Origin of the sequence: Actinoplanes sp. NPDC051859, assembly GCF_044452725.1 — a bacterium.
Classification (GTDB): Bacteria; Actinomycetota; Actinomycetes; order Mycobacteriales; family Micromonosporaceae; genus Actinoplanes.
In genome coordinates, this window is the sequence record NZ_JBITBX010000013.1 from 1 (window position 1) to 54,803 (window position 54,803).

Consider the following 54,803-nt stretch of genomic DNA (forward strand, 5'->3'; position numbering starts at 1 on the left):
ACCCCGATTCCTGCACACCTACAATCACCACCGCCACCACACCGCCATCGGCGGACCACCCGCCAGCCGCGTTCCCAACCTCTCTGGGCAGAACAGCTAGGGATCGTCGCGGCCCGCCACCGCGGCGATCTCGCCGGCGCACAGGAGCTGACCGGGGCGTTCACCGACGACGCGGCGCGGGCGCACGCATTCCTGCTGCTCACCGAGCTCGCCCTGACCATCGTCGCCGACGGCACCGGACAGGACATGCGGACCGTCGTCGGGGACCTGTCCCTGCGCATCGCCACCCTGTCCGCCGCCACCGAATAATCGATGGTGCGGTTCGCGGCGCCGGGCAAGTTCGGCCCTTTCGTCGATCAGGTGGCGCCGGACGTGCCGACGGGGCACACCATCGCCCGCCGGGTTGCTGCCGACCACGTCCGGCGGGCCGGGCGCCGGCCCCGCGTCGCCGTGCTGCCGGATTGGCAGCAGACCGCGGACGTGGTGGCGCCGCAGGGCAGTCACCGCTTCGACGAGCACCACGCCCTGACCGACCTGCCGGAGCGGCTCGACCCGCAGCGGCGCGAGGCGTTCCTGCTCACCCAGCTTGCCGATCTGTCATATGCCGAGGCCGCCGAAGCGTGCGGCTGCCCGGTCGGCACGATCCGGTCCCGGGTGGCGCGCGCCCGCGAAGATCTGATCTCTGCTCTGGACGCCGTCCACCCGCAGCCCCGGACCGCCGCCGGCTGACGTCCCGACGACGCGACCGTGGCAGCACAGGCTGCTGATCAGGATCCGGTGCTGGGCTCGTCCGGCAGGGTGGCGGCGGCGAGATGCAATGACAGCTCGCGGATGAGCTCGTCCATGCTCTGCCCGGTGGCGTCTTTGACGAGGGTGAGGGCCAGTTCGGCGAGCAGTTGGAAGCCGCGGGTGCGGGTCTGCTCATCCGGGAACGCGGCGAGCAGCGCGTGCGCGCCGTCGAGGTCACCGCGGTGCTTCGCGGCGATGACCCCGGCGGCGCGCTGCGCTGCGTGAAAGGCCGACGACGCGTCGGCCCCGCTCACGGCGCGACGATCAAAGGGTTGCCCGCAGCGCGGGCAGCGTCGAACCGCTTGATCACGTCAGCCCAGTTCACGAGCTTCCACAACTGGTCCACGTAGTCCGGACGGACGTTCTTGTACTGCAGGTAGTACGCGTGCTCCCAGGCATCGAACGCCAGGATCGGCGTGGAACCCTGCCCGACGTTGCCGTGGTGGTCGTAGATCTGCTCCACGATCAACCGCTGCGACAGCGGCTCCCACGCGAGCACGCCCCAACCGGAACCCTGCACACCCTTGGTCGCCGTGGACAGCTGCCCGGAGAACGCCTCGAACGAGCCGAAGTGCTCGTCGATGGCCGCGGCCAGCTCGCCGTCGGGGCGGTCGCCGCCGTCCGGGGACAGGTTGTTCCAGAAGATCGAGTGCAGCACGTGCCCGGACAGGTTGAACGCCAGGGTCTTCTCCAGACCCACCAGCGCCGAGTAATCGCCCTTGTCGCGGGCCTCGGCGAGCTGGTCGAGGGTGTCGTTGCTGCCCTTCACGTACGCGGCGTGGTGCTTGCTGTGGTGCAGCTCCAGGATCTGCCCACTCATCGCCGGCTCGAGCGCGCCGTAGTCGTAGGGCATGTCGGGAAGCGTGTAGATCGCCATCGCTACCTCAAATCTGCATTGACTGGGCTATTGCCTTCATCTTGCAACAGCCAGGGAATAGCAGATCAGTGAGGTAACCCTTCCTTGCGCTGGATTGCTGTTTCAGCTGATCAGGGCGCGGGTGAGGGTCACGACGGGCTGCATGCCGATGTCCAGGGGACTGGGTGGCAGCCCGGCCCGGACCAGCAGGTCGCCGACTGCGGCGATCATGGCGCCGTTGTCGGTGCACAGCCGCGGTGCGGGCACCCGGAGCGTGATTCCGGCCTCGGCACACCGCTGGGCGGTCAAGGCGCGGACGCGGCTGTTCGCGGCGACCCCGCCGACCATCAGCAGGGTGTCAGCCTGGTGCGCCCGGCAGGCGGCGACGGCTTTGCGGGACAGGGTGTCGGCCACGGCTTCCTGGAACGAAGCGGCGACGTCGGCAACCGGCAGCGGCCCGTCATGGCGCTCGACCCAGCGGGCGACCGCTGTCTTCAACCCCGAGAACGAGAACCCGTACGCGGCGTCGCGGGGGCCGGTCAGCGGCCTCGGGAATGCGATCGCCCGCGGGTCTCCGTCGCGGGCCGCGCGGTCGATCGCCGGGCCACCCGGGTAGGGCAGGCCGAGCAGCCGGGCGACCTTGTCGAAGGCCTCCCCCGCGGCATCGTCGCAGGTGTCGCCCAGGTGCACGATCTCGTCGCGGACCAGGTCGTTGAGCACGAGCAGCGAGGTGTGCCCGCCGGACACGATCAGCGCGACACAACGCTGCGGCAGCGGTCCATGGTCGAGGACGTCGACCGCCGCGTGCCCGGCGAGGTGGTGCACCCCGTAAAGCGGAACACCCAGTGCGAGGGCGTACGCCTTGCCGGCGGCGAGCCCGACCTGGACGGCGGTAGACAGGCCGGGGCCGGCGGTGACGGCGACCGCGTCCACGTCGGCGAAGCCCACCCCGGCCCGGTCGAAGGCCGCTCGTACGATCGACGGCAGGGCCTCCAGGTGGGCGCGGGCGGCGATCTCCGGCACCACCCCGCCGAATCGAGCGTGCTCGTCCATGCTGGACGCGAGCGCGTCGCCGAGCAGGACCCCGTCACGGACCAGCCCGGCACCAGTCTCGTCACACGAGGTCTCGATCCCCAGAATCAGCGGCATGGTTCAGCGCAGCCCGGCCTCGCGCAGCAGCGCGTCGCGTTGCGCCCGGGGCAGCCGGTCGACGTAGAGGGTGCCGTTGAGGTGGTCGGTCTCGTGTTGCAGGCAGCGGGCGAAGTAGCCGGTGCCGGAGACCGTGACGGGTCGGGCGAGCCGGTCGAGGCCGGTCACCGACGCCAGCGCCGCGCGGGGCAGTTCGGCGCGTGGGCCCGGCACCGACAGGCAGCCCTCCCCTGCCGTTACCTCTCCGGCCAGGGCGGAGGCGGCTTCAAGGACCGGGTTGATGAGGTGCCCGCAGTGGCGGACGCCGTCGTCGTCCGGGCAGTCGTATACGAACACCTGCAGATCGACGCCGATCTGGTTGGCAGCCAGCCCGACGCCCTGCGCGGCGTACATCGAGTCGAACATGTCCTCGATCAGGTCCTGGAGCGCTTTGTCGAAGACGGTGACATCGGTGCAGCGACGGTGCAGCACCGGATTGCCGTAGTAGGTGATCGGTCGCGCAGGCATTGCTGCACTCTAGCGGCTATTGCAATCACGATGCAGTGCCGGCCTGGGCGGGTACGGACCTGTGGATCGTCCGCATGCCAGCCGGCGATCTCGTGCCGGACCTGGCTACAGTGATGGACGGTCGGAGGGAGATGCGGGTGACAGCGGCACAGCAGCACCACAGGCTGAACGCGGTCCGCGAGCATGTCCGAGCCCGGGGACGCCGATGGACCGTGGCCAAGTCGGCCGTGGTGGAGGTCCTGATCGGCGCCGCGGGGCATCTGTCGGCCCAGCAGGTCTATGACACTGTCAGCAGCCGGTTCCCGCAGATCGACCGGTCCACCGTGCACCGCGTCCTGCTCACCCTGGCCGACGAGCATGTCGTGCACATCCTCGGCCGCCAGGGCGAAGCCCGCTACGGCATGGCCGACGAAGCCCACCACCACGCCGTCTGCGCACGGTGCGGCATCGAGGTCGAAATCCCGGCAGCCCTGATCTCACCCGCACTGGCCGCAGCGGCAACCGCGACCGGCTTCCGCTTCGACAGCGCGAGCATCACGCTGGCCGGCATCTGCCAGAACTGCACCGCTGCCTGATCGACACCGTGTCTGCGCGGGCCGGGCGGCGCAGGCTCTAGGCGCGGGACAGCTCGAATTCCTGCCACGCGTGGAAACCGCCGATCAGGTCGCGGACGTCCTGGTGGCCGGCGGCACGCAGCAGGCTGGCCGCGACCGACGAACGGTATCCCCCGGCGCAGTGCACGACGATCGGCCGGTCCCCGCCGATCTCGTCGAGGCGGCCGGACAGTTGAGCGAGGGGGATGTGCTGGGCGCCGCCGATGACACCGATCCCGAGTTCGCCGGGATTACGGACATCGAGCACCAGCGGCGGATCGGCCCGTACGAGCGCGGCAAGCAGGTCATCCACGCTGACCCGGCCGGGTGCGACCAACTCCCCCACTGACTCCAGCCGGGCGATCTGTGAGTCGTGCAGGAAGCCGGTGACCCGGTCGAAGCCGATCCGGGACAACCGCAGGACCGTGTCGGCGGCTCGTTCAGCAGGGGCGATCACCAGGAGCGTGCGGTCCGGCGCGATCACCGTGCCGGCGGTCTCGGCGAAACGCCCGTCGAACGGCACGTTGACCGCGCCCCGCAGGTGCCCGGCGGCGAACTCCTGAGGATCCCGAACGTCCACGACCAGGGCACCGGCAGCGCGGGCCGCAGCAAACTCGGCAACAGTCAGCGCCGCCACCGCGCTCTGATCGAAGAGGGCCCGGGTCCGACGGTTGAGGTCCGCGTCGTACGCGAAATAGCCCGGCGTGATCGGCTGCCCGCCCGTGACCAGGCTCAGGAACTGCTCGACGGGCATCGGTGCGCAGGCGTAGTTGGTGCGGCGCTGCTCCCCGATGGTCGACTGCCGCTCGGTGGACAGGTTCTTGCCGCACGCCGACCCGGCCCCGTGGGCGGGAAAGACCCGCACCTCATCGGGCAGGCCCATCAGTTTGCGCTGCACACTGTCATGCAGCATCCGGCCCAACTCCTCGGCCGTGACCCCGGCGGAGGCGAGCAGGTCGGGGCGCCCGACATCGCCGATGAACAGGGCGTCGCCGGTCAGCACCCCGTACGCGACAGCATCGTCGGCGCGCTCGTGAATCAACACGCTGATCGACTCCGGGGTGTGCCCCGGGGTTTCCATGACCTCCAGGGTGACGTCCCCCAGGCTGATCCGCTCGCCGTCGGTGAGGTGCCGGATCGGGTAGTCGGTCTGCGCGCGGTGCCCGTAGCCGATCCAGGCGCCGGTCGCGGCGGCCACCTCCAGGTGCCCAGCGACGAAGTCAGCGTGGAAGTGAGTGTTGATCACACCGACGATAGTGAGGCCCTGGGTGCGGGCGTCGGCGAGATACTCGGCGATGTCGCGGCGCGGGTCCACCAGCACCGCCCGCCCCGTGGTCTCGTCGCCGACCAGGTACGAAGCCTGCGACAGACAGTCCAGGTAGTACTGAGTGAAGATCATCTCGCGGTCCCCTTCATCGCGCAGCGAACGTGGAAAGGTCCAGCAACGCCGGGAGCAGCCACACCCGCCGCCGTAACCCGGCTCACCAACTCACCAACCCCGGGGACACGCACCGTGTGCACGTCGCCGGGTCGTAGTCGCCGGCTGCCGGCCGTACCGAAAACGAGAACGTCTCCCGGGCCCCACGCCGCGTCGTGCGAGACCGACGCGATCGTCTGAGCGATCGGGTCGGCGATCCGGCCGAGGTCCGTACGGTCGGTGACCTCCCCATTCACCGTGACGACGAGGGCCTGGCCGGTCAGGCGGGGCAGGTCGTCGCGGGTGACCACCCACGGCCCGAACACCCGGGCCACCGCCCGCTCGTCGTCCGCGCCGGTAGTGACGCGGGTGAAGCAGGAGTAGCCGAGGATGTGCTCGCTGGCGCGTTCGACGGCAATCCGCCGGGTGGGGCTGCCTATGACTACGGCGAACCCGGCCGACGCGGCAAGCGGCGTTCCGGACTCGGCAACCTCGTGACCGGAGGCAGCGAGCGCACCCATCAGGTTGCTCGGTTCCCGCGTTGCCGGCGCAATCCACAGCAGCCGTCGCGGCCGGGACAGCGGGGCCAAGAGCGTGACGTCGCTCAGCCGGTGATCGGGTTTACGGCCGCAGGCGGCCATCGCGAGGTCCATGACCGTCTCCGCGGCCAACGCCTCGGAGGCATCCGCGTACGGCAAGCCCGGCGTGTGGGTCAAGTCGAGCACTGCGTCGTCCTCCACCAGGCCCCACGACTCGCGGCCGCCCAGCCGGAAGCCTGCGATCTTCACGGCTGACGCATCCAGCAGGCGCGCTGCGTCCGGCTCATTCCAGCGTGGACCCTGCGGTCGGGCCTTCGAGGAAGACGTTGGGCTTCAGGAAGAACGCGATGACCAGTGCGCCGTGGGGGGCGGTGGCGCGGTGCTGGTTGCCCTTCGGGCGCCACGAGTAGTTCCCTGCGGTGGTCTCGCCCTCGGCGTCGACGATGCTGCCTTCCAGCACGTACGTCTGCTCGATCTCGACGTGCTCGTGCAAGGGCAGCACCGCACCCGGCTGCCAGCGGAACAACGCCGTCAACAGACCCGTTTCCGGCTCGCGCAGCAGCACCTTCATCTCGATGCCCGGAAAACCGATCGGCTTCCACGGCAGCCCGTCCACGTCCACATAGCGCGAGGCCAGCGACGGCAACGAGTTCAGGTCATCGGCGTATGGGGTCTCAGCGGGCATATCTCATCCTCCTGCGGATGAAGCACAGCAATGGGCTCCGAGTTGTCACGGCTCGCAGTCCTGACATGACCCGAACGTCAGAAGGGCGGTGTCGGACACCTCGAAGCCGGACCGCCGGGCATGCGCGAGAAGCGACGCTATTACCGCCGCTGGCACCGACACCTCCCGGTCACACCGCCGGCACACCAGGCTGTGGACGTCGCGCCGGACCAGGCGATAGCCGATAGAGCCACCGGCGGAAACCGCCTGTACCACCCCGGCGCGTTCCAGCCGAGCCAGCACCCGGTGCGCCGTCGACAGGTCCACCGCTACGCCTTCATCCGCCAAGCGGCGATGCACCGCCGCCGCGCTCAGCCCCGCATCGCGTGCCAACACCGTCACGACTGCCCGGCACGCCCGGGTACGGCGCATTCCGGCTTGTGCTGCCCGATCCATGATCTGCTCCACACCGGCCGACCCCGCGGCGAACGTCACCGGCACGCCACACTCCCCTCCACCCGGTCAACCCCGGACCTCCCGGCGTCTGCACGGTAGAAGCGACAGCCAAACCCCGTCCCGGCCCGCAACCGGGAAGCGAGCGCACAAGGGCGCCCCGGCTGCTGGATCATCGCGGGCCGGAACGCCCTTGCCACGGACCGGCGGGCAGCACCGATCCAACGCCATTATTGGGCAGTTGCCACCGTGATGCAATAACGCAGGACGGGCAACCACTGGACGAACGACCCGCAATCAGGAGGTAGGCGTCAGGGCTCCACCCGGTAGTGCGCCTCTCTTATTGCAAGTTTGAGGCAACTGCGACAGCATGGTGCCAGATCGGCGGGATGGTCGTCCGATCCTGAGCGTGGAGTTGTCGTTGATGGTTCGGTCCCCCCTGTTCTCGTTGCGGTCGGCGGCGTTCGTCGTGGCCGGGATGCTCGCCCTGTCGGCGTGCTCATCGCCTTCCAGCACCGGCTCGTCGGCCGCCCCGGACACGTTCGTGGTGGCGACCTCCGGTGAGCCGGACACGCTGAACCCGGTGCTGAACTACGGCGTCGACGGCGCCTCGCTGATCTTCGACGGCCTCGTCGCGCGGGACGTCAGCAACGCCCTGGTCCCGGCGCTGGCCGCCGAACTGCCGGCGGTGTCCGCCGACGGCAAGACGGTGACGGCGAAGATCCGCCCGGGGGTCACCTTCCACGACGGCACGCCGCTGACCGCTCAGGACGTCGTGTTCACGTACCAGTCGGTGCTCGACCCGAAGATCGACTCGACGCTGCGCTCCGACCTCGAGATGCTGACCTCAGTCACCGCGTCCGACCCGGCCACGGTGGTGTTCGCGTTGAAGTACGCGTACGCGCCGTTCCTGCAGCGGCTCACCCTGGGCGTCGTCCCGGCGAAGGCGCTGAGCGGGCAGGACATCAACAAGGCCGCGTTCAACCGTAAGCCGGTCGGCACCGGGCCGTACAAGGTGGAGTCCTGGACCGCCGGTGACCGCCTCGTGCTGGCCGCGAACGCCACCTACTGGGGCGGCAAGCCGGCCAACAACAAGGTCGTCGTGGCGTTCGTCGGCGACGACAACGTGCGCGCGCAGCGGATGCGCGCAGGCGAATTCGACGCGGCCGAGCTGGCACCGAAGCTCGCGGCCGGGTTCGACACCGCCAACGGGTACGGGGTCCAGCGGGTCCCGACCGGCGACTACCGCGGCGTCATGTTGCCGTTCAGCAACCCGGTGACCGGTGACGTGGCGATTCGGCGGGCGTTGTCGCTGGGCCTCGACCGGTCGGCGATGGTGACCGGCGTCCTCGCCGGTGCGGGCGAGCCCGCCTTCGGGCCGGTCGCCCCCTCGTCGGAGTACTTCGACGCGTCCAGCGCCGGAAAGGCCACCGCGGACACGGCGGCCGCGACGGCGCTGCTCGACGGTGCCGGGTGGGCCACTGGGCCGGACGGTATGCGGGCGAAGGGCGGCCAGGCGGCGGCGTTCACGCTGATGTACCCGGCGGGTGACAGCCTGCGCAAGGAGCTTGCCCTCGCGGTCACCGCCGACGCGAAGAAGATCGGTATCTCGGTCAGCCCGGAGGGCCTGACGTGGGACGCGATCGAGCCGCGGATGAAGTCCGATGCGCTGATCATGGGCTGGGGCACGCCGTACGACCCGGACTTCATCACCTACAAGCTGTTCGCGTCGCCTTTCGCCGGGCAGGGCTTCTTCAACCCGGGCTCGTACAAGTCCGCGGTCACCGACAAGGCGTTGCAGGACGGCCGCGACCAGGCCGACCCGGCGAAGCGCAAGGCGGCGTACGCGACCGTGCAGAAGCAGCTCGCCGCGGACGCCCCGTGGGTGTTCCTCACCTACCTGAAGCACACGTACGTGGTGAAGTCGAGCGTCGCCGGAGTGAGTCCGCGGGTGGAGCCGCACGAGCACGGCGTCGAGAACAGCCTGTGGTGGAACATCAACACCTGGACCCGCAAGTGACCGCAGCACCTGAGGCCCCGGCAAAGCGGCGGGGCATAGCGGGTGCGGGTGCGGTGATCCGGCGCCGGCTCCTGGTGGCGGTGCCGGTGTTGATCGCCACGAGCATCGGCATGTTCCTGCTCGGTGCGGCGTCGCCGATCGACCCGGCGAAGCAGTACGCCGGCGCGGCCGCGTTCACCGCGACGGAGGAGAACCTGGCGCAGATCCGTGCCAACTGGGGTGTCGACGACCCGCTGCCGGTGCAGTACCTGCGCTGGGTCGGCAACCTGCTGCGCGGCGACCTGGGCTGGTCGACGAGCCGGCACGAGCCCGTGACCGAGGTGCTCGGCGCGCGGGCGGGATGGACGTTGCTGCTGGTGGGCGCGGCGCTCGCCGGGGTGCTGATCGTCAGTCTGTTGGTGGGGACCCTGGCCGCGTACCGTCGCGGTGGTGTCTTTGATCGTGGGTTGCGGGCCGTGGCCTATGCGGTCGAGGCGATGCCGGTGTTCTGGATCGCGCTGGCCGCGATCGCCCTGTTCGCGCTCACCTTGGGGTGGCTGCCGGCCGGCGGGCTGACCGAGGTGACCGCGACCGGGACGTCGTTCACGGACGTGGCATGGCACCTGGTCCTGCCGATCGCCGTGCTCGCGGTGTCGCAGGCGCCGTGGTTCCTGCTGTTCGTCCGCGACTCGGTGGCGGAGAGCCTGCGCGACGACCACGTCCTCGCGGCCAAGGCTCGTGGGCTGCCCGGCCGGACCGTCCTGTTCGGCCACGCGTTACGCACCGCGCTGCTGCCGTTCCTCACGCTGATCGGCACCCATCTGCCCGAGTTGGTGGGTGGGGCGGTCCTGGTCGAGACGGTGTTCTCGCTGCCGGGTCTGGGTGCGGTGACCGTGCAGGCCGCCCTGGGCAGCGACTTCCCGCTGCTCGCGGCAATCACCCTGGTCACCACCGTGGTGGTGCTGACCGCGAACCTGCTCACCGACCTCGCCTACGCGGCGGCCGACCCGCGGGTGCGCCTCGATGGCTGACCTCACCCTGCGCCGCCGCCCGGTGTTGCGGCTGCGCCCCGGACAGACCGGCACGACCGTCGCGGTGGCGGTGCTGGTCGTCGCGATCGGGGCGTGCCTGCTAGCCCCCGTACTGTGGCCGCTGGACCAGAGCGCGATCGCCCTCGACCAGACCCGCCTGCCGCCGTCGTTCGCGCATCTCGCCGGCACCGACGACCTGGGGCGCGACGTCGCGCACCGCACCCTCTACGGGCTGCGGGTCTCGCTGCTCGTCGGCGCCGTCGCGGCCCTGGTCGCCACCGTCATCGGGGGTGTCGTCGGCGGGATCGCCGGAACGTTCGGCGGCGTCGTCGACCGGGTGCTGATGCGGGTGGTCGACACCGTCGCGGCGCTGCCGCACCTGCTGCTGGGGATCTTCATCGTGGCGATGCTGCGGCCCAGCCTCGGCGCGGTCATCCTGTCCGTCGGGTTGACCCACTGGCTGTCCACCGCCCGAATCGTCCGCTCCGAGGTGCTCAGCCTGCGCTCGCGGCCGTTCATCGACGCCGCCATCTCCGGCGGCGCGTCCCGGGCCCGGGTACTGACCCGGCACCTGCTGCCGCACGTGCTGCCGAAGCTGGCGCTGGCGACGACGCTGATGGTGCCGCACGCGGTGTGGCACGAGACCGCGCTGTCGTTCCTCGGCCTCGGGCTGCCACCACACCTGGCTTCGCTCGGCAACATGATCAACGACGGGCAGGGGTCGCTGCTGACCGGGGCGTGGTGGGCCAGCATCATGCCCGGCCTGGTCATCGTGATCGTCACCCTCGCGCTGGCCGCGGTCGTCGCCCGCTGGCGCGACCGCCTCGATCCCCGGGTACGAGCGGAGCTGCAACTGTGACCACCACCGCCGATCCCCGCACCCGCACCGACCTGCGGTTGACGGTGTCCGGGCTGACCGTCCGGTTCCGGATGCGCGGCGCCGTCGTGCAGGCCGTCACCGATCTCGACCTCACCCTGCGGCCGGGCGAACTGCTCGCCGTGGTCGGCGAGTCCGGGTGCGGCAAGTCCGTCCTCGCCCATGCCCTGCTCGGGCTGCTGCCCGGCAATGCCGAGGTCACCGGCACCGCGCTGCTGCACGGCGACGGCGACCCAGTCGGTCTGCTCGGCGCCGATGAACGCACCCTCGCCCGCTCGGTGCGGGGCCGCCGGGTCGGGCTCGTGCCGCAGAGCCCGGCCACCGCCCTCACGCCGGTCCGGACCGGGCGACGACTGCTCGAGGAAACCCTGCAGGCACACGGGCGCCAGCCGGCGACGGCCGAGGCGGTCGCCGCATCCGTCGGCCTCACCGCGGCCGACCTCGACCGGTACCCGCACGAGCTGTCCGGTGGCATGGCCCAGCGCCTCGTCACCGCGCTGGCGCTGGCCCCCGAACCGCAGGTGCTCCTCGCCGACGAACCGACCTCCGGACTCGACCGGCCACTGGTCGACGCCACCCTCGACCTGCTCCGGCAGCGCTGCGACGCGGGCGGATCGGTCATCCTGATCACCCATGACCTCGCCGCCGCCGAACGCGTCGCCGACACCGTCGCCGTCATGTACGCCAGCCGCATCGTCGAACACCGGCCCGCCACCGCATTCTTCGCCGGACCGCGGCACCCCTATGCGCATGCGCTGCTTGATGCGCTGCCGGACCGGGCGTTCGCCCCGATCCCCGGCCATCCACCGATGCTGACCGCGCTGCCGCCGGGATGCGCGTTCGCACCCCGCTGCCGGTACGCGGCCGACGACTGCGCCACCCCGCCGGAACTGGGTGCGGACCGGGTCGCCTGCCACCACCCGATCGGAGCACCGGCATGACCGGCCGCCTCACCGCCGACCAAGTCACCGTCGCCTACGGCCGGCAGACCGTCCTCGACCGGATGAACCTGCACGTCGACCGCGGCGAGACAGTGGGACTGCGCGGCCCGTCCGGGTGCGGCAAGTCCACCCTGGTCCGCGTCCTCGCCCTGCTGCACCGCCCGGAGACGGGACAGGTCCTGCTCGACGGCACACCGATCAGTGGCATCCGATACCAGGTGCCCGTGGACGTCCGTACCCGAATCGCGGTTTTGTTTCAGAGTCCCCGCGCTGCCGCCGACCCGCGGCTCACCCTCGCCGACCTCATCGCCGAACCCCTGCGCGCCACCCGAGCGCCCCGGGACACCATCGCGGCGCGGGTCGCAGACCTCGCCGACACGGTCGGACTCACCGCAGACCTGCTGACCCGCCGCCCGCACGCCGTCAGCGACGGACAACTGCAACGGGCCTGCCTGGCACGAGCCCTGGTCCACCGCCCGGACTACCTGCTCTGCGACGAAGCGACCACCATGCTCGACGCCGCCACCCAAGCCCTCGTCGCCGCCGTCATCACCCGCTACCAGAACGACACCGGAGCCGGAGTCCTGCTCGTCACCCACGACCCCGCCCTCATGGACCGCTGGGCCGACCGGGTCGTCGACCTCCGACACCTCGATGATGGTGATGCATCTGCATGTGCGGATGGCTAGTCTCCCAGCCTGGAAGTCCGCAAGCGCTTCCCGCCGTCGGTGCTGGTGGAGGGCGTCGGGGGTACGACGCACTCCGGTTCGCTCAGCGGGATCGCGTGCACCGATGACACCATCGCCGCGTACCTGGACACCGGCGCCCTGCCGACGCGGGTGTCCGGCAGTCGTTCCGACAAGCAGTGCGAGCCGGTCCCCGTGCCGGACCCGCCAGCGTCCGCCAAGGCCAAGCGGCTGAGCGCGGCGCACGACGAGGCCCGGACCGAGTTGCGGGACCTGGTCACCATCCGCTGACGAAGCGACTGCCCGTGAGTCGATGGCTCGGCTCGCGGGCATTGCTGGCTGCCATCCGCCGCGGCGCTCCGCCCGGCGCCTACGTCAATCTGCTGGCCGATGCTCCCGGACGCCGCCTGTACCACCGTCACGGATTCCGCAATACCGCACCGAATTCAGTCGGAATGGCTCGGATACTGGACTGATCCCGGAAACTTCCAGCCGATACGAGCGTGTTGCCACTGCACCAAGTCACGGGGCCTGCGAATTCGCTTCCCGGCGGCCTCCCGGCGACAGATACAGCAGCAATCTCATTCGATGCCTGCGCGACACATGCGCGGCTCGGCATCGCGCCGTTCGCCCGTTGTTGACGGAGAGAGAGCACCCTGCCGCCAGTCAGGAAACGGCATGAGCCGGACCGGGACGTCCTAGCGACGTCCCGGTCCGGCCGTAAGGCGTCCGGGTCAGTGCGGCGTCTCGCAGCGGCACCCACCGGCCGATGCCGGCGATGCGGTGGCGGCGGCCGCAGTGGCCGCCTCCGGCGCCGTCGAGTCCGAGGCCGCCAGCATGGCGGGACCGGCGTCGATCGCGGCGCGCAGCCCGGCCGGCAGGAGGGTGGGCGCCAGCGCGCTGTCGCCCAGCAGGCCTGCCAGGCTCGACCCGGCTGTCATGGTCCGGTTCTGCTCACCGGTCTGGAGCTGGTTGAGCACCGCGGCAAACTGGGTGCCCGACGTCGACGTACCGTAGCTCGGCACTGCCTGCGCCTGGAGCTGGGCAACCCGGACCAGAACCTCGTTAACGTTCATACGCACTCCCCCGTTCGGCCGGACTTGCCTGCCAGTATCAGCTGGATTCCGGTGCAGATCGGTTCGCGGCAGGGTGCAGGACAGGTGCAGGCCGGTTGCAGGGGAAGACGTGCTCGGTGGACTCCCCCGGCCTGCGCAAGATCTGCGCATCGGCGCTCTCGGCGCCGTCGACGTCGACGTCGACGTCCCGGAGTTCCAAGAGTCGCGCCTTCACGCCGAAGGCAGTGAGTCTCGACGCCCACATCGAAGAGTTTCTCCTGCCGCCCGCTTCCGAACTCACCGAGGATGTCCACCACGCGGGCACCAAGACCCTGCACGAGTACCGCTCGAGGACGTACGCATTCACCGACCGCGAGGGCGCACCCGTCCTGCTGCGCCTGAGTCCGGCGGCGGTGCTGACCTCCGCCCGGCACGGCGACGCGACCCTGAACTACACGCTCTCATACACATACGGGCCGCAGCACACAAAACCCGCTGGCTATCGAAGACAACGAGCGGGGCATCCATGGCCGGAAAGGGAGTCCACCGCTTAAACTTCTCGGACCTCGACGTGAACGCCGTACCGGGCATACTCGGCTGCTGGCTTCGCTCCGGCGTACCGCAGCGGGTGCCGGCGCCACCACGGCTCATCCTGCGGCCCTGGCTCGACGACGTCTTGCTGCAGCAGCGCCCGGAACCGCAGATCCAACGCCGCGACCTGTTCCCGCACCCACCCCATTTGCGGACACTCCTGAAGCGGCCCGTAGTGGAAGACCTGTTCGATGACGTCCCGCGCTTGGAGATCGAATCGGTACTCGGCTAGCTCATCACCGTAACCCTCTTCACACGACTCGACGATCTGCTCCCAAGCAGCGACGAGCGTGGTGGGCAAGCTCCCCCGGGCGGTAGCGGCGCGAAACCGCTGCACGAAGACGTTGTGCGGGATCATCGGGGCCATCCTGTCGCTATCGGAAGGGGGCTCATGGTCACCACGTCGACAGTGCAGTATGCCGCGCAGTCCACGCGGTGCCTAACGACTTCCTTCGTGAGCTGATCAGCGCACCACCGTGACGAACGCACCGGAAAAATTTGCCCGGATCCCTTTGCACTCCCCGCCATCGAGTGCTAAGAAATGAGGTGTCGCTGCTGGTCACTCGTGGTGATGCACCACGGGAAACTCCCTCGCAGCGGCTCGGCAGAACTGATTGCTAGCCGAGTGCCACGCGTCCGCCGGACCGGCCGGCGGACGATGAGAAGGAGGTTCGTGGTGCTGACTTTCGATCCTTTCCGCGAGATCGACCGCCTCGCCGGTCAGATGTTCGCCACCGGTCCCGCCGTTGCCGGCGCCGCCAATCTGGCGATGCCGATGGACCTGTACCGCTCCGGTGACCACTTCGTGCTGCGCTGTGATCTGGCGGGCATCGATCCCGGTTCCGTGCAGGTCGACGTCGATCAGAACGTGCTGACGATCCGCGCCGAGCGCACCGCCACCACCGACGAGGACGTGCAGTGGGTCCGCCGGGAGCGTGCGACGGGCACCTTCGAGCGACGGATCACTCTGGGCAACGGGCTCGACCTGGCGAAGATCACCGCGACCTGGCAGGACGGGGTGCTCACCCTGACCATCCCCGTCGCCGAAGCCGCCAAGCCGCGCCGCATCACCATCAACACCGGCACACCCCGACGCGACACCGTCGAAGGCTCCACCACCCGGGCGTCGGCCATCACCGAATCCTGAAAGCAAAGTGCGGCCCGGGAGATGCTCCCGGGCCGCACTTGACCATTGAGTCCGCTTCGGAGAACGGCCCCGTCGAGCACAATGGCGGGATGAGTGCTGGTGGGGGTGGCACCCGGACGGCGGACGGCCGATACCTGATCGTGTCCGGTCGACGGCTGCGGGCTGCGGATCCGGCCATTCCGGAGTCGTTGCGCCGCGAATTGGTCAGCGAGCTCAGCGACGCCCGCCAGCAGGCTGTTACCGATCCGGACGTGGCCCGTCACCGCCTGCAGGACGCAGAGGTGGCGCTGGGCGAGCGCGGCGAACCATGGTGGAAACCGACGCCCGCAGGGCAGCGTAAACGGCTCGCGGCGGCGATGTGCGCACTGCTGCGACATCGCCGCCCCGACGCGACCATCTGCCCCAGCGACGCCGCCCGGGTGGTGGGCGGTGAGTCCTGGCGCGACCTGATGGATGCGGCGCGGGAGGTGGGTGCCGAGTTGTCCCGAGACGGCGTCCTCGCCGTGCGCCAGCGCGGCGCTGCTGTCGACATCGCGGTTTCGGTGGGGCCGGTTCGCCTGGCTCGCGGCCCTCATTGGTGAGAAGGCCGCGCCGGTCACGGCCCTTCGGGCACACCCAGAGCCACGCCGTCCGGGCGTACCGGGTGGCCGACCACCGCGCTTCAGAATCCTGCCGAGATATACGGATCAGTGCAGCGAAAGCCACATTCCGCACCGGCAGCGCAGCTGACGAGCGCAGTGCCCGGCCCGAGTCGGCGGGCGGAACCGCGGCGGAGTCCGACCCCGTAGCACCGCTTTCCCTACCAGAAGATCCATTCCAGTCCGACCGGCTGAGTGCAGCACGGCCTCAGCGGCGTAGGGTGCCCGCATGTCGCAGCCGTGCCCGTACCTGGACGCCCCGACGCCGTTGGCGTTCGCCCACCGAGGTGGGGCCGCCGCCGGGGACGAGAACACCGCCGAGGCGTTCGCCCGAGCCGTGGCGATGGGGTACCGGTACATCGAGACCGACGTGCACACCACCGCCGACGGGGTGCCGGTGGTGATGCACGATGCCACCCTCACCCGCGTTGCCGGACAGTCGGCGCGGGTGGCCGCGTTGCGCATGGCGGACCTGGCCACCGTACGCGTCGGAGGCGCCGCCGCGGTGCCACGCCTGGCGGAAATCCTGGCTGCGTGGCCCGACGTACGGTTCAACATCGATGTCAAGGCCGACGGGGCCGAAGAGGCCACCGTGCAGGTGGTGCGCCGCGCCGGTGCCGAGCGGCGGGTCCTGCTGACCTCGTTCGGCGACGCCCGGTTGGCGCGACTGCGTGCCCTGGCCGGCCCGCAGGTGGCTACGTCGCTCGGCATGCGGGAGGTGGCCCGGCTGCGGGTGACGTCGCTGACCGGCCTGCCGATGCGAGTGCCGGTCGGGGCGGTGGCAGCGCAGGTGCCGCTGCGACACGCCGGGGTGCCGGTGGTCGACCGACGCTTTGTGCGCGCCGCGCACCGGCTCGGTGTGCAGGTACACGTCTGGACGGTGGACGACGCCGCGACCATCCGACGGTTACTGGATCTCGGCGTGGATGGCATCATGACCGATCACCTGGAGGTGCTGCGCGACGTGTATGCCGAGCGTGGACACTGGCCCAGCTGACCCACCGCCCCCTGCCGGCCGCGCCGGCCGTCCGAAGACGAGGACTCGCATGGCCGCGTCCATCACCGACGCCACCCCGGGCCGCAGCACCCGCGCCGAACGCACTGGCTGGTACTTCTATGACTGGGCGATGTCGGCGTTCTCCACCACGGTGATCACCGTGTTCCTGGGTCCGTTCCTCACCAGCGTTGCCGAGCAGGCGGCCGGCTGCCCGCTCGGCGCCGACGACTGCGCCGGGTCGGTCCATCCGCTGGGCATCACGGTGGCCGCCGGCTCGTACTTTCCCTATCTGGTGTCGCTGTCGGTTTTCCTGACCGTGTTCGTGCTGCCGATCATGGGGGCGGTCGCCGACCGGTCGCTGCACAAGAAGCGGCTGCTCGCTGCCGCGGCGTACACCGGCGCCGGGGCGACGGTAGCGATGGTGTTCGTTACCGGCGAGCGGTATCTGCTGGGCGGCGCACTGTTCGTGGTGGCGAACATCGCGTTCGGCGCCGCGGTGGTGGTGTACAACTCGTTCCTGCCGCAGCTCGGCGGCCCGGACGAGCGCGACGCCATCTCCAGCCGCGGTTGGGCGCTCGGCTACCTGGGCGGCGGGCTGTTGCTGCTGGGCAACCTGGTCGCGGTGAGCGCGTTCGCCGTGGACGGCGACGCACAACGCACCCTCGACGTGGCCCGCTGGTCGATCGTGTCGGCCGGGATCTGGTGGGCGCTGTTCACCCTGGTGCCGCTGCGCTGGCTGCGGGAACGTCCGGGTGCGGAGGCCACCGAACGGCGCGACAACGTACTGGTCGACGGGTTCCGGCAGTTGCGGGGCACCATGCGTGCGATGCGGGCGTACCCGCTGACGCTGTTCTTCCTGCTGGCGTTCCTGGTTTACAACGACGGCATCCAGACGGTGATCGCGCTGGCCAGTCAGTACGGTACCGAGGAATTGCGCCTGGACCAGACCACGCTGATCATCACGATCCTGCTCGTGCAGTTCCTGGCCTTCGGCGGGGCGCTGCTGCTCGGCGGGTTGGCCGCACGGATCGGGGCACGCAAGACGGTGCTGCTGAGCCTCGTCCTGTGGACGGCGGTCGTCGTGGCGGCGTTCCGGCTGCCGGCCGAGGCGCCGGTACCGTTCATGGTGCTCGGCGCGGCGATCGGGCTGGTGCTCGGCGGCAGTCAGGCGCTGAGCCGGTCACTGTTCGCCCAGCTGATCCCGGCCGGCAAAGAGGGCGAATACTACGGCTTCTACGAGATCAGCGACAAGGGCACCAGTTGGTTGGGGCCGTTGGCATTCGGGCTGGTCTTCCAACTCACCGCCAGCTACCGGGTGGGCCTGGTCTCCCTGTTGATCTTCTTCGTGATCGGGTTCGCCCTGTTGGCGGCGGTACCGATGCGCCGGGCCATCGTCGCCGCGGGCAACACCCCGCCACGGGTGCTCTGACATCACTGAACGACGTGAGAGCCGGTTCCTAGGCGTCGCTCTTGCCCCAGTTGCCGAGTGCGACGATCGCTTCGCGCAAGGCAAGCCCGCGCTCGGTCAGCGCATAGGCCCGAGTGTTATGTCGAAGCGGTAGGCGGACCAGCACGCCCGCCGCTTCGAGCTCACGGAGGCGTGTCGCGAGCATGTTCGTCGGTGCGCCGAGGTCGCGTTGCAGATCGCCATAGCGTTGTGGCCCGTCGAGCAGCCGTTCCACGATGAGCAGCGCCCACCGTGCTCCGACGACGTCGAGGGCCGCGGCGAGGTCGCTCACGCGGCCGGGTCGGCGTCCGCCTTCATCCAGAACGGTGAGTAGTGGTAGCCGTCGGGGTCGTCGAACTGGCGCTGGTACATGAACGGGTAGTCGTCGGTGTCACCGATCCGCCCGCCGGCGGCGCCGGCGCGCTCGACGAGTTCGTCGACCGCCTCGCGGCTGCCCAGATCGAACGAGACCGTGACCTTCGAAGGCGTCTGAGGCCCGCCGATCAGTTCCTCGACTCCGCCGACGCTCGCATACATCTCACGGCTGCCGAGCATGACGTATTGCTCGGGCGCGATCGCGAAGCAGGAAACGTTGTGGTCGGACATCTCGGCGTTGAGGGTCCAGCCGAGGGCGGTGTAGAAGGCGGTTGCGCGCTCGACGTTTTCGACCGGGCAGGTGATGAAGAGGCTCATGCAGCCCATGCTTGCAAAATGCAAGTGACTAGTCAAGGGGCACGCGTTACGGTCGCGGCTACCAGCGCCTTTCGGTCGCAGACCTCGGGCTCGAACCGAGCGACCCGCCCATATGAGAGGCGGCGGGCTCCAGCGCCCGTCTGCGTACGCTCAACAGCGGATGGCATGTGTCGAGGCCTCGCCCGGAGTTGAACCGGAAGTCACCCGCTTTGCAGGCGGGGCGCTCCACCGGGAACGTCACAAGGCCAACAGGTAACGTGCCTGCGGAGGGATTCGAACCCCCAACATCCGTCTTGTAAGGACGGCGCTCTCCCGGATTGAGCTACACAGGCGGAACCGCGAAACCGCGGCGTGAACGGAAGCACTCCGGCGAGTGGACTCGAACCACCACCGTACGGATCAACAGTCCGCTGCCCTGCCAATTGGGCGACGCCGGATCAAAATGCCCTGGGTGGGATTCGGCCGCTCCATCCACTGAGCTACCAGGGCATCGCAGCGCGGACGGGACTCGAACCCGCACATTCCCGGGTGAAAACCGGGTGACTCTACCTGTTCGTCCACCGCGCCAAGGTGCTGCGTGTTCCCTCCTGGACTCGAACCAGGGGCCCCCGTCTTGTCGAGGCGGTGCTCTACCAGCTGAGCTAAGGGAACAGATAAAGACGTGCGCCGTCACAGATTCGAACTGTGGACCCGAGGCTTAAGAGGCCCCTGCTCTGACCAGACTGAGCTAACGGCGCATAGCGGAGACGACGGCTTTCAAGGCCGCGGCCGGCACCGATCGGCCTGCGTCTTTTATTGGTACGCGGAGGAGGAGGGAGTTGAACCCCCAAGGCTGTTGAGCTCGTCCCGCTTCGAACGGGGTGCCGTCACCACATCGGCTGGCTCCTCCAGGTGCGGGCTCGTGCGAACCCCCTGCGTCGGGACGGCCGGATTTGAACCGACGACCCCCGGTCCCCCAGACCGGTGCGCTACCAAGCTGCGCCACATCCCGATGAAACATGCGCGCCCCCACGAGGATTCGAACCTCGGACCCCCGGATCCGTAATCCGGTGCTCTATCCGCTGAGCTACAGGGGCATTGGTCTCGCCGGCAGGGATCGAACCTGCGTCCTCCTCGTTATCAGCGAGGCGCCCCTACCCACTAGGCCACGGCGAGACGGTGCGGAGGGTGCAGGGATCGAACCTGCGCAGGACCGGAGCCCTGTCGACGGCTTAGCAAGCCGCAGCCTTACCTCTCGGCCAACCCTCCAGTACGTCGATGACGGAAAAGCTACATCGACATGCGTGGACCTGATCGGACTCGAACCGACCACCTTCCGCGTGCAAAACGGACGCTCTCCCCGCTGAGCTACAGGCCCAATCGTGCTTCGTACCCGGGACGCGATTCGAACGCGCACTGTGCTGGTTCTAAGCCAGCCGCCTCCTACCATTGGGCTACCCGGGCAGGTTGGTGTCGTGCCCTCGGCGCGATTCGAACGCGCACTAGACGGTCCCTCAGACCGCCGCCTCTGCCGTTGGGCTACGAGGGCAAAGCTGCGAGCGGAGGATTCGAACCTCCATCGTCCGGGTCAGAGCCGGGTGTGCTGCCGGTTGCACCAGCTCGCAGAGTGCCCGGCCGGCGGGGGTAGCGGATCCCGCCGGCCAGGCTCGTCAGCGCGCGGTGAACTCGGACCAGCTGGGAACCCAGGGAGCGGTCCGCAGCGGCATCCCGGCCTCGGCCGGGGTCCGGTCACCCTTGCGCTGATTGCAGCGGCCACAGGCCGCCACGGTGTTCAGCCAGGAGTTCGACCCGCCGCGCGAACGCGGCAGGACGTGATCGATGGTGGTGCCCGGCTTGCCGCAGTAGGCGCAGCGCCGGCCGTCGCGGGCCAGAACGCCGGTCCGCGACCATGCCGGGCCGCGACCATGCCGCCATCGGGTCACCACGTACGCGACCAGCCGCACGACCTTCGGCATCGGGTAGACGCCGATGAGCCGGTCCGGTTCCGAATCGTGGATCTCGGCGACCTGGCGGCACAGCATCCGAATCGCGTGCTTGAGGGAGACCCGGTGTAAAGGGCCGAGGTCGGCGTTGAGCACGAGGACCGCGGTCACCGGGTCCACCTCCTTCCTATGTCATCGTCATCGTCGTTGCTGGACACGAGCGGCTACGGGGAGTCGAACCCCGGTCTCCGCCATGGCAAGGCGGCGCACTGACCGTTGTGCTACAGCCACAGATCACGCCCTTCAGGGGGCGTAGAGCCTTCGGCGGGGCTCGAACCCGCGATGCCCGCCGTACCAGGGCGAGGCCCGTCCCGTCGGGCGAAGGCAAGACGTACCGCGAGCGGGAGTCGAACCCGCACTGGGCGCTGGCGGTGCAGGATTCAAGGCGGCGCGTCGCCCGCCCGGAGGTCGACAGGGGTCAAGCCCGCCCGAATGGGCGGTGCCTGCCACGTGGACCTGGACGGATTCGAACCGCCGACCTCCGGTCTGCCGCACCGGTGCGCTTCCACCGCGCCACAAGCCCAAGTTGTGTCCGGACCCCGCGAGTCTCCTACTCGGAGAATGAGGAGGTTTGCCGTCTCCCGAGGTCCGGTCACACCCGGCGCGGCCACGAACCTTCCGCAGCCACGCCGGATCGCCGACAACCCCACCGAAAGGGGCTGCCGAATATACATGCCATCCACTGTTGAGTTGAGAGAGAACAATTCCACTGAACGCATTCAGGGCACGCACGGGAAGCAGGATTCGAACCTGCAACCTTCGGTTTTGGAGACCGGTGCTCTACCGTTGAGCTACACCCGTAAACGGATTTGGAAAAACAAAAAGCCGCCCGGTCCTCGGCGCTGCAAGGTGGGCGGCGTGAACGCAGATATTTCTGCGCTACCCGCTCCACCGCTCCAGGTCACGACTGGGTTCGCTCCCTCGGATGTGCAGCTTCACCGCCACGTTGCGCTTGGCGAAGCCATACATCGCCCACGGTTGGGCGATCACACAGTTCGACTGCAAAGACATGACGGTTCAACTCCCCTCGAAGGCTCTGGTGCGGTGTCGGCAATCAGGATGACCGACGCCTACTGTATTCGTCAACGCTTTTGTGAGCTGGGCTTCAGCTCCGCCGGCGTTGGTCTGAAGTTTGGTCTAACCGACGTGTTGCGCGCCAGCGAATAACAGCGGGAATTTCCGGGCCGGCCACATGCAGTCAGTCAGCCCGGCCCGACGAGGCGGTCGGCGCCGCCCCACCCGGTCGTTGCCTTAGATCCCGGTGTCACTCCAGCCGAACACCGAGAAGGGCACCCCCGCCTCGATGTGCCTGATACCTGCAGCCGGATAAGCGATCGTGTCCTCGGGCAAGGTGGCCGGGTCCACCCACAACAGCTCCGAGCACTTCCCCGGCTCAGCGTTGCTGGGCTCACCGGCCCACCGATCGGCTTCGAAGAAGAACCCGACCCGGTCGGTCTCACCCGGAGCGCCACGGTGCATGACGTGCACGCACCGTATTGCCGTCGGCTCGAGGGCCACCCCGATTTCCTCGGAGGCTTCGCGGACGATCCCCTCGATGACCGACTCGCCCCGTTCCAGGTGCCCACTCGGTAGGTGCAGCATGCCGTCGCCGTAACCGGTATTCGCCCGGCGCAGCATGACGATCCTTCCTGAACGGCGCAGGACGAGGTGCACGTCCACGATGCTGCGGTGGCGTTCGGTCATGGCTTCTCCTCGTCGGTGCAGCGTGTGCACCGGGTCGGGCACGCGGTTGTCGGGGCGTGGTCGGTAAGGCTGCTGGTATGCAGGATCGTGGCGACGGTCTGAGCTTGCGTTGAGTCTTCGCCGATTTCCGACCGAGCGAGCAGCGGGCCCGCCCGGTCGACACGATGAGTCAACTCTCGCCTCCTAAGCTCCCCACCCGTCGGCTGTCGCCGGACTGGATTGGTCGCGACGATAGCGGCCACATCCGACAAGAACTGCTCTGCTGTCGCTGTCAGGCCCGGGTCGTCGCTACGCGGGTGTGGGCGGACGCTAGTCATTGCTCGGCACTGGGCTGGTAGCCGCGGGACTGCAAAGTGAACAGCTCAGCGAAGCGACCCTTCGCGCGCATCAGTTCGTTGTGGGTGCCGGCTTCGACGAGGACACCGTCGTGCATGACGAGGATGCGGTCGGCGTGGGTCACGTTGGCGAGGCGGTGGGTGATCAGGATGGTGGTGCGTTGCCCTTGCCGACTGCGCAGCGACTGGAACAGCTGATCCTCGGCGCGAGGGTCGAGCGCGGACGATGGTTCGTCCATGATGAGCAGGTCGGCGTCGCGCAGGAAGCCTCGGGCGGCGGTGATGCGTTGCCACTGGCCGCCGGACAGGTCTTGGCCGTCTTTGAACGTACGGTCCAGCAGGGTGTCGTAGCCGTGCGGCAGCTCGAGGATCATGTCGTGCGCGGCGGCCAGCGTCGCGGCCCGTTCGATGCGGCCGCGGTCTGCGGGTGTCGAGAGGTCGCCCATGGCGATGTTCGTGGCCGCGGTGAACGGCCACTTGTGGCTTTCCTGCAGGACCACGCCGATCCGGGCGCGCAGCGCGTCGGTGTCCCACAGCGGCAGCGCACGCTCGTTCCAGGCGATGGTGCCGCTGCTGGGTTCCCGCAGCCCGGCGATCATGGCGGCGAGTGACGACTTGCCGGAGCCGTTCTCCCCGACCAGAGCGATCGTCTCGCCGGCGCGGATGGTGACCGTCACGTCGTCGACGGCGGGCCGGTCCCGGTCGGGGTAGGTCAGGCTGACTCCCCGCACGGTGATCTCTCGCAGGGCTTCCGGCGCCGGCGCCGCGGTGACGGGCGGGGAAGGCAGGTAGGCGTCGGCTCGGGTGAGGAAGCGTACGTATTCGTTGAAGAACTGGCCGGAGGCGAACACCCGGTCGATCTGGAACGCAGTCTGCGTCAAAGCCCGCTGCGCAGCCTGCACCGCAACAACACACGTCGCAGCAGCGGCGAGGGGGATGCGGCCGTCGATCAGCAGCATGCCGAGCAGGGTGTAGACACCGGCCAGGGCCAAGCCGCCGGTAGCCGAGCCGAGCGCGGTGGTCGTGGTGACCCGCCGCGCCAGGGCCAGATCGACGTCGGTCTGTGCGCCCATCACCTTGTCGTGCTGGCCCAGCAGAAAGGTGCGCAGCCCGTACGAGCGCAGCTCAGGCGCCGATACCCGTTCGGCCATGAGCTGCTGCAACACCCATTTGCGGCGCCGCCGCGTCGACCCGGCCAGGTACGACTTGAACCGCTCATGCCCGGCCCGCAACGCCGCATAGGCAGTCGGGACAGTCGCGACCAGCAGCGCGATCAGCAACAGCGGGTGGATCACCACCACGGCGACGGTGACGGCGAGCAGACTGACCACGCCGGCGAACAGGTTCATGGTGTTCTCCACCAGCTCCATCGCCGCTTCCGAGCCACGGGTGGCACGTTCCATGCCTTCGGAGAACTCGTCGTCATCGAAGGCTTCCAGGCGTACGGCAGTGGTGTGCTCGAACAGACGCCGTTCCACCTCCTGGTTGACCCGCGGAGTCAGGCCGTTGAGCGCGTACCCGGTGGCGATGCCGAATGCACCGCGGATGGCGGTGGCGGCACCGAGCAGCAGCAACGCGGGCAGGGCCGCCTCGACCCGGTCGGTGGTCGGGCCGCCGGCGAACAACTCGACCAGGACCCGCTGGGTGGCGAGCAGGCCGAACGTGGCCATCGCCCCCGCGGCGACGGTCACCGCGGCCACGATCAGCGTGCGCAGCCGGTCGGCGCGCCAGGCGACCTTGACCGCCCGAGTCGCCAAGCCGGGCAGTTCGGCGAACACGCCGAGGATGCCCGCTTCGGCGCGGGCCCGTACCCCGGTGTCCCACCAGATCGGCCGCAGCTCCGGCAGCACGAAGTCGGTGTCACCGTCAGGTTGGCGGGGAATGTCGGCGGTAGCGGTGGGGCGGTCGATGGAAGTGCTCACCCGATCGATCTCCTTCGAAACGTGCGCATGGCAAAGCGACCCTGTGGCAGGGCGTGAACGGGTTGCCCGAGATGCCGGAACGGCCGGCATTTCCGCGGACTGCGGTGGGCGTGAGGTGACGGTAGTGCCGCTGGACCGGGGTGTGGTGTCGCGTGGCCGCAGGATGCCCTGATCGGATGGTTACGGTTGACGGCCCGTACCTGACGGTCTTCCACCCATCGATGGCAGCCCTCGCGCCAACCCCGGCCGCAGAGCCACCAATGCGATCCTGCCCTTGGTCAGGGGTTCTCCGGGCGACCGGCCGACAGAGCGCCGAATGGGTGACAGACGGATGTCGAAGTCATGATCACGAGGCCGCGCTCAGCGCTGCGCTGGCCGGCCTTCGACCGTGCACTAACGCTGACCGACTGCCCGTGCAGGCGGCCGACCCGGCTCATCCCTGCGGGCTGATTGTCATCCACGCTCGTCATCGGGGCGGAGGGGGCTCCGCAGGCGGACGTGCAGCACGGACGCGGCAGCGATGTCCAGCGCGCGGTTCCTCACCCCTGCGGGATGAGGAATCCGGTTGCCGTTCGGCCGCTGCCCGGAAGGGCCGGTCCTGCGGGCCGGGACGGGGCAGGTGTGGCGCTGTTCACTTTCTTCGCGGGTACGGCGTCAAAGATCCGTTAACGATCGGCGGGTGGCCGTAGACGACGCGTTAACGACGGTTACCAAAGATCGCCGGGCGGTGTGTGCTTTTCCCAGAACCGATGGCAACCCCTCGTCAAGGAGTAACCCGTGGCTGATCTCGTGTTCGTCGGGCTCACGGTGGCGCTGTTCGCCGCGCTGACCGTGCTGACCCGGGCGGTCGAACGCCAGTGAGCGCCGTCAACCTCGCCGGCCTGATCGTGGCCGTGCTGCTCGGCGCCTTCATGGTGGCCGCCCTGTTGTTCCCGGAGAAGTTCTGATGGCCGGCTGGCTGTTCGTCGCCACGCTGGTGCTCGCGCTGATCGCGGTGTACCGGCCGTTCGGCGACTACCTGTACCGCGTCGTGTCGGGCACCCGGCACCACGCCGTGGAACGTGGCGTCTATCGCCTGGTCGGCGTCGACGCGGGTGCCCCGCAAGGCTGGGGCGTCTATGCCCGCAGCGTCCTGGCGTTCTCCGCCGTGTCGATCCTGTTCCTCTATCTGTTCCTGCGGGTGCAGGACAAGCTGTGGCTGTCGCTCGGTTTCGATGCGCTGCCGGATCACCTGGCGTGGAACACCGCGGTCAGCTTCGTGACCAACACCAACTGGCAGGCGTACTCGGGTGAGTCCACCATGGGTCACCTGGTGCAGATGGCCGGGCTGGCGGTGCAGAACTTCGTGTCTGCCGCCGTCGGCATCGCGGTCGCGGTCGCCCTGGTGCGCGGGTTCGCCGCGCGGGGCACCGACGCGCTCGGCAACTTCTGGGTCGACCTGACCCGGCTCACCCTGCGAGTCCTCCTGCCGATCAGCGTCCTGGCCGCGATCGTGTTCATGGCCGCGGGGATGGTGCAGAACCTGTCCGGCGGCACCGACGTCACCACATTGACCGGCGCCACCCAGCACATCACCGGCGGGCCGGTCGCCTCCCAGGAGGCCATCAAGGAACTGGGTACGAACGGCGGCGGCTTCTACAACGTGAACGCCGCGCACCCGTACGAGAACCCCACCACCTGGACGAACTGGCTGCAGCTGTTCCTGATTCTGCTGATCCCGTTCAGCCTGCCCCGGGTGTTCGGCCGCATGCTCGGGCAGAACCGGCAGGGCTACGCCATCGCTGCGGTCATGGCGCTGCTGGCTCTGGGTAGCCTCGCCCTGACCGTCGCCTTCGAGACCGGCGGAGCGGGCACCCTCCCGCAGGCGGTCGGCGCCGCCATGGAGGGCAAGGAGACCCGATTCGGCGTCGCAAACTCGGCCGCCTACGCCGCCGTCACGACACTGACCTCGACCGGGTCGGTGAACTCGTTCCACGACTCGTACACGTCGCTGGGCGGCATGATGCCGATGGTCAACATGATGCTCGGCGAGGTTGCCCCCGGCGGGGTCGGCGCGGGCCTGTACGGCCTGCTGATCCTCGCGGTCATCACCGTGTTCGTGGCCGGACTGATGGTCGGCCGGACCCCGGAATATCTGGGCAAGAAGATCGGGGCGCGGGAGATCAAGCTCGCCTCGCTCTCCTTCCTGGTCACCCCGACGATCGTGCTGACGGGTACGGCGCTGGCGTTCGCCACCGGCAACAACACGACCGCCCTCAACACGGGCCCGCACGGTCTGTCCGAGGTGCTGTACGCGTTCACAAGCGCAGGCAACAACAACGGATCCGCGTTCGCCGGCATCACCGTCAACACGCCGTGGTGGGACACCGCCCTCGGTCTGGCGATGCTGCTCGGTCGCTTCCTGCCGATCGTGCTGGTGCTGGCGCTGGCTGGCTCGCTGGCCCGGCAGCAGCCGGTGCCCGAGTCGGCGGGCACGCTGCCCACCCACCAGCCGCTGTTCGTCGGCATGGTCGCCGGCGTCACCGTGGTGCTGGTCGCTTTGACCTTCCTGCCCGCTCTCGCTCTCGGACCCCTCGCGGAGGGCCTGTCATGACCATCCCCACCCTCGACAAGCCACCCGTCGAGCAGCCGAGCCCGGCCGTACGGCAACGCCCGGTGGGCGCGGGACTGCTCGACCCCGCCCAACTGTGGCAGTCCCTGCCCGGCGCCCTGTCCAAATTAGACCCGCGCACCCTGTGGCGTAACCCGGTCATGCTGATCGTCGAGGTCGGCGCTGCCTTTACCACGGTTCTGGCCGTTGCCGATCCGAGCGTGCTCGCCTGGGCCGTCACGGTCTGGCTGTGGCTGACCGTCATTTTCGCCAACCTGGCCGAAGCCGTCGCCGAGGGCCGCGGCAAGGCCCAGGCCGCTACGCTGCGCGCTGCCAAGCAGGACACCGTCGCGCACCTCGCCGACGGCCGCACGACCGCCGCCGCTGACCTCCAGCAGGGGGACGTGGTGGTGGTCGAGGCCGGTCAGGTCATCCCCGGCGACGGTGACGTGATCGAAGGCATCGCCAGCGTCGACGAATCCGCCATTACCGGTGAGTCCGCGCCGGTGATCCGCGAGTCCGGCGGCGACCGCTGCGCCGTCACCGGCGGCACCAAAGTGCTGTCCGACCGGATCGTCGTGCGGATCACCCAGCAGCCCGGTGAGAGCTTCGTCGATCGGATGATCGCCCTGGTCGAGGGGGCGAACCGGCAGAAGACCCCGAATGAGATCGCGTTGAACATCCTGCTCGCCGCGCTCACCCTGGTCTTCCTGCTGTCAGTCGTCACGCTGCAACCGCTGGCGATCTTCTCGAAGGCGTGGCAGGTGGCGGCGCCGGACACGGCGGCGATCACCGGCGACGGCGTCACCGGCATCGTGCTCGTCTCCCTGATCGTCTGCCTGATCCCCACCACGATCGGGGCGCTGCTGTCCGCGATCGGCATCGCCGGCATGGACCGCCTCGTGCAACGCAACGTGCTCGCCATGAGCGGTCGCGCGGTGGAAGCAGCCGGGGACGTCAGCACCTTGCTGCTCGACAAGACCGGCACGATCACGCTGGGGAACCGGCAGGCCGCTGAGTTCGTACCCGTGGACGGGGTCACCGCCGCGACCCTCGCCGAGGCCGCACAGCTGTCCAGCCTTGCCGACGAGACGCCCGAAGGGCGCTCGGTGGTCGTCCTCGCCAAGAACGACTTCGGGCTGCGCGAACGCGAACCCGGACTGATCCCGCAGGCCACCTTCGTGCCGTTCACCGCACAGACCCGGATGAGCGGCGTCGACCTGACCGGCGACGCTGAGCACCCGGCCCGCCAGATCCGCAAGGGCGCCGCCGCCGCGGTGATGAAGTGGGTGCGTGCCCACGGCGGGCATCCCACCGAGGAGGTCGGCGAGATCGTCGACACCGTCAGTGCCAGCGGTGGCACGCCCCTGGTCGTGGCCGAGCAGGTCGCCGGGCAACCCGCGCGGGCACTCGGCGTCATCCACCTCAAGGACGTCGTGAAGTCCGGGATGCGCGAACGCTTCGACGCCATGCGCCGGATGGGCATCCGGACGGTGATGATCACCGGCGACAACCCGCGCACGGCGGCGGCGATCGCCGCCGAAGCCGGCGTCGACGACTTCCTCGCCGAGGCCACGCCCGAGGACAAGCTGGCCTACATCAGACGCGAACAGCAGGGTGGGCGGCTGGTCGCGATGACCGGCGACGGTACGAACGATGCGCCGGCGCTGGCTCAGGCCGACGTCGGCGTGGCGATGAACACGGGCACGTCGGCCGCGAAGGAGGCCGGCAACATGGTCGACCTCGACAGCGACCCGACCAAGCTGATCGAGATCGTCGAGATCGGCAAGCAGCTCCTGATCACCCGGGGGGCGTTGACCACGTTCTCGATCGCCAACGACATCGCCAAGTACTTCGCGATCATCCCGGCCATGTTCGCCGCGGTGTACCCGGGCCTGGACACGCTCAACGTGATGCGGCTGCACTCCCCCGGCTCGGCGATCCTGTCTGCGGTCATCTTCAACGCGCTCGTCATCGTCGCGCTGATCCCCCTCGCCCTGCGCGGTGTGCGCTACGCCCCGGCCGGCGCGAGCGCACTGTTGCGCCGCAACCTGCTGATCTACGGTCTCGGCGGGGTCATCGCCCCGTTCGTCGGGATCAAGCTCATCGACCTGCTCATCCAGCTCATTCCCGGGATATGACATGCGACTACCTGCCTGGCTCACCCATCATCTAGCGGCGCTGCGCGCGCTGCTCGTCTTCACCGTCCTGCTCGGCCTCGCCTACCCGCTCGCCATGGTCGCAGTCGGCCGGGTTCCCGGCCTCGCCGACCGCACCGACGGCTCTCTGGTCACCGCCGGCGGCACCCCGGTCGGCAGCCGCCTGATCGGGCAGGCGTTCACCCGCCCCGACGGCACCGCCGAGCCCCGGTATTTCCAGAGCCGCCCGTCCGCGGCCGGCGACGGCTACGACCCCACCGCGACCGCCGCCAGCAACCTCGGTCCGGAGAGCATCGTCGACACCCTCGCCGACAATCCCGACGAGGCCGCCCAGAGCCTGCTCACCCAGGTCTGCGCCCGCAGTGCCGCGGTCGGCTCGCTCGAGGGCGTCGACGGTCGCCGGCCGTACTGCACGGCGGACGGCGTCGGCGCCGTCCTGGCCGTCTTCCACCGCGACGGCCTGACCGGGCCGGCCACCCGGGTCGTGTCGGTCAACCAGACCGGCACCCCGTTCCTCGCCAGCTATCAAGGAGTTACCGTCGAGCCGGCCAAGGTCGGCGACGACTACCAAGCGCTGGGCGCGGTGATCACCCCGATCCGCGGCGACGTACCGGCTGTGCCGGCCGTCCCTGCGGACGCGGTCACCGCCAGCGGCAGCGGACTCGACCCGCACATCAGCCCCGCGTACGCCGATCTGCAAGTGGCCCGGATCGCGCGGGAACGTGCGCTGAGCCCCGACCGGGTGCGAGCCTTGATCGAGGAGCACACCGACGACCGGGCGCTCGGGTTCCTCGGCGAGCCCGGAGTCAACGTGCTGACCCTGAACCTGGCGCTAGACGGCAAGTAGGAAGGAGACGGCGCGGCGGTGGCACGTGGAGAACTGCGCATCTATCTCGGCGCCGCTCCGGGCGTCGGTAAGACGTACACGATGCTCGAAGAGGCGCACCGGCGCGCCGGACGCGGCACCGATGTCGTCGTCGCCTTCGTGGAGACGCACGGCCGGGAGCACACCGCGGCGATGATCGGTGGCCTGGAGGTGATCCCTCGGGCCGAGGTGCAGTACCGGGGAGCCGGGTTCACCGAGATGGACCTGGCGGCGGTGCTCGCCCGTCAGCCCGAGGTCGCCATCGTCGACGAGCTCGCCCACACGAACGTGCCGGGCAGCCGGCACGCCAAACGCTGGCAGGACGTGCACGACCTGCTCGACGCCGGGATCTCGGTGCTGACCACGGTCAACGTTCAGCACCTCGCCTCGCTCAACGACGTGGTCGCCCGGATCACCGGCGTCGAGCAGCGCGAAACCGTCCCGGATGCGGTGGTCCGCGCCGCCGAGCAGGTCGAGCTCGTCGACATGACCCCCGAGGCGCTGCGCCGCCGGATGGCGCACGGCAACATCTACCGGCCCGAGAAGATCGACGCCGCACTGGGCAACTACTTCCGGACCGGCAACCTCACCGCCCTGCGCGAGCTGGCCCTACTGTGGCTCGCCGACAAGGTCGAGCAACAACTCGGCAAGTACCGCGCCGACCACCGCATCGACACCACCTGGGAGACCCGGGAACGGGTCGTCGTCGCGCTCACCGGCGGTCCCGAGGGCGAGACGCTGATCCGGCGGGCCGCGCGGATCGCCGCCCGCACCAAGGGCGCCGACCTGCTGGCCGTGCACGTGGCCCGCAACGACGGACTCGCCGGCGCCGACCCGGCCGCCCTGGCCCGGCAACGGGTCCTGCTCGAGGACCTCGGCGGCAGCTACCACCAGGTTGTCGGCGCCGACGTGCCCCGCGCGCTGCTCGACTTCGCCCGCGGCGTCAACGCCACGCAGATCGTGCTCGGCGCCTCCAGCCGCGGCCGCTTCGCCCAACTGTTCTCCGCCGGCGTCGGGGTCACCACCACCGCCCTGTCCGGCTCCATCGACGTGCACCTGGTCACCCACGAACGCGCCGGACGTGGCCGCCGGGATCGGCAGTCCTCGGCGGCGTTGTCGCGTCGGCGCCGACTCGCCGGCTTCCTGGCCGTACTCATCGGATTTCCGGCCCTGACCGCGCTGCTGAAGATCGGCACCGGGTTGTCGCTGACCAACGACATCCTGGTCTTCCTCGCCGCCATCGTCGGCGTGGCGCTGATCGGCGGACTGTGGCCGGCGCTGCTCGCCGCGGTGACCGGCTCCCTGCTGCTCAACTGGTTCTTCACCCCGCCGGTGGGCCGATTCACCATCGCGGCAGGCGAGAATCTGCTCGCCCTGGCCATCTTCGTCATCATCGCCGCCGCGGTGAGCTGGGTCGTGGACACCGCCGCCCGGCAGACCCGGCACGCCGCCCATGCCGCCGCCGAGGCGCAGACCCTCGCCACCGTCGCGGGCAGCGTCCTGCGCGGACAACGGCCGCTGCCCGCCCTGTTGGAACGGCTCCGGGAGATCTTCACCCTCGACTCGGTGACTCTGCTCGACCACGGGACGGTCGCCGCCCAGGCCGGGCAGCCCGCCTGCCTGCGCGCGGCCGACGCGGACGCGGAAGTCAGCGCCGACGACAACCTCACCATGCTGCTCAAAGGTAGACCGCTGCGGGCCAGCGACCGGCGCATCGTCGAAGCGTTCGCCGCCCAGGCCACCCTGGCGCTGCGCCAGGAGAAGCTGGCCGCCGAGGCCGCCACTGCGAAGCCGCTCGCCGAGGCCGACCGGATGCGCACCGCACTGCTCGCCGCCGTCAGCCACGACCTGCGCACCCCACTGGCCTCCGCGAAGGCCGCCGTCGCCGGCCTGCGCGCCGAAGATGTGCACTTCGACGACGCCGACCGCGCCGCCCTGCTGGAAACCGCCGACGAATCCCTCGACCGGCTCACCCGGCTGGTCACCAACCTGCTCGACATGAGCCGCCTGCAAGCCGGCGCGCTCGGCGTGGCCGCCACCGACATCGGCGCCGACGAGATCCTGCCGCACGCGCTCGACGACCTCGGCCCGGAGGCGCGCATCATCCGCCTGCATGTCCCCGACGATCTCCCCGACCTGCGGGCCGACCCCGGCCTGCTCGAACGCGTCATCGTCAACCTCGCCGCGAACGCCCTGCGGCACAGCCCACCCGAGCGGCCGCCGGTGATCACGGCCAGCGCGCTCGCCGCGTACGTGGAGATCCGGGTGGTGGACCACGGCCCGGGCATTCCCGAAGACCGCTGGGACGACGTGTTCCTGCCGTTCCAGCGGCTCGGCGACCGCGACAATCACACCGGTGTCGGTCTCGGCCTCGCCTTGGCGCGTGGCCTCACCGAGGCGATGGGCGGCACCCTGACCCCCGACCACACTCCCGGAGGTGGCCTCACCATGATCGTCTCGCTGCCGGTGGCGGACGCCGCATGACCAGGATTCTCGTCGTCGACGACGAACCCCAGATCGTGCGCGCCCTGAGCATCAACCTGCGCGCCCGCAACTACGAGGTCGACTCCGCACCCGACGGCCGCAGCGCCCTGCACGCCGCGACCCGGCACCGCCCCGACCTGATCGTGCTCGACCTCGGGCTGCCCGACATGGACGGCGACGACGTCATCCGCGGCCTGCGCGGCTGGACCACCGTGCCGATCATCGTGCTGTCCGGCCGCGCCGGCAACGAGGACAAGGTCGCCGCCCTGGACGCCGGCGCCGACGACTACATCACCAAACCGTTCAGCGTCGACGAACTGCTCGCCCGCATCCGCGCGGTCACCCGCCGCGTCCAACCCACCGACCAGACCCCGCCGACCGCGACGATCGGCGTACACACCATCGACCTCGCCGCCCGCAGCGTCACCGGCGGCGCCACCGATGTGCACCTGAGCCCCACCGAATGGCAACTGCTGGAACATCTGCTGCGCCACCCCGACCGGCTGCTGAGCCGCACCGCCCTGCTCAAGGACGTCTGGGGGCCGCAGTACGCCACCGAGACGAACTACCTGCGCCAGTACATGGCCCGGCTGCGCCGCAAACTCGAAACCGACCCGTCGCATCCGCGGCACCTGCTCACCGAACCCGGCATGGGCTACCGCTTCCGGCCTTAGGGTGCGGTCAGTAGCCGATGTCGCGGCGGCGGATCCCGGACAATCCGACGGCCGTCACCGCGGCGGCGAACACCGTGGTCACCAGCAGCGGAGTCGGTGTGAGGTCGTCCAGCGGCACCTTCGGCGTGTGCGCGAACGGTGACAGGGTGCGAGTCCAGCCGGGCAGGTCGAACGAGTCCGCGAACAAGGTGATCACCACGCAGTATCCGACGACCGTCCACATCAGCGCCCCTGCGTATCGCGGCGCCCAGCCGGCCAGCAGCGTCGTGGCAGCGACGATCGCCCACACCGCGGGCAGGTACGCCACCGCGATGCCGATCAGGCGCGGCACCTGGCCGGCGTCGCCGACCGTCAGCGCGTAGGAGACGCCCGCGCCCACGCCGTAGGCCAGCAGCACCAGAGCGGTGCCGGCCGCCGCGACGCTGAGGTGCCCGCCCAGCCAGGTGGCGCGGCTGGTCGCCGTCGCCAGTACGGGCTCCGCCCGCCCCTCGGTCTCCTCAGCCCGGGCGCGCAGCACGACGACGACCCCGTACGCGGCCCCGAGCAGCACCGAGAAGCCGGTCGTCAACGCGAGATACGAGTCGACGATCGCTGTCCCGCCACCCGGCAACAGCCTGGCGATCTCGGGGTTGTCGCGCACGTACTGCTCCATGGTGTCGCCGATCGAGCCGTACGCGACGCCGAGCAGGAACAGGCCGCCCGCCCAGCCGATCAGCGTCCCTCGTTGCAGGCGCCAGGCCAGGGCGTACGCGTTCCGGAAGGCTCGGGAACCGTCGGCCCGGCCCAGTCGCGCCCGAATCAGGCCCGCACCGAAGTCCCGACGGTTCGCCACCAGCACAGCGAGCCCGCCGAGCATCCCCGACGCGGCCAGTGGCAGCAGCAGCGGCCACCAGCGATCCGCGGCGTACGGGAACGTGCGCTGCCCCCAGCCGATCGACGACGCCCACGACAAGGTGCCAGCACCGACGTCCCCGGCGGCGCGCAGCATGAACGCGGCACCGAGGAGCGCCGCCGTCGTGCCGTACACCGTGCGGGTGTTCTCGAAGACCTGGGCAAATGCGGCCGTAAGCGCGGCAAAAGTCAGTCCCACCCCGGCGAGTGCGGCACCGAACAGCACGGAACCGCCAGCCGGCAGCCCGGTCCCCGCAGCCACGGCGAACACCAACACCCCGACGGTAATGTCGGCCAGGACGGCCAGCGCGAGCGCAGCCGCCAGCGGGGCATGCCGGCCGGTGCATCCCGAGCGGATCAGCTCGGCGCGGCCCGACTCCTCGTCCGCGCGGGAGTGCCGGCCGATCAGGAACATGTTCATCAGCGCGACCACGATCGCCGCGAACCCGAAAATCTCGAAGACAATCTCCCCGCCGATCGAGGTGAGCAGTTCGCGCGGTCCGCTCATGGCAAGCACCGCGGCGTTGCCGCCGATCGTGGCCCGCAACCGCTGCAGGTCCTCCGGAGTGTCGTACAGGTTCTGGCTCTGCACCGACTGGATCAGCACCAGCAGCGTCGCCCCGAGCAGCCACCACGGCAGTCGGTACCGTTCCCGCCGCAGCAGGAACCGCAGCAGCAGTCCCGCGCCGGTCACGACGCCGCTCCGTTGCCGTAGTGCCGCAGGAACAACTCCTCCAGCGTCGGCGCCGAACTGCTCAAGCCGCGCACACCCAGCGCAGCCAGGTGCTGCAGCACCGGCTCCAGCTGCGCGGTGTCCACATCAAACCGGGCCTGATGGTCGTCCACCACCAGGTCGTGCACCCCGGGCAGGGCGTCGATCCCCGTCGGCGGCCGGGCCGTCTGCACGGCGATCGACGTTCGGGTCAGATGCCGCAACTCGGCAAGTGTGCCCGCCTCCACCGTCCGGCCCGCCCGGATGATGCTCACGCGATCGCACAGCGCCTCGACCTCGGCCAGGATGTGGCTCGACAGCAACACCGTGCGGCCCTGCCGTTTCAGGTCGTGCACACACTGCTGGAACACCGACTCCATCAGCGGATCCAGCCCGGAGGTCGGCTCGTCCAACAGCAACAGCTCGGCGTCCGAGGCCAGCGCCGCGATCAGCGCGACCTTCTGCCGGTTGCCCTTCGAATACGTTCGGGCCTTCTTGCGGGGATCCAGGTCGAAACGGTCCAACAGCTCGTCGCGGCGGTGCCGGTCGATGCCGCCGCGCATCCGGCCGAGCAGGTCGATGACCTCACCGCCGCTGACCCCCGGCCACAACGTCACGTCGCCCGGCACGTACGCGATTCGCCGGTGCAGCGCGACCGCATCCCGCCAGGGATCACCACCGAGCATCGTCACCTCGCCGCCGTCAGTGCGGAGCAACCCCAGCAGCACCCGGATGGTGGTGGTCTTGCCGCTGCCGTTCGGGCCGAGGAAGCCGTGCACCTCCCCGGCCCGCACCCGCAGATCGAGCCCGTCGAGCGCGGCGACCGGCCCGAACCTCTTGATCAGACCGCGGATCGAGATCGCGGCATCGGTCGACACGCTCATCGCAGCTCCCAGCGGCACATCGCGCGGAACCGACGGTACGCACGGACCGCAGCCCAGTGCGGGGCGTACCGCGGTGAAGGAAGGAGCACGGGCGGGGCACTCATCACGCCTCCATAGGTCGACCTACCGCCGACCAGGCTTCCCGGCACTCCGTTGGAGCATCGTACGCCCGCACACCGGTCCGACACCATCGCCAACCGCCCCAGTCCGATCAGGAGCCGGCGTCGTACCCGTAATGAATGATCAACTGTCCGTTCTTCGGGGTCGCAGAGATGAAGACGGGTGCAGGATCGAGAAGCGTCCAGGGGACATCCACGGGTACGCAGTTCGTAGTCCCCACACAGATCCGCCCATGCAGACGAGACGGATCGTGCCACCGATCTTGCCCGATGGATCGTTACCGTCAGAAGAGTTTGACACTCGATGCCGGTACGGATAGGTAATAGCCCTGCTCCTTCAACTGGTGGATGCCTTCTACCCCCGTGACGCCGGAGATCTTGAGGTAGTCCGTCGTCACGCGGCGTACGGCGCCTTTGAAGCTGATCGTGTCGCCGCGTTCCACCTTGAACACCGACTCGCCGTGTGTTCCCGTCAGCTGCACCCACAACCGGTCACGGTCGTCCGGGCCAACCCAAAATCCTTCATCCGCAGGCACAGACTGGACCCGGACACTGCGCCCGTTGGCGGCGACGTTGTTGCTGGCGCGCAGTTTCTCGAGGTTCTCGGCGCCGAGGACATCAGCGTCGCCGGCGATGACGGTGCCGCTTTGCGGTGCGGGATCGGCGGCGGGTCTGTCGGCCGGTGCAGGGGGACGAGATCGGGCGAGCTGGGCGGCGTCATCGGCACCGCAACGCGCCAACAGCAACGACACGGCAAACAGCGCCAGAACAGCGATCAGCGCGGGCACCAGCCATCGAGGCCTCGCTGCGACTCGGCGCGCCGGCGCAGGTGGTGTCGGCGGTGGTGCGTACTCCGGCTGGGTTGGCATGTGCGCAGCGTTCCCGCAAGATCGACATCAAAACGGCAAGTTTGCCGCCGGCAAACGGTTATCGGGGGTCGCGGCGGACCGGGGTTTCCACCGCCGCAAACGGCGTCGAGCCGCCCGGCAGCTGCCGGGCGGCTCGATGCACGTACGGGTCAGGAGATGGTGACGTTGAACAGCGGGTTGGCGGCCAGCGTGCGGAATGCGGTCAGGTTGGCCGGGGTGGAGTTGATGCTGATGTCGCGGTCGCCTTGGTCGTCTTTGGCGGTGTCGAAGTAGACGATGGCCTTGATCTGCGGGCGCTTCGCCAGCTCCGGCAGGACGCTGTTGAACCCGGCGGTCTTGTCAGCACGCTTGCCGACCCGGTGGTAGACACCCCACTCGGCGATCATCAACGGCTTGCTGGCGTGCTGCGTGGCGGCCCAGTCGTAGAACGTCGGCCCGTTCTTCGCCTTACGGTCCAGCAGGTGCGAGAAGGTCCCGTGGTGGTACGCACCCTTCTCGGCGGACACGTAGGAGTCGAGACCCATCCAGTCGACGACGTCGTCGCCCGGGTACAGGTCCTTCCACCAGGACTGGGCCATCCACTTCTCGTTACCCATGTACGCCATCACGTTGATCGCGTTATCCACACCCTGCGCGCGCAGGCGTTGGATGGTGTGCCGGTACATCGCGGCGAAGTCCTTGGCCTCCCAGCCCGAACCCTTGCGCGCCTTCACATCGTTCTCCGGCTCGTGGTTGAGCACCAGGAAGAACTTTTCCGGGAAGCTGGCCTTCACACGGGCGGCGAACTTGTCGATCCGGGCATCCTGCTCACCCTTGGCGACCTTCGCCCAGGACGAGCCGTACGCGATCTTCCAGTTCATCAGAAGCACCCGCGGACGAGCCTTGTCACGGGCCATCGCCATCTCCGACTTGGTCGGGAACGGCTCGTCACCCTTGTGGTACGTGTGGAAAATGCTGGCCGTACGACCGGACAGCTTCTCCCAGTCCTGCAACGCCTTGTCCCGCGGGGCCGTGGTGAAGCCACCGGCGGCGGCACCCCACAGGACGCCACACGAGGGAACCAGCTTGGCGTCAGTCGTGCACCCGGCGGTGGGGGCTGCCTGAGCGGCAGAGGTCGGGCCGGCCAGAGCGGCGGCGGCACCAGCGAACAGGGCGGTCAGCGACAGGACGGTCTTCGAGATGGCCGAGCGACGCAAAATCGTGTTCTCCCCCGCGTTTGTCCAGCCGTTGTCGGCCGGGCATGGGAAGAAGATTCACGGTCGCGGGGTGCACCCCAAGGACCTGAACGGGTGCCGTCCGGTAGCACGGGTGCCGACCCACGACGGGTGGCACTTGGATCGGCAGCCAGCCACACCGGTTGAGAAACACCGGGGCAGGGATTTCAGCATGGCGCCGAAAGGTTTATTCCGCTCTGGGCGTTTTGAAGCTTTAAATCCTTTTCAGGTGATCTACTGGCGCGGACAGGGCCTCTACGGGAGGAGGCTGCCGAGAATCATCAGTGCAGGAATTTGGGACATCATGACTACACGCACGACCATCTTCGGCTCTCTCGTAGCGGTCAGCGCCGTCGCCGCGCTCGGCACCGCCGCCGTGGCCGGGACCAACAACGACAGCCACGCCAGCCACAGCGGATACGGCACGGTTGCCACAGGCAAGCTGAAGGCTCTCAACGCCTCCGGCGCCAGCGGCACCGCACGCGTCGAGCTGCACGGCAAGACCGCCACCGTCTGGGTAACCGCCAAGGGCGTCCTGGCGAAAATGCCGCACGCCATGCACATTCACACCGGTGGGCACGGCACGTGCCCGACCATGGCCGCCGACATGAACAAAGACAAGATCATCAACACCACCGAAGGACACCACGCGTACGGCGACATCGCCGTCTCGCTGACCACCTCCGGCGACACCACCCCGGCCAGCGGCCTCGCCGTGGACCGGTTCCCCACCGCCCCCAAGGGCAGCTTCACCTACAAGCGCGACGTCAAGGTCAGCGCCGCGGTGGCGAAGCAAATCCGGATGAACAACGCGGTGATCGTCGTGCACGGCATCGACCGCAACGGCAACGGCAAGTACGACTTCGGCGCCGGCAAGAGCGACCTCGACCCGAAGCTGCCGCTGGAAGCCACGTCCCCGGCGATCTGCGGCCCCCTGCACATGCAGAACGGCCGCTGACCCAGGTCTCCCCGATCGCCGTGGCCGGCCTACGCGTCACCGGCCACGGCGATCATCCGGCAGGAACCGCATCTCCGGGTACCGAGCTGACGGACCAGCCAGCAGGCGGCCGCCGCGGTGGCGCAGGTGCTTGTCGAAGAACGCCCGCACGTACGGGCGCTGGACGGCGATGGACCGTTCGCCGTCGATGCTGCCGATCAGCGGTTCGCTGTCCTGTGCAGGCGTTCCGACCTGCGGCAGCAGGACCTGGGAGTCAGTGAAGGACAGATGTCCGGCGTTCTTGAGCTGGATCCAATACCTCGGGCCGCGCAGCCGAGACCACATCTGCTCCCAGGTGGTGTCCGCCGGATCCCCGGTGTCGGAGCTCATCATCAGCAACGGCCGGTCCAGGCCGGTGACAAGGACTCGGCCGAAGAAAGAACCGTCCAGATTGAGCCCGGCCTTGACCCGCCGGTCCGCCAGCATCGTCTCGGCCGATGTGGCACCGCCGAACGACGCCCCGAACATCCCGACCCGGGACAGGTCCAGGGCGCGCGCGAGTCCTCTCGGCAACGCCCGGCCCGAAGCGTCGGGATTGCGCCCGCGACTGACTGCGGTCAGCTTGTCGAGTACGAAACGCGTGTCGGCCACCCGCACGTTGAGCACCCGGTCCAGCGCCGCCGCCTCGTCATCGGCCAGTGGCGGGATCGCGTGGGTCGCGATCCGTCCGTCCGGGAATTCGACGAACTGAGCGTCATGGGTGTGGTCGATCGTCACGACGACAAGACCGTGGCTGACCAGATCCTCGACGAGCGCTGTGCTCCCGGTGCGCAGTCCGCCGTAGCCCGGTGAGTACAGCACGACCGGCCGGCGGCCGGGGGCGGCTGGCGCGCCGAGGTGTCCGTGCGTGGTCGGCAGCGCAAAGCCGCTTCCCGGCGGGTTGACGAGGGCCGCCACGCCCGGCGACACCCAATCCGCGCGCGGGTGGCCGTGGACACTGCGCGCCGGATACCAGATCTGCACGATCAGCTCGCGGGCCTTCACGGCCAGCACCCACGGATCGGTCCGGGACCAATCCACCAGATGCAGCGAGACGGTGCCGATCCGCTCCGGCCCGGTCGGCCGAGGCAATGTCAGCCGGATGTCAGATTCGGCGTGCGTCCGGGAGGGCCACCGAGGCGGCGGTTCGGCCGCCGCGGCCGAACCGAGCAACAGCGTGGCGGCGGTGGCGAGAACTGCGACTATCGCCTTCATGATCAGTGTCCGGCGGCGTCGCGGATGACGGTGACGGCCGCCGGGGCGTCCGGCACCGTGACGGTTACGGTACGACCGGAGTGCAGCGTCAGGCGCAGCGTCGGCCCGGAGCGCAGCGTGCAGCAGGTGCGGCGCGGAGTCCACCAGAAGCCGTACACGACGGACCAGGCTTTCAGGTTGATGACCTCGGCGTGGGCGATCTGCGCGATCCGGTATGTGCAGCGCGGCCAGCCGAGGACACCGAAGCGGACCGTCACGCCGTGGGGGCCCGCCGCAGTGCGCACGCTGGAGCCGGTCAGCACCTCCAACAGCACCCCCACGACGATAAGCAGCAGCAGGAGCACGAGTTCGCTGCGGCCAGCCGCCGTCATGGCGCTCAGGGCCACCAGCGGCACGACCAAGGCGACGCTCAGCGCCACCATGGGCCAGTTCGTAACCCGTCCGGTATAGGCCGAATGCCGGCCGGAACCGGCGAAGGCGGATGTCGTCATCAGGCTGTCCTCTCTCGTCCCGCCGGCTACGTCAGCCGCTCGATCAGTCGGATCAGATCACTGCGGCCAAGGCCATGCCGGCGCGCCTCGGCCACCAGGGCGTGGGCGGCGTGGAGCACCGGCGACGGCTCGGGCACTGCCGACGCCACCCGTGCACCACGGCCCCGGCGGAATTCGAGCAGGCCCTCGTCACGAAGCTGGCGATAGGCGGCCAGCACGGTGTTGCGGTCCACTGCCAGCGCCTCAGCCAACTCGGCGGCCGGCGGCAGCTGCTCGCCGACCGCCAGCTCACCCGAGGCCACTCCTTGCCGGACGCAGCGGGCGACCTGGTACGGAAGCAGCTCCCGCGACGTGTGATCGATTACCCACCTCATAGTGCTAGCATTATCAGCACCATTTCGACAGAGAGTCAACTGCCCCTGACAGATCGCACTCCTCTTGCGGGTGGCTCCACTGCAATGTCGCGCACATCAGCGATGCTGAGGTTCACCGAAAGTCCGGCACCGGTGGCTGAGCGGAGTCGTCGAAGGGGAAGCGTGCCCAGACGTGCTTGGTGGTGTCATCGACGTACCAGCCGACATCCAGGGCGAGCTTATGAGCGAGGCGAAGGCCACGGCCGCCGCCGCCAGGAGGCGTGTCACCCGCAAACTCGGGGGGTACCTCAGGGTCGTGATCAGCGATGTCCAGGATGAGGCACGGGCCATCGGTGAGCAGCCGCACGATGGTGGGAGGCAGCCCGAGCGTCAGCGCGTGCACCGCCAATTCGCTGGCGACCAGGATCATCTTGTCGGCAATCCCGCCCACCGTGAACTTGGCCGAGGGCCGCAGCTGCGTCACGACCTCCAGCATCGAGGCCTTCAGGTGCGGCAGCTCCGCCTGGCTTTCCAGCACCCAGACGTGCAACGCCTCGGCCTCAGTGGGAGGCATCGTGGCGGCGCTGGCTGACATTCTCGCACCGTACCCAGAAGTGACAGCCGCATCAGGAGATCGCTCGTTCTGAGGATCAAATCTGACAAGAGTGGGCATATATGGTCCATGAGTCAACCCGAACTCGACCCCGACCAGTACCCGCCCCTGGACCCGCGCGAGGCGGCGCCGGAAGATCCCGCCGAGCTGCTGCCGGATACGCCCGACACCCTGCCGGCGGCGCCCATCGAGAATCCGCCCGACGACGGAACCAGCGGCGTACGCGAACCAGCGTGACCCCGAGATCAGCCGCCCTCCCGCGGCGGGTCAGCCGCTCCAACCGAGGTCGCGGAGGTGCCGCACGACGGTGGCGACGATCTCGTCTTCGACCGCATTACGGTCGGCCGCCGGCGCGCTTCCTTCGGTGCCTGTCACGATCGAGACCAGCACCCCACTGCCATAGATCCAGATCCTTCCGTACGTTCCCGCCACGTCCTCCGGGTAATAGTCGATCGCAACAGCAACCTCGCCGGCGGTGTTGGGGAGTTGGCGCAGGGTGTATCTGCCGTCGGTCTGTACCGGGCTCTCCTCGTTCTGCACGTCGCATCCGCGGTCGGTGAGGCGTAGGTAGTCCGTCAGGACGGGCGCGGTGGCCGGGGTGATCGGCTGGAGCTCGATGTCAATGCGCAGCGGGTTGCCGCCGGGAGTGCTACCCAGGTACGACCGGGCGACCTCGGCCAGTGGCGACCGGTCCGGGGGCTGATAGTAGGGGCGGTCGGGAACCGAGCTGCAGGCGATCTCCGGCACTCCGAAGACGCCGTGGCAGCACTCGGTGGTCGGGTCGCCGGTGACGGTGCCGAAGATCCCGCCGGCTTCCGGCAGCGCGGCGGCCAGGTCGGCCTGCACATCACGCAGGTAGATCGGGCTGGAGAAGGCGCCGTGCGCGTACCGGAGCGGACCGTAGCGCTCCACCTGCTCGGGTTCTGACGGTGTCGTCGGACCCCAGAGTGTCTCGGTCCGCAGGTATCCATTCTGGAACCCGCGTGGCACCTCCACGTCCGTCACGAGGTAACCGCGCTCCCGGTCCTCGTCGGTCACGGCGAACTCGCGGCGCACCTTGGCCGGATGGTCACAGAGCTCGGCGAACTCGCTGGCACGCCGAGCGCAGGCGCCGATTCGACCGACGACGACGTTCACCGCTGCCACCTGATCGCCCTGTTTGCCGGCGATGTGAACCGTCCGGCGGCGACCGATGGCGTCGGGTTCGGCCGGGCGGTCGAACGCGACGTTCTCGTGGAAGTCGACTCGGACCCGCACGGTCGTGCCGATGAAAGCGGCCGTGTCGCCGGGAAGCTTGCCGTCGATCGAGGGGATCGCCAGCGGACCGGTGGACGCGACGGTCCGCCCGGCTGCGATCGCCGTACGGACCGGATCGTCGGGCCGGGCGGGGTCGTGTCCGGCGGCCGGCTCCACACCGGCGCCGGGGATGTACGTCCGTCCGACGAGGCCGATCCGCTCATCGTCACCGTCCTGCTGTGCGAATTTCTTCCACTGCGGCAGCCGAATCGAGGTGGCCGGGGCGATACGGAAGTTGTCGAACTCGATGAGGTCTCCGGAGGCGGGCCGCGACGTGTGGGAGTCGCCCCCGCCGACCAGCGCTATCCGCCTGCCCCGCAACAGCAACGTGTCGACCTGCTGCAGCGCGGCAATGGTCGGCATGTTCGTCTCGTTGACGATCTCCACCGTCCGCACTGCCTCGGTGTCGGTAGCGCTCGCCTCACACCGACGGCCGGATAGCCCCGGTGGTTGGTGACGTTCGCTGAACGGTGGCTGATACTCACCGGTCGTCCAGCAGTACCAGCGGCTACCCATGTTCTCGTTGTCCGGATGATTCACGCCGCCCCAGGCTGACGCCCGTTCGGCCTTCTGGAGGTAGGCCGTCTCGTGGCAGTCGAACACGCTGTCGTCGACCGCGTCAGGGGTGTAGTACAGCGCGAGATGGCCGGCCGCGACGCCGGTGCAGTTACCCGGGGCGATGGTGTCCAGCTGTTTGACGACCCACTTCTGCAGCTTGCTCTCCGGACCGGGACTCACCTTGAGGTGACGCAGGCTGTCGAGCGCGCCGGCCACTTCGCCCGCCGTGCCGAGCTCCTGGCCCATCAGTACCCGTACCTCCGGGAAGTCGGCCTGGAGCCGGGCGGCCGCGTCGCGGATCAGTCGATACTGGCGGCGTCCCTGGTCATGGTCGATCTTCGGCATCGAGACCGTCCGGCAGCTCCACAGGAAGCACACCTTCGTACTGACGAGGGTGTGCATGCTGAGCCACGGAACGTGCTCGGTCAGAATGATCCAGCGCGCACCGTTGGCCTTCGCTTTCTCCAGCGTCTGGCGGACCAGCAGCTCCGCGCAAGCCCGCTCATCGAGCTTGCTGGGACAGCGCACGTGGGTGCCGATCCCGCTGTCGCCGGCGGCATGGACGTGGGTGTCACCGCCGATCCAGTCAGCGCCAGGATTCGGCGCGGCCCAAGCTGCCGGCACATCGCCGATCACGACGAACGTCGTAGCCAGGAGCAGCGTCAGGACGGCGATGCCGAACGAGCGCGGCGCGGTACGATCCATGGCTCAGTGCACCTCGATGGCGGTGACCAGCAGGGCGACCTCATCCGGTGTGCCCACGACGTCAGCGGAGTACCGGCCGGATGCGGTTTCGAACAGATACTCGACGCTGCGCAGGTCGGCCGGTGTCGCGGTGTACCGCAGTTCCCAGCCGGGGACCCGGCCCACCGTCGTCTTGGTGACGGTCACGGCCGTGCCCTGGTCCGTGACCTCGTCCGCCATCCTGGCGACGGTGTCGTCGAGGCGCTCGAACCGACCATCCTGTCTGCGGACAGTCAGGACGGCGCGGTGGTCGCGGCCCGTCACCACCAACACCACGTCCGCAAAGTGGCGGCCGGCGTCAGCGTCGAACGCCAGCGTGTCGGCAACGGCGCCGCGCCCAGCCGTCCGGGCCTGTCCGGATGCGCCTTCCAATCCGTCCGGACTGGTTCCCACCTCGGTCCAGCCGTCCTGCATCCGCACCGTGACCGGCGGGACTGGGTCGCCGGCCTGTTTCGGCGTACGGGAGAACGTGGCCGCCAGTGCTACGGCACCGGCTACGACCACCATGAACGCAGCGGTGCTGACGAGGGCACGCCGCCAGGCCAGAATGCGACGGAAGATTGTCGGTGGCATCGTTCCATTCTTGGCGCTGTCCGACATAACGGATCACCGCTGGACGGCCGGATCTACCTCCCATTCGTGCCCCCGGCGCGGCCGGTCGGCACCACCCGCCGCTGTGGCAGGTGGCGCGGCCCAGCGGACCGGCGATCCACACCGGAGTTCGGCCGACCCCATTCGAGACCCGCTTCATGACCAGGTCAGCTCGGTTGTTCTCCGGAGCACAGTCGACGCCGACATATCGGAGCGTGATGATATTGTCACCGGAAGCCACTCCGAAGGGTTCCGGTGACGACAGGTCTGACACAGTCTTTGCTACCACCCGACTTGCGCCGCCGGATGTCGGAGTTGTTGCCGACCGGCCGCAGGGTGGACTTCCTGCCGCGGGAACAGCTGTTCGGCGAGGGCGAAGAGTCTGACCATATCGCGATCATTCTCGGCGGCATCGTGAAGATCACCGTTTCTACGTCGAGCGGCCGGGAGGCTTTGCTCGGACTGCGCGGTGCCGGCGAGATCGTTGGCGAGCTCGCTGCCCTTTACGGCAGCCCGCGGTCGGCGACCGTCCGCGCTCTGGATCACGTCCAGGCCAGGCTCGTCAGCGCGTCAAGTTTCCGACAGCGGTTGCGGGAGCATCCGGACGCACTCTTCGCATTGTTGGAGGCGGTTATCGGGCGCCTCCGCGAGTCCGATCGGCGGCGCCTCGAGTTCACCGGCTCGGACGTCCAGGAGCGCGTTTCCATCCTGCTCGCCGAGCTGGCGCGAACGCACGGCGAACCCGCGTCCGATGGCAGTGTGACGATCGGGCTCCGGCTGTCGCAGGAGGAGGTCGCGGGTGCGACCGGCGCCTCCCGGGAGGCCGTGGCGAAGGCTCTGCGAAACCTGCGCGAGCAAGGCATCGTGAACACTGCCCGGCAGCGCATCGTGGTGCTCAGACCGGAGGCGCTGCTACCCGGCCTGAGCTGAACGGGTATTTATCCACAGACGCCGCGGCGCCACCGGCGATAGACACGTTGCATCGTTCTAGCCGAAGGAGCCGAAGTGCTTGAGCCAGTGCATCGTTCGATCGTCGTCCTCGACATCGAATCGTCGGGCCGCCTCGACGGCCCGCAGAAGGTGGCAGCCCGGTCCGACCTCTATCGCATTATCTCCGCTGCCCAGGAGGCCGCCAGTATCCCGTCCACGACGGTCACGGAGGAAGACCGGGGTGACGGGGTCTTCCTCCTGATCGGGGCCGACGTGTCGATCCGCCACATCATCGATCCGTTTCTGACCGCAATCGACGCCGCGTTGCATGACCGCCGGGTCGGTGACCTGCGATTGCGGCTGCGGGCGGTGGTTCATCAGGGCGCGGTCAACGCCGACCCCAAGGGATCCAGCGGAAGCGCTATCGATCTGGCGTTCGCCATGGTGGACGCGCCACAGCTCCGTGAGGCGCTACAACAATCGCCAACCGGCCGGATGGCGCTGGTGGTATCCAACGACATCTACCGCGACGCCATCCGCGGCCATGACATGCCCGATCCGACGTCGTTCCGGATGCGGCTGCTGCGGACCAAGTACGGCGAGATGCGAACCTACGTCACGGTGACTGGGACCGCGGAGCAGCCGGTCGCCGCACCCGAGCCCGAGCCCGAACGCCCGCGCGAAGGTCCCCCGCCCGGGACGATGTACAACGTCTCGCAGCGGGACAACTACGGCGTCAACGGGTCGGTGGGCCGCGACTTCGTCGTCGGGGTGCCCCGACCCGGTGAGCAGTGATGGCGGAACCGGAGAAACCACCAAGTCCCGGGAGTGCGCCGAAGGCGACAGCGGAGCAGGCCGAGGTTCACCCCAAGCGTGCGTCAGACGACTCCACGGAGAGCCAGGAGGAGCACGGCAGCGGAAAAATCGCCGTCGAAATGCTCGACGACGCGAGCAAGCAGGCGACCGTGTCCCGCGCGTTCGACGCCGCCATGCAGACGTTCGGTCTCCAGACGAACCTGCAGATCAACAACTTCGACGGGGTGGGCCGGTCCGGGCCACTTCCGCATCGGATGGCGGTTTCCGAGCGATCCCTGGGACGCGTACGCTCCCTCTGGGCGGCGCCTGGAGGCTATCTCGAGCTATGGAATCGGGTTGAGGAGCGCATGCTGGTCATCACCACCGGCGGCCGCGGCTACGGGACACACCACGCGGCTACGCGGATTCTGGACGCACTCTGCGACGGCCGGGTCCAGCACCTCACCTCGGGATCGATCACCGACCTTACGACCACAGACGTCGCCGCGAACACCGGCTACTTGTGGACCGACCTGGACCCCACGGATGACGATCCGCGCGGACCCCACCAGTTGGACCGCCTCGCCGAGACATTGGAATCCCGCGGGTCCCGCATGATCATTGTTGCGCCGCCGGGCGCGGCGTGGTCCTTCATGGTCGAAGAGCACCGGTGCGATCTCACCTGCCCGCCGAGCCTGGACGCCGTCCTCCGCCTGCATCTGGACGCACCCGAAGACCGCTCGGCGGGGCTGCTCACCTCCCCTGTGGTGGTGGCGGCTCGCGAGCGCCTGGGCGGGGCGGAGCAGGCGGCCCGGCTCGGGTCGGCGCTGCGCGAGGTGCTCGCAGAGCAGATCTCCCCGGAGGACGCCATCCGGCGGGCCGGCGCCGTCCGCGAGTCGACCGCAGAGTGGTTCGCCGCTCTCGCTCAACGGGAGGACCGCGCGCTGGCCTTGGCACTGGCTGCACTCGATGGGCTGTCCCTGCCGACCGTCATGGCTGGCGCACGGGACCTCGACGAACGCATCCAGCGGGCGGAGCACCCCAAGGGCCGGTCGTCCATCCGGCCGTTCGCGCGTCCCGCCCGTCCGCTGTTCGAGGCGGTGCAGGCGGGCACCTCCAAGACGATGCTGGAAACCAGCTACGGCGAGGTGCCGATCACGCGGATCGCGTCGCAGCGCGAGAATTTTCCGCGGGACATGCTCACCACGATGTGGTTCGACTTCCCCTACCTCCAGGAGGTCTACCTGGGATGGCTGGGGGATCTGGTGAATGACAATGATCCGTACGTGCGGGAACGCGCCGCGGTCGCGACGGGCATCTTGGCGGAGGGCGACTTCGACTTCGTCCGCGGCCGCGTCCTGGACGACTGGGCGTGCAATGCGAGGCCGGAGATCCGCCGGGCTGCCGGGGTCGCGCTGCGGGTGCCGGCGCAGAACACCGACCTCGGCGACATCGTGTGGAAAATGCTCGAATCCTGGGCCACCGAGCGTAAGGACCGGATCGAGACCGACGACGACAAGCTCCGCAGGATGACCGCGGCGGCGGCACTCGGTGGCCCGGTCGGCATCCTGGACTACGAGCGCGCGCTCGACCTGATCGAAGACCACCTGTTCGAATACCACGCGTCCTACCGATACTGGCTGACCATCAGCCGTGCGGTCGTCGAACTGTTCGCCGACGGGGGTGCGGCGCAGAGCACGGCGATCGTCAGCCGATTGCTCGAATGGGCCGGGACCACCCGGCTCACGCGGGTGAATGTCGCCATCATGACGCTGATCGGCATCGTCGGACGGCCGGTTCAGCAGGACGCGGCCGGCCGGCGGATGCCACCCGTGCTGCGGGCGGCTGGTGCCGACGCGGAATGTCTCAAGTCGATCGCCGCACTGTGGCGGCTGGCCCTCGGTTACCGGACCACGACCAAGATCGCCACTCAGGCGCTCCGCAACCTGGCCGAGAATACGGCCGACGCCGACTCCGACGTCTTCGTGAACCTGATCTGCGCAGTTCCGCAGACACCCCGGGAGATCCGGACGCTCACCTATGAGGTCCGAATCTGGAGCGAGGAGGAATCGCACCCGGGGATCCTCGATCGTCTGCACGACCGTCTTCGTCGCATTGAGGTGGCCCGATGAATCAGCGTGAGTCCTTCGATCCGATACTCAGCGAGAGCCCCATGTCGGTGTTCGACCTCCCCGGCGCGAGCGGTCGCAGCAGCGGCCACACCGCGCTGGTCTTCCTTCCGGATGTCGCGGCCCGCGTTCCGACTGGCGTCCTCATCGACGAAGTGCCGACGTTCATGCAGCGGTTGCAGCGCCGGTTCTGGCGATACGAAGTGGATCTGGCGCACCGCACCACCTGGGTGACCCTGGACCTTCCGGCCGCAGAGGAGGCCTTCTCCTTCACCGCGAAGGTGTGCTTCACCTGGACGGTAGCGGATCCCGCGGCAGTCGTACGGTTCGGCATCCGGGACACCAAGGCGATCATCTGGCGTTACCTGGACCAGCTGTTGCGCGGGGTCAGTCGCCAGTACGGCATCGAGGACAGCGGTCCCGCTGAGGAGGAGATGAACCGTCGGCTGCAGAAGGAACCCGGCGACCTCGATTACGGACTGCGCTTGTCGATGATCACCGTCAACCTGCACCTGGACGCAGCAGCGCAACAACACCTGGCAAGTCGAGTCGAATCCCGGCGCGCCACCGAACTCGCCCGCGACGAGCACGAATTGCATGTGCTTCGTGAGCAGCACACACTCGCCGAGGCCCGGATGCGCGGCCAGCTGGAGCGGGCACAGGCTCAGCACGAGCGGGACATGGAGAGCGTACGGTCTCGACACCTGGCCGAGCTCGAGCTGGCGAACGCCAAACACTCGCGGATCGTGGACGAGCTCCTCACTAGCAAGGACCTCGCTCTCAAGAAGCAGCGCCTGACGTTCTACCGCAACGCCCTCGAGGGGAACAGCTCCGACGTTCTGGTGCTCCAGCTCATCGAGCACCCGGAGGACATTGGCGCGGTCGTCGAGATGCTGAACTCCGGGACAGAGATCTCCTACGACCGATCTCGGAAGATCATGCAGGACCTGTTGCAGCAGGAGATGGTGCACGCCGCCGACGTCGAGTCGCTGCGACAAAACGTGGTCGAGCAGCTCAGTTCGGCGCTGAACGTCAGGGCGCCCCAGGGCGGCATCAAGATCGATACGGGCGGCGCCACCCGGGTCGCCATGCGCGACGGCGACAAGATGGTGATCGCCGAGGCCGCTGACGGCGCCAGCCTCTCCGCTAGCTGATCCAGGTGGTGCTGATGAGCCAGAGCAACACCGCGGTCAGTGTCAGCACGGTGCTGACCAGCGCCCGGCGCAACCAGCGAAACTTGGACACCGCGATAGTGGCCAGTTCCGCGGCCTGGAGCCACACCTGCTCGTGCAGCTGCGCCGGCGGCGACTGCTGCAACACCTCGTCCAGGGGAAGGGCGGCGAGTGCGGGGAACGCGATCCGGCTGCCCGCACCTCGCCCGGAGCTCGTCAGCCGAGGTACCTGTCCAGCGGCTAGGAGCAGGACGGAGACGAGTACCCCGCAGAGACAAAGGCTGCCCACGATCACCAGGGGGATGCCTCCGGCACTGTCCCGCTTGGCCGCGAGCACCGTCACCGCCAGTGCCTGCACTGTGGCGAGTCCGGCGGCCTTGGTGTCGGCGTAGCGGATCGACTGGTTGATCTCCGTCACGGTGTGCAGGCCGACGGCGATGTCCTGGCTGAGAGCGTCAAGCGGCTCACGTCTGATCCGAAAGGTCGTCATGTGACCAGGAAAGCGGTCACACCCGCCGATGTCTGTGCACACGTGCACGTACGCGGCCGGATCATGGGAGAGCGCTCTGGGCCTGCACCGCTGATCGGCGTGCGGGCCACCAGAAGGCGTCGCCGGTGAGGAAGGCGAGTGCCGGTACGAGCAGGGTGCGGACCATCAGCGTGTCGAGGAGAACGCCGATACAGACGAGGGTGCCGTTCTGGGCGAGCGCGACGACCGGCAGGACGCCGAGCACCACGAAGACGGCAGCGAGCAGGATCCCGGCGCTCGTGATCACTCCGCCGGTCGCGCCGAGTGCCACGATCATGCCTTCCCGGGCGCCGTGCTGGGTCCGTTCCTCGCGGGCGCGGGCGGCGAGGAAGATGTTGTAGTCGACACCGAGAGCGACGAGGAACAGGAACGAGTACAGCGGCACCGGGGTGTCAAGCGCCGGGAAGTCGAAGACGTAGCGGAAGAGCAGATTGCCCAGTCCGAGGCTGGCGCCGTAGGTGGCGAGCACGCTGAGCAACAGCAGGACCGGCGCCAGCAGGGATCGCAGCAGCAGGGTCAGGATCACGAACACGATGGCAAGGATTGCGGGAATCACGATCCACTGGTCGCGGCGCATCGAGTCGCGCTGGTCGAGGGTGGTGGCGTCGGTGCCGCCGACCAGAGTGGACCGGAGCGGCTCTCCCGCGCGTTCATAGGCCGCCCGCAAGGCGGTGATGGTGGCAAACGCGTCGTCGGTGCCGGGTGCGGCGCTGAGGGTGACGTCGATCCTGGTCCGTTCGCGCGCGGTGGGGCCGGTGCGGACGGCTTGCACACCGGCCGTGCCGGTGGCGATGGCGGCAGCCTGCGCCGCTGACGCGGCCGGCGCGAGCACGGTTGTCTGACTCGAGAAGCCCGCGGAGAAGGACTGGTCAAGAACTCGCTGCGCCTGGACGCTTTCGGGATTCCCGAGCAGTTGCTCGGTCTGGGACAACCCGAAACGAACGCCGGTCAGTCCCAGGGTGGACACCGCCAGGACAGCGAGGCAGACCGCGATGACCGTCTTCGGACGACGGGCGACGCCGCGGCCGATGCGCTGCCACCCTCCACCCCGACCCGTGCCCGGCGCCCCGTCATGCCGGGGCACGAACGGCCAGAAGAGGCCTCGACCGAAGATCACCAGGGCGGCCGGCAACAGGAGCACCGCGACGAGGATCGCGATCACCACCCCGAGGGCGCAGGCGAAGCCCAGGGCACGGCTGCCGGCAAGCTCGGCGAACAACAGGGTCAGCAAGCTGAGTGCGACGGTGCCACCGCTGGCGGCGATCGTCGGACCTGCTGACCGTACGGCGACGCGCATGGCGGCGTGGCGGTCCTCGTGACGCAGGAGTTCCTCGCGGTAGCGGGCGATCAACAGCATGGCGTAGTTGGTGCCGGCGCCGAACACCAGGACCGACTGGATGCCGAAGGTGGACGCGTCGACGGCGATGTCGAATCGGGCCGCCAGCGCCGCCACCACGAGACGGGCGAGGCCGTCGGCGGCGCCGACTACGGCGAGCGGCACGATCCACAGCACCGGGCTGCGGTAGGTGACGATGAGCAGGAGGGCGACGACGAGCACGGTGACCAGCAGCAGCTTGACGTCCGTGCCGGCGAACGCACCGGCGGTGTCCGCACGGAATCCGACCGGGCCGGTCAGCTGGGCGGTGAGGCCGTCGGGCAGGTTGGCCCCGGCGTCGCGCCGAAGCTGGTCAGCGGTGCCGGCAATATCGGCGTCCACCGCCGCAGCGTCGAGAGGTAGCGGGACCAGAGCGGCTTTGGCGTCGTCGCTGAACTGCGGGCGGACGGCCTGCGGTGTGGTGGCACGTGCGGCGAGATTCTGCGCGCGCTCGGTGATGGCGGCCCGGTCGGCGGGCGTAAGACCGGCATCGCGGTGGAAGAGCACCACCGCCGTGGTCTGATCCGCTCCGGGAAAGCTCTCCAGCAGCTCCGACACCTGCCGGGCCTCGCTGGCAGCCGGCAGCCCGGCGGTCGGCGGCGGGGCTTCGCCGGCCGAAGGAAGCAGACCGAAGAGTGCGACGAGGACAGCCAGCCCCACCGCGAGAACGATTCGCGCGCTCACCCTCCCGGACATGATCTTGGCTAACGCTTCCATGAATCCTCCGGTCAGCTTATATTTCGGCTGCCGAAGTACTGTAGCCCGTCCGGGGCCGTTGCTAGCATCAGGGCGTGACCGACCAGGCTCGACCGGGAGAACCGCTACGCGTTGAGCCCGAAACCACCGCCCTGCGAGACCTGCGAACAGTCATGCTCGACTTCGGCCTGACCCTTGGCCGGCGGATGAACCTGCACTCCACCGACCTCAGCGCGATCGAGCACCTCGCCTTCTCCCCGCTCCCGCTCGGCCCCGGCGACCTCGCAACCCGGCTGGGCATCTCACCAGCGGCGACAACGGAACTCGTCGACCGGCTGGAACGAGCCGGCCACGTGGAGCGGCGCCGCGACCTCGCCGATCGGCGACGCATCCGGCTGCAACCGACGCAATCCGCTGTTCGCGAGGTCCACCAGCACCTCAGACCCCTCATCGCCGCATTCGACGGCCTCGCCGCCGAAATGACCCCGGCCGACCGCTCGGCGGTGCTGCGTTACCTGACCGGCGCCACCGCTATCTATCAGCAGTGGGCAGCCGATGACCCGGATCCCCCGAGTACTGGGCCATGACGCTCTACACAGGATCGACCCGGAAACGCGCCTTCGGTGAGATCTGCACCCACGGTGCAACTTAGCCCGCTTCCGCGATGACCGATCATGGTCAATGTGAAGCAGCGCCGGCCGACCACTCGACAACAGGCCACCGAGCTTCCTTGGTACCACCGGTGGTATTTCGCGGCGAACGGTCTGGTCCTGGCAGCTGGCGTCATGGCGTCTCCCGGCATACGGGTCTGGGCCTACCTGGCGGTAGCAGCCTCGGCGCTGGCAGCGATCGTGGTGGGCATCCGCCGCTACCGCCCGGTGTGGTCGCGGCCCTGGTGGCTGACGACCGGTGCCATCGGCATGTCCCTACTAGCCAACGTGGGCTGGGCCGCAGCGATGACGCCGACGGGTGTGCCGCTGTTCCCCTCGTGGGGCGACCTGTGTTACGCCGCCACGCTGATCCTGCTGACCACGAGCGTCTACCTGTGGGTGCGGCCCGGTGCCCACGACCGGGGCCTCATCGACGCGGCGATCGTCTCGTTGGGTGGGGCCGCGGTGCTGTGGGTGCTCGTGGTGGCCCCGCTGATGTACGACGCGCCGTTCACCGGGCTGCGTCTGGGCACCTACCTGAGCTATTCGCTGGTGGACCTCATCATCCTGGCGCTGACCGTCCGGGTCGTCGTCGTGTCGCGGGTCCGTACGGTGGCCCACCGTCTCGTCGTCGCCGCGGCTGGCCTGTTCGTGCTCACCGACACCGTCTACTACGCCGTGCTGCTGTCCGACAACGTCCGGCTGGACCGGACGACCGCGATCGGCTGGCTCGGGGCGTACATGTTGATCGGTGGTGCTGCCCTGCACCCGTCCATGGCGCGCAGCGTCGGCGCTATGCCGACCAACGCGGTGCAGTCGTCGCGCAGCCGGTTGTGGACCTACGCCGTGCTCACGGCCATGATCTCCATGCTGATCGTCGTCGCCGTCGAACCCGACCTGCCCCATGACCGCCTGGTACGGCTGATCGTGCTGGTGGTCGTGAGCTGCGCGACCTCGGTGATGCTCATACTCCGACTGTCCCAGCTCGCCGGCCTGCTCACCCGCCGTGTACAGGTGGATACGCTCACCGGCCTGGCCAACCGGATCGTCGTCCAGGACCGGCTCGACCGCGGGGCGCCGCGCGACGAGGTGCTGCTGCTCGTCGACCTGGACGGCTTCCGGGACTTCAACGAGGCATTCGGCCACCAGGACGGGGACGCCGTGCTGGTCGAGATCGGGCACCGGATCCGCGCCGCGGTGCCCAGCGACGCGATCGT

The 54,803-nt window shown here is 69.0% G+C and carries 54 protein-coding genes, 19 tRNA genes and 2 pseudogenes (1 of these 75 running past the window's edge); 28 read left to right on the forward strand and 47 right to left on the reverse strand.

Translation table 11 applies throughout. The annotated features are described in order from the left end of the window. Window positions 1–309 (forward strand): annotated as a pseudogene (locus tag ACIA1L_RS27575) (hypothetical protein); the annotation flags it as partial. Window positions 310–387: 78 nt separating this feature from the next. Further along, window positions 388–729, forward strand: a pseudogene (locus ACIA1L_RS27580) (sigma factor-like helix-turn-helix DNA-binding protein); the annotation flags it as partial. A gap of 38 nt (window positions 730–767) precedes the next feature. Here the strand turns inward: ACIA1L_RS27580 and ACIA1L_RS27585 are convergent. The 4 genes from ACIA1L_RS27585 to def form a co-directional block, all read right to left on the reverse strand. Then, a complete protein-coding gene (locus tag ACIA1L_RS27585) occupies window positions 768–1,043 on the reverse strand; it encodes a superoxide dismutase (RefSeq protein ID WP_396075891.1) in 276 nt (91 codons plus the stop codon). Continuing rightward, window positions 1,040–1,666 carry a superoxide dismutase gene (locus ACIA1L_RS27590; protein WP_396075892.1) on the reverse strand — a complete coding sequence of 209 codons (627 nt, stop codon included), beginning with the start codon at window positions 1,664–1,666 and terminating at the stop codon, window positions 1,040–1,042. The genes ACIA1L_RS27585 and ACIA1L_RS27590 overlap by 4 nt, the downstream gene beginning before the upstream one ends. 102 nt (window positions 1,667–1,768) lie before the next feature. Next, complete coding sequence (gene tsaD / locus ACIA1L_RS27595; RefSeq protein ID WP_396075893.1) at window positions 1,769–2,794, reverse strand: tRNA (adenosine(37)-N6)-threonylcarbamoyltransferase complex transferase subunit TsaD; 1,026 nt, start codon at window positions 2,792–2,794, stop codon at window positions 1,769–1,771. 3 nt (window positions 2,795–2,797) lie between these two features. Then, a complete protein-coding gene (gene def, locus ACIA1L_RS27600) occupies window positions 2,798–3,301 on the reverse strand; it encodes a peptide deformylase (RefSeq protein ID WP_396075894.1) in 504 nt (167 codons plus the stop codon). 137 nt (window positions 3,302–3,438) lie between these two features. Between def and ACIA1L_RS27605 the strand changes: the two genes are divergently transcribed. Further along, window positions 3,439–3,876, forward strand: coding sequence for a Fur family transcriptional regulator (locus ACIA1L_RS27605; RefSeq protein ID WP_396075895.1), 438 nt, complete (start codon window positions 3,439–3,441; stop codon window positions 3,874–3,876). A 37-nt stretch (window positions 3,877–3,913) separates the two neighbouring features. On the opposite strand, the gene ACIA1L_RS27610 is transcribed toward ACIA1L_RS27605, so the two are convergent. From ACIA1L_RS27610 to ACIA1L_RS27625, 4 genes are read right to left on the reverse strand one after another with little or no spacing between them, the layout of a single operon-like run. After that, window positions 3,914–5,293 carry a rhodanese-like domain-containing protein gene (locus tag ACIA1L_RS27610; protein ID WP_396075896.1) on the reverse strand — a complete coding sequence of 460 codons (1,380 nt, stop codon included), beginning with the start codon at window positions 5,291–5,293 and terminating at the stop codon, window positions 3,914–3,916. Then, entirely contained in the window at window positions 5,290–6,099 is an 810-nt protein-coding gene (locus tag ACIA1L_RS27615; protein ID WP_396075897.1) for a fumarylacetoacetate hydrolase family protein, read from the reverse strand. Before ACIA1L_RS27615 ends, ACIA1L_RS27610 begins: the two co-directional genes overlap by 4 nt. 34 nt (window positions 6,100–6,133) lie before the next feature. Then, window positions 6,134–6,535 (reverse strand): cupin domain-containing protein, encoded by a 402-nt coding sequence (locus ACIA1L_RS27620; protein ID WP_396075898.1) that lies wholly within the window; start codon window positions 6,533–6,535, stop codon window positions 6,134–6,136. A 45-nt stretch (window positions 6,536–6,580) separates the two neighbouring features. After that, window positions 6,581–7,015 carry a Fur family transcriptional regulator gene (locus ACIA1L_RS27625; protein ID WP_396075899.1) on the reverse strand — a complete coding sequence of 145 codons (435 nt, stop codon included), beginning with the start codon at window positions 7,013–7,015 and terminating at the stop codon, window positions 6,581–6,583. A 376-nt stretch (window positions 7,016–7,391) separates the two neighbouring features. On the opposite strand from ACIA1L_RS27625, the gene ACIA1L_RS27630 reads away from it, so the two are divergent. Genes ACIA1L_RS27630 through ACIA1L_RS27655 form a run of 6 tightly spaced genes read left to right on the forward strand, consistent with a single transcriptional unit; the run spans window position 7,392 to window position 12,792 of the window. Then, on the forward strand, window positions 7,392–8,987 hold the full coding sequence (locus ACIA1L_RS27630) for an ABC transporter substrate-binding protein (protein ID WP_396075900.1): 1,596 nt from the start codon (window positions 7,392–7,394) through the stop codon (window positions 8,985–8,987). Next, window positions 8,984–9,997: an ABC transporter permease gene (locus ACIA1L_RS27635; RefSeq protein WP_396075901.1), complete on the forward strand. Its 1,014-nt coding sequence runs from the start codon at window positions 8,984–8,986 to the stop codon at window positions 9,995–9,997. The genes ACIA1L_RS27630 and ACIA1L_RS27635 overlap by 4 nt, the downstream gene beginning before the upstream one ends. Further along, a complete protein-coding gene (locus ACIA1L_RS27640) occupies window positions 9,990–10,856 on the forward strand; it encodes an ABC transporter permease (RefSeq protein WP_396075902.1) in 867 nt (288 codons plus the stop codon). Before ACIA1L_RS27635 ends, ACIA1L_RS27640 begins: the two co-directional genes overlap by 8 nt. Further along, complete coding sequence (locus ACIA1L_RS27645) at window positions 10,853–11,815, forward strand: ABC transporter ATP-binding protein (RefSeq protein ID WP_396075903.1); 963 nt, start codon at window positions 10,853–10,855, stop codon at window positions 11,813–11,815. The genes ACIA1L_RS27640 and ACIA1L_RS27645 overlap by 4 nt, the downstream gene beginning before the upstream one ends. Continuing rightward, window positions 11,812–12,504, forward strand: coding sequence for an ABC transporter ATP-binding protein (locus tag ACIA1L_RS27650; protein ID WP_396075904.1), 693 nt, complete (start codon window positions 11,812–11,814; stop codon window positions 12,502–12,504). Before ACIA1L_RS27645 ends, ACIA1L_RS27650 begins: the two co-directional genes overlap by 4 nt. A 9-nt stretch (window positions 12,505–12,513) precedes the next feature. Next, window positions 12,514–12,792, forward strand: coding sequence for an alpha/beta hydrolase (locus ACIA1L_RS27655; RefSeq protein WP_396076045.1), 279 nt, complete (start codon window positions 12,514–12,516; stop codon window positions 12,790–12,792). Window positions 12,793–13,235: 443 nt separating this feature from the next. Here ACIA1L_RS27655 and ACIA1L_RS27660 read toward each other — a convergent pair whose 3' ends face one another. Further along, a complete protein-coding gene (locus ACIA1L_RS27660) occupies window positions 13,236–13,577 on the reverse strand; it encodes a hypothetical protein (RefSeq protein WP_396075905.1) in 342 nt (113 codons plus the stop codon). Between the two features lie 116 nt (window positions 13,578–13,693). Here ACIA1L_RS27660 and ACIA1L_RS27665 point away from each other — a divergent pair, with 116 nt between their 5' ends. Beyond that, window positions 13,694–14,110, forward strand: a complete 417-nt coding sequence (locus ACIA1L_RS27665) for a hypothetical protein (RefSeq protein ID WP_396075906.1) — start codon at window positions 13,694–13,696, stop codon at window positions 14,108–14,110. On the opposite strand, the gene ACIA1L_RS27670 is transcribed toward ACIA1L_RS27665, so the two are convergent. Continuing rightward, window positions 14,107–14,505 carry a hypothetical protein gene (locus tag ACIA1L_RS27670; protein WP_396075907.1) on the reverse strand — a complete coding sequence of 133 codons (399 nt, stop codon included), beginning with the start codon at window positions 14,503–14,505 and terminating at the stop codon, window positions 14,107–14,109. The two genes, ACIA1L_RS27665 and ACIA1L_RS27670, sit on opposite strands and share 4 nt — an antisense overlap. Before the next feature lie 318 nt (window positions 14,506–14,823). Between ACIA1L_RS27670 and ACIA1L_RS27675 the strand changes: the two genes are divergently transcribed. The 4 genes from ACIA1L_RS27675 to ACIA1L_RS27690 all read left to right on the forward strand — a co-directional run bounded on the left by ACIA1L_RS27675 (window position 14,824) and on the right by ACIA1L_RS27690 (window position 18,358). After that, complete coding sequence (locus ACIA1L_RS27675; protein WP_396075909.1) at window positions 14,824–15,294, forward strand: Hsp20/alpha crystallin family protein; 471 nt, start codon at window positions 14,824–14,826, stop codon at window positions 15,292–15,294. Between the two features lie 89 nt (window positions 15,295–15,383). After that, on the forward strand, window positions 15,384–15,875 hold the full coding sequence (locus tag ACIA1L_RS27680; protein ID WP_396075910.1) for a DUF3253 domain-containing protein: 492 nt from the start codon (window positions 15,384–15,386) through the stop codon (window positions 15,873–15,875). 286 nt (window positions 15,876–16,161) lie between these two features. Next, the gene (locus ACIA1L_RS27685; protein ID WP_396075911.1) at window positions 16,162–16,929 is read left to right on the forward strand and encodes a glycerophosphodiester phosphodiesterase family protein; all 768 of its coding nucleotides are present in this window, start codon (window positions 16,162–16,164) and stop codon (window positions 16,927–16,929) included. A 49-nt stretch (window positions 16,930–16,978) separates the two neighbouring features. Further along, the gene (locus ACIA1L_RS27690; protein WP_396075912.1) at window positions 16,979–18,358 is read left to right on the forward strand and encodes an MFS transporter; all 1,380 of its coding nucleotides are present in this window, start codon (window positions 16,979–16,981) and stop codon (window positions 18,356–18,358) included. 28 nt (window positions 18,359–18,386) lie between these two features. Here ACIA1L_RS27690 and ACIA1L_RS27695 read toward each other — a convergent pair whose 3' ends face one another. The 25 genes from ACIA1L_RS27695 to ACIA1L_RS27815 all read right to left on the reverse strand — a co-directional run bounded on the left by ACIA1L_RS27695 (window position 18,387) and on the right by ACIA1L_RS27815 (window position 25,012). Beyond that, a complete protein-coding gene (locus tag ACIA1L_RS27695) occupies window positions 18,387–18,668 on the reverse strand; it encodes a winged helix-turn-helix transcriptional regulator (protein ID WP_396075914.1) in 282 nt (93 codons plus the stop codon). Continuing rightward, the gene (locus ACIA1L_RS27700) at window positions 18,665–19,069 is read right to left on the reverse strand and encodes a VOC family protein (protein WP_396075915.1); all 405 of its coding nucleotides are present in this window, start codon (window positions 19,067–19,069) and stop codon (window positions 18,665–18,667) included. Before ACIA1L_RS27700 ends, ACIA1L_RS27695 begins: the two co-directional genes overlap by 4 nt. A 173-nt stretch (window positions 19,070–19,242) precedes the next feature. Continuing rightward, a tRNA-Cys gene (locus ACIA1L_RS27705) sits at window positions 19,243–19,316 on the reverse strand. A gap of 11 nt (window positions 19,317–19,327) precedes the next feature. Next, window positions 19,328–19,401: transfer RNA gene (locus tag ACIA1L_RS27710), tRNA-Val, on the reverse strand. Between the two features lie 32 nt (window positions 19,402–19,433). Beyond that, a tRNA-Asn gene (locus ACIA1L_RS27715) sits at window positions 19,434–19,506 on the reverse strand. A 56-nt stretch (window positions 19,507–19,562) separates the two neighbouring features. Next, a tRNA-Glu gene (locus ACIA1L_RS27720) sits at window positions 19,563–19,636 on the reverse strand. 11 nt (window positions 19,637–19,647) lie between these two features. Then, window positions 19,648–19,720 (reverse strand) — tRNA-Val (locus ACIA1L_RS27725). An 11-nt stretch (window positions 19,721–19,731) separates the two neighbouring features. Then, window positions 19,732–19,806: transfer RNA gene (locus ACIA1L_RS27730), tRNA-Lys, on the reverse strand. 66 nt (window positions 19,807–19,872) lie between these two features. Next, window positions 19,873–19,958, reverse strand: a tRNA-Ser gene (locus ACIA1L_RS27735). 28 nt (window positions 19,959–19,986) lie between these two features. Beyond that, a tRNA-Pro gene (locus ACIA1L_RS27740) sits at window positions 19,987–20,060 on the reverse strand. Between the two features lie 12 nt (window positions 20,061–20,072). Continuing rightward, window positions 20,073–20,145, reverse strand: a tRNA-Arg gene (locus tag ACIA1L_RS27745). 2 nt (window positions 20,146–20,147) lie between these two features. Then, window positions 20,148–20,224 (reverse strand) — tRNA-Ile (locus ACIA1L_RS27750). Window positions 20,225–20,230: 6 nt separating this feature from the next. Beyond that, window positions 20,231–20,317 (reverse strand) — tRNA-Ser (locus ACIA1L_RS27755). Between the two features lie 36 nt (window positions 20,318–20,353). Then, window positions 20,354–20,426, reverse strand: a tRNA-Ala gene (locus ACIA1L_RS27760). A 12-nt stretch (window positions 20,427–20,438) separates the two neighbouring features. Continuing rightward, window positions 20,439–20,512: transfer RNA gene (locus ACIA1L_RS27765), tRNA-Leu, on the reverse strand. Between the two features lie 12 nt (window positions 20,513–20,524). Then, window positions 20,525–20,597, reverse strand: a tRNA-Leu gene (locus tag ACIA1L_RS27770). A 4-nt stretch (window positions 20,598–20,601) separates the two neighbouring features. Continuing rightward, window positions 20,602–20,673: transfer RNA gene (locus tag ACIA1L_RS27775), tRNA-Gln, on the reverse strand. Window positions 20,674–20,718: 45 nt separating this feature from the next. Beyond that, a complete protein-coding gene (locus ACIA1L_RS27780) occupies window positions 20,719–21,162 on the reverse strand; it encodes an HNH endonuclease (protein WP_396075916.1) in 444 nt (147 codons plus the stop codon). A 48-nt stretch (window positions 21,163–21,210) separates the two neighbouring features. Beyond that, window positions 21,211–21,282, reverse strand: a tRNA-Gly gene (locus tag ACIA1L_RS27785). A 25-nt stretch (window positions 21,283–21,307) separates the two neighbouring features. Next, window positions 21,308–21,377, reverse strand: a tRNA-Thr gene (locus ACIA1L_RS27790). 125 nt (window positions 21,378–21,502) lie between these two features. Then, window positions 21,503–21,574: transfer RNA gene (locus ACIA1L_RS27795), tRNA-Ala, on the reverse strand. Between the two features lie 206 nt (window positions 21,575–21,780). After that, window positions 21,781–21,852 (reverse strand) — tRNA-Trp (locus ACIA1L_RS27800). Between the two features lie 78 nt (window positions 21,853–21,930). Beyond that, entirely contained in the window at window positions 21,931–22,062 is a 132-nt protein-coding gene (locus ACIA1L_RS27805) for a hypothetical protein (RefSeq protein ID WP_396075917.1), read from the reverse strand. Between the two features lie 240 nt (window positions 22,063–22,302). Then, entirely contained in the window at window positions 22,303–22,755 is a 453-nt protein-coding gene (locus ACIA1L_RS27810) for an NUDIX domain-containing protein (protein ID WP_396075918.1), read from the reverse strand. Between the two features lie 313 nt (window positions 22,756–23,068). Beyond that, the gene (locus tag ACIA1L_RS27815) at window positions 23,069–25,012 is read right to left on the reverse strand and encodes an ABC transporter ATP-binding protein (RefSeq protein ID WP_396075919.1); all 1,944 of its coding nucleotides are present in this window, start codon (window positions 25,010–25,012) and stop codon (window positions 23,069–23,071) included. 857 nt (window positions 25,013–25,869) lie between these two features. Between ACIA1L_RS27815 and ACIA1L_RS27820 the strand changes: the two genes are divergently transcribed. The 6 genes from ACIA1L_RS27820 to ACIA1L_RS27845 are packed head-to-tail and all read left to right on the forward strand — an operon-like array spanning window position 25,870 to window position 33,784. Then, window positions 25,870–25,959, forward strand: a complete 90-nt coding sequence (locus tag ACIA1L_RS27820) for a potassium-transporting ATPase subunit F (RefSeq protein WP_396075920.1) — start codon at window positions 25,870–25,872, stop codon at window positions 25,957–25,959. Next, complete coding sequence (gene kdpA / locus ACIA1L_RS27825) at window positions 25,959–27,605, forward strand: potassium-transporting ATPase subunit KdpA (protein WP_396075921.1); 1,647 nt, start codon at window positions 25,959–25,961, stop codon at window positions 27,603–27,605. Before ACIA1L_RS27820 ends, kdpA begins: the two co-directional genes overlap by 1 nt. After that, the gene (kdpB, locus tag ACIA1L_RS27830) at window positions 27,602–29,743 is read left to right on the forward strand and encodes a potassium-transporting ATPase subunit KdpB (protein WP_396075922.1); all 2,142 of its coding nucleotides are present in this window, start codon (window positions 27,602–27,604) and stop codon (window positions 29,741–29,743) included. The genes kdpA and kdpB overlap by 4 nt, the downstream gene beginning before the upstream one ends. 1 nt (window position 29,744) lies before the next feature. Then, complete coding sequence (locus tag ACIA1L_RS27835) at window positions 29,745–30,608, forward strand: potassium-transporting ATPase subunit C (protein ID WP_396075923.1); 864 nt, start codon at window positions 29,745–29,747, stop codon at window positions 30,606–30,608. An 18-nt stretch (window positions 30,609–30,626) separates the two neighbouring features. Then, the gene (locus ACIA1L_RS27840; RefSeq protein ID WP_396075925.1) at window positions 30,627–33,110 is read left to right on the forward strand and encodes a DUF4118 domain-containing protein; all 2,484 of its coding nucleotides are present in this window, start codon (window positions 30,627–30,629) and stop codon (window positions 33,108–33,110) included. Beyond that, window positions 33,107–33,784 (forward strand): response regulator, encoded by a 678-nt coding sequence (locus tag ACIA1L_RS27845; RefSeq protein WP_396075926.1) that lies wholly within the window; start codon window positions 33,107–33,109, stop codon window positions 33,782–33,784. The genes ACIA1L_RS27840 and ACIA1L_RS27845 overlap by 4 nt, the downstream gene beginning before the upstream one ends. 7 nt (window positions 33,785–33,791) lie before the next feature. Here the strand turns inward: ACIA1L_RS27845 and ACIA1L_RS27850 are convergent, their stop codons facing one another. From ACIA1L_RS27850 to ACIA1L_RS27865, 4 genes are all read right to left on the reverse strand, one after another. Further along, the gene (locus ACIA1L_RS27850; RefSeq protein ID WP_396075927.1) at window positions 33,792–35,369 is read right to left on the reverse strand and encodes an ABC transporter permease; all 1,578 of its coding nucleotides are present in this window, start codon (window positions 35,367–35,369) and stop codon (window positions 33,792–33,794) included. Next, the gene (locus ACIA1L_RS27855; protein ID WP_396075928.1) at window positions 35,366–36,271 is read right to left on the reverse strand and encodes an ATP-binding cassette domain-containing protein; all 906 of its coding nucleotides are present in this window, start codon (window positions 36,269–36,271) and stop codon (window positions 35,366–35,368) included. Before ACIA1L_RS27855 ends, ACIA1L_RS27850 begins: the two co-directional genes overlap by 4 nt. A 403-nt stretch (window positions 36,272–36,674) precedes the next feature. After that, on the reverse strand, window positions 36,675–37,178 hold the full coding sequence (locus tag ACIA1L_RS27860) for a hypothetical protein (RefSeq protein WP_396075929.1): 504 nt from the start codon (window positions 37,176–37,178) through the stop codon (window positions 36,675–36,677). 230 nt (window positions 37,179–37,408) lie between these two features. Continuing rightward, complete coding sequence (locus ACIA1L_RS27865; RefSeq protein WP_396075930.1) at window positions 37,409–38,455, reverse strand: glycoside hydrolase family 26 protein; 1,047 nt, start codon at window positions 38,453–38,455, stop codon at window positions 37,409–37,411. Between the two features lie 322 nt (window positions 38,456–38,777). Between ACIA1L_RS27865 and ACIA1L_RS27870 the strand changes: the two genes are divergently transcribed. Next, window positions 38,778–39,431 carry a hypothetical protein gene (locus ACIA1L_RS27870; RefSeq protein WP_396075931.1) on the forward strand — a complete coding sequence of 218 codons (654 nt, stop codon included), beginning with the start codon at window positions 38,778–38,780 and terminating at the stop codon, window positions 39,429–39,431. Window positions 39,432–39,467: 36 nt separating this feature from the next. Here ACIA1L_RS27870 and ACIA1L_RS27875 read toward each other — a convergent pair whose 3' ends face one another. From ACIA1L_RS27875 to ACIA1L_RS27890, 4 genes are all read right to left on the reverse strand, one after another. Next, window positions 39,468–40,664 (reverse strand): alpha/beta hydrolase family protein, encoded by a 1,197-nt coding sequence (locus ACIA1L_RS27875; RefSeq protein ID WP_396075932.1) that lies wholly within the window; start codon window positions 40,662–40,664, stop codon window positions 39,468–39,470. Window positions 40,665–40,666: 2 nt separating this feature from the next. Then, on the reverse strand, window positions 40,667–41,155 hold the full coding sequence (locus ACIA1L_RS27880) for a hypothetical protein (protein ID WP_396075933.1): 489 nt from the start codon (window positions 41,153–41,155) through the stop codon (window positions 40,667–40,669). Window positions 41,156–41,181: 26 nt separating this feature from the next. Continuing rightward, window positions 41,182–41,529: a GntR family transcriptional regulator gene (locus tag ACIA1L_RS27885; RefSeq protein ID WP_396075934.1), complete on the reverse strand. Its 348-nt coding sequence runs from the start codon at window positions 41,527–41,529 to the stop codon at window positions 41,182–41,184. Between the two features lie 112 nt (window positions 41,530–41,641). Beyond that, window positions 41,642–42,103 (reverse strand): ATP-binding protein, encoded by a 462-nt coding sequence (locus ACIA1L_RS27890; protein WP_396075936.1) that lies wholly within the window; start codon window positions 42,101–42,103, stop codon window positions 41,642–41,644. Window positions 42,104–42,190: 87 nt separating this feature from the next. On the opposite strand from ACIA1L_RS27890, the gene ACIA1L_RS27895 reads away from it, so the two are divergent. After that, a complete protein-coding gene (locus tag ACIA1L_RS27895) occupies window positions 42,191–42,358 on the forward strand; it encodes a hypothetical protein (RefSeq protein ID WP_396075937.1) in 168 nt (55 codons plus the stop codon). 30 nt (window positions 42,359–42,388) lie between these two features. On the opposite strand, the gene ACIA1L_RS27900 is transcribed toward ACIA1L_RS27895, so the two are convergent. Beyond that, complete coding sequence (locus ACIA1L_RS27900) at window positions 42,389–44,680, reverse strand: hypothetical protein (RefSeq protein ID WP_396075938.1); 2,292 nt, start codon at window positions 44,678–44,680, stop codon at window positions 42,389–42,391. 3 nt (window positions 44,681–44,683) lie between these two features. Further along, the gene (locus ACIA1L_RS27905; RefSeq protein ID WP_396075939.1) at window positions 44,684–45,292 is read right to left on the reverse strand and encodes a hypothetical protein; all 609 of its coding nucleotides are present in this window, start codon (window positions 45,290–45,292) and stop codon (window positions 44,684–44,686) included. Between the two features lie 324 nt (window positions 45,293–45,616). On the opposite strand from ACIA1L_RS27905, the gene ACIA1L_RS27910 reads away from it, so the two are divergent. From ACIA1L_RS27910 to ACIA1L_RS27925, 4 genes are all read left to right on the forward strand, one after another. Beyond that, window positions 45,617–46,240, forward strand: coding sequence for a Crp/Fnr family transcriptional regulator (locus ACIA1L_RS27910; RefSeq protein ID WP_396075940.1), 624 nt, complete (start codon window positions 45,617–45,619; stop codon window positions 46,238–46,240). A 75-nt stretch (window positions 46,241–46,315) separates the two neighbouring features. Continuing rightward, window positions 46,316–47,035: a hypothetical protein gene (locus ACIA1L_RS27915; protein ID WP_396075941.1), complete on the forward strand. Its 720-nt coding sequence runs from the start codon at window positions 46,316–46,318 to the stop codon at window positions 47,033–47,035. Next, window positions 47,035–49,167 (forward strand): hypothetical protein, encoded by a 2,133-nt coding sequence (locus ACIA1L_RS27920; RefSeq protein ID WP_396075942.1) that lies wholly within the window; start codon window positions 47,035–47,037, stop codon window positions 49,165–49,167. The genes ACIA1L_RS27915 and ACIA1L_RS27920 overlap by 1 nt, the downstream gene beginning before the upstream one ends. After that, window positions 49,164–50,318: a hypothetical protein gene (locus tag ACIA1L_RS27925; protein ID WP_396075944.1), complete on the forward strand. Its 1,155-nt coding sequence runs from the start codon at window positions 49,164–49,166 to the stop codon at window positions 50,316–50,318. The genes ACIA1L_RS27920 and ACIA1L_RS27925 overlap by 4 nt, the downstream gene beginning before the upstream one ends. Here the strand turns inward: ACIA1L_RS27925 and ACIA1L_RS27930 are convergent. Beyond that, a complete protein-coding gene (locus tag ACIA1L_RS27930; protein ID WP_396075945.1) occupies window positions 50,311–50,826 on the reverse strand; it encodes a Pycsar system effector family protein in 516 nt (171 codons plus the stop codon). The genes ACIA1L_RS27925 and ACIA1L_RS27930 overlap by 8 nt on opposite strands. Before the next feature lie 61 nt (window positions 50,827–50,887). After that, window positions 50,888–52,924 carry an MMPL family transporter gene (locus ACIA1L_RS27935; RefSeq protein ID WP_396075946.1) on the reverse strand — a complete coding sequence of 679 codons (2,037 nt, stop codon included), beginning with the start codon at window positions 52,922–52,924 and terminating at the stop codon, window positions 50,888–50,890. Between the two features lie 107 nt (window positions 52,925–53,031). Here ACIA1L_RS27935 and ACIA1L_RS27940 point away from each other — a divergent pair, with 107 nt between their 5' ends. Beyond that, on the forward strand, window positions 53,032–53,523 hold the full coding sequence (locus ACIA1L_RS27940; RefSeq protein ID WP_396075947.1) for a MarR family winged helix-turn-helix transcriptional regulator: 492 nt from the start codon (window positions 53,032–53,034) through the stop codon (window positions 53,521–53,523). Between the two features lie 96 nt (window positions 53,524–53,619). After that, window positions 53,620–54,803 carry the 5' portion of a putative bifunctional diguanylate cyclase/phosphodiesterase gene (locus tag ACIA1L_RS27945; RefSeq protein WP_396075948.1) on the forward strand. The gene runs 1,081 nt beyond the window's last position, so 1,184 of the gene's 2,265 nt are visible here — the first part of the coding sequence; its start codon is at window positions 53,620–53,622; the stop codon falls past the right edge of the window.

What these genes read in the sequence shown, in the direction of transcription:
- ACIA1L_RS27590 (WP_396075892.1), bottom strand. Translation starts at nt 1,666, where the DNA reads ATGGCGATCTACACGCTTCCCGACATGCCCTACGACTACGGCGCGCTC.
- tsaD (WP_396075893.1), bottom strand. Translation starts at nt 2,794, where the DNA reads ATGCCGCTGATTCTGGGGATCGAGACCTCGTGTGACGAGACTGGTGCC.
- def (WP_396075894.1), bottom strand. Translation starts at nt 3,301, where the DNA reads ATGCCTGCGCGACCGATCACCTACTACGGCAATCCGGTGCTGCACCGT.
- ACIA1L_RS27610 (WP_396075896.1), bottom strand. Translation starts at nt 5,293, where the DNA reads ATGATCTTCACTCAGTACTACCTGGACTGTCTGTCGCAGGCTTCGTAC.
- ACIA1L_RS27620 (WP_396075898.1), bottom strand. Translation starts at nt 6,535, where the DNA reads ATGCCCGCTGAGACCCCATACGCCGATGACCTGAACTCGTTGCCGTCG.
- ACIA1L_RS27630 (WP_396075900.1), top strand. Translation starts at nt 7,392, where the DNA reads ATGGTTCGGTCCCCCCTGTTCTCGTTGCGGTCGGCGGCGTTCGTCGTG.
- ACIA1L_RS27640 (WP_396075902.1), top strand. Translation starts at nt 9,990, where the DNA reads ATGGCTGACCTCACCCTGCGCCGCCGCCCGGTGTTGCGGCTGCGCCCC.
- ACIA1L_RS27650 (WP_396075904.1), top strand. Translation starts at nt 11,812, where the DNA reads ATGACCGGCCGCCTCACCGCCGACCAAGTCACCGTCGCCTACGGCCGG.
- ACIA1L_RS27660 (WP_396075905.1), bottom strand. Translation starts at nt 13,577, where the DNA reads ATGAACGTTAACGAGGTTCTGGTCCGGGTTGCCCAGCTCCAGGCGCAG.
- ACIA1L_RS27670 (WP_396075907.1), bottom strand. Translation starts at nt 14,505, where the DNA reads ATGATCCCGCACAACGTCTTCGTGCAGCGGTTTCGCGCCGCTACCGCC.
- ACIA1L_RS27680 (WP_396075910.1), top strand. Translation starts at nt 15,384, where the DNA reads ATGAGTGCTGGTGGGGGTGGCACCCGGACGGCGGACGGCCGATACCTG.
- ACIA1L_RS27685 (WP_396075911.1), top strand. Translation starts at nt 16,162, where the DNA reads ATGTCGCAGCCGTGCCCGTACCTGGACGCCCCGACGCCGTTGGCGTTC.
- ACIA1L_RS27690 (WP_396075912.1), top strand. Translation starts at nt 16,979, where the DNA reads ATGGCCGCGTCCATCACCGACGCCACCCCGGGCCGCAGCACCCGCGCC.
- ACIA1L_RS27700 (WP_396075915.1), bottom strand. Translation starts at nt 19,069, where the DNA reads ATGAGCCTCTTCATCACCTGCCCGGTCGAAAACGTCGAGCGCGCAACC.
- ACIA1L_RS27805 (WP_396075917.1), bottom strand. Translation starts at nt 22,062, where the DNA reads ATGTCTTTGCAGTCGAACTGTGTGATCGCCCAACCGTGGGCGATGTAT.
- ACIA1L_RS27810 (WP_396075918.1), bottom strand. Translation starts at nt 22,755, where the DNA reads ATGACCGAACGCCACCGCAGCATCGTGGACGTGCACCTCGTCCTGCGC.
- kdpA (WP_396075921.1), top strand. Translation starts at nt 25,959, where the DNA reads ATGGCCGGCTGGCTGTTCGTCGCCACGCTGGTGCTCGCGCTGATCGCG.
- kdpB (WP_396075922.1), top strand. Translation starts at nt 27,602, where the DNA reads ATGACCATCCCCACCCTCGACAAGCCACCCGTCGAGCAGCCGAGCCCG.
- ACIA1L_RS27835 (WP_396075923.1), top strand. Translation starts at nt 29,745, where the DNA reads ATGCGACTACCTGCCTGGCTCACCCATCATCTAGCGGCGCTGCGCGCG.
- ACIA1L_RS27845 (WP_396075926.1), top strand. Translation starts at nt 33,107, where the DNA reads ATGACCAGGATTCTCGTCGTCGACGACGAACCCCAGATCGTGCGCGCC.
- ACIA1L_RS27855 (WP_396075928.1), bottom strand. Translation starts at nt 36,271, where the DNA reads ATGAGCGTGTCGACCGATGCCGCGATCTCGATCCGCGGTCTGATCAAG.
- ACIA1L_RS27870 (WP_396075931.1), top strand. Translation starts at nt 38,778, where the DNA reads ATGACTACACGCACGACCATCTTCGGCTCTCTCGTAGCGGTCAGCGCC.
- ACIA1L_RS27875 (WP_396075932.1), bottom strand. Translation starts at nt 40,664, where the DNA reads ATGAAGGCGATAGTCGCAGTTCTCGCCACCGCCGCCACGCTGTTGCTC.
- ACIA1L_RS27880 (WP_396075933.1), bottom strand. Translation starts at nt 41,155, where the DNA reads ATGACGACATCCGCCTTCGCCGGTTCCGGCCGGCATTCGGCCTATACC.
- ACIA1L_RS27885 (WP_396075934.1), bottom strand. Translation starts at nt 41,529, where the DNA reads ATGAGGTGGGTAATCGATCACACGTCGCGGGAGCTGCTTCCGTACCAG.
- ACIA1L_RS27890 (WP_396075936.1), bottom strand. Translation starts at nt 42,103, where the DNA reads ATGTCAGCCAGCGCCGCCACGATGCCTCCCACTGAGGCCGAGGCGTTG.
- ACIA1L_RS27895 (WP_396075937.1), top strand. Translation starts at nt 42,191, where the DNA reads ATGAGTCAACCCGAACTCGACCCCGACCAGTACCCGCCCCTGGACCCG.
- ACIA1L_RS27900 (WP_396075938.1), bottom strand. Translation starts at nt 44,680, where the DNA reads ATGGATCGTACCGCGCCGCGCTCGTTCGGCATCGCCGTCCTGACGCTG.
- ACIA1L_RS27905 (WP_396075939.1), bottom strand. Translation starts at nt 45,292, where the DNA reads ATGCCACCGACAATCTTCCGTCGCATTCTGGCCTGGCGGCGTGCCCTC.
- ACIA1L_RS27910 (WP_396075940.1), top strand. Translation starts at nt 45,617, where the DNA reads ATGTCGGAGTTGTTGCCGACCGGCCGCAGGGTGGACTTCCTGCCGCGG.
- ACIA1L_RS27920 (WP_396075942.1), top strand. Translation starts at nt 47,035, where the DNA reads ATGGCGGAACCGGAGAAACCACCAAGTCCCGGGAGTGCGCCGAAGGCG.
- ACIA1L_RS27925 (WP_396075944.1), top strand. Translation starts at nt 49,164, where the DNA reads ATGAATCAGCGTGAGTCCTTCGATCCGATACTCAGCGAGAGCCCCATG.
- ACIA1L_RS27930 (WP_396075945.1), bottom strand. Translation starts at nt 50,826, where the DNA reads ATGACGACCTTTCGGATCAGACGTGAGCCGCTTGACGCTCTCAGCCAG.